This is a genomic window from Gemmatimonadota bacterium, assembly GCA_022560615.1.
In the GTDB taxonomy this organism is placed as follows: Bacteria; Gemmatimonadota; Gemmatimonadetes; order Longimicrobiales; family Gaopeijiaceae; genus UBA1138.
Window position 1 is genome coordinate 1 of the sequence record JADFSR010000027.1, and the last position, 57,671, is coordinate 57,671.

At 65.7% G+C, this 57,671-nt stretch carries 39 protein-coding genes (1 of these 39 running past the window's edge); 27 read left to right on the forward strand and 12 right to left on the reverse strand.

What is annotated here, in order from left to right:
* The coding region (locus IIB36_14310; protein MCH7532912.1) for a hypothetical protein at positions 1 to 139 on the reverse strand (139 nt) is incomplete at its 3' end.
* Between the two features lie 146 nt (positions 140 to 285).
* Between IIB36_14310 and IIB36_14315 the strand changes: the two genes are divergently transcribed.
* Positions 286 to 531, forward strand: coding sequence for a ferredoxin (locus IIB36_14315; protein MCH7532913.1), 246 nt, complete (start codon positions 286 to 288; stop codon positions 529 to 531).
* A gap of 651 nt (positions 532 to 1,182) precedes the next feature.
* On the forward strand, positions 1,183 to 4,404 hold the full coding sequence (locus tag IIB36_14320) for a VCBS repeat-containing protein (protein MCH7532914.1): 3,222 nt from the start codon (positions 1,183 to 1,185) through the stop codon (positions 4,402 to 4,404).
* Here IIB36_14320 and IIB36_14325 read toward each other — a convergent pair.
* The 3 genes from IIB36_14325 to IIB36_14335 all read right to left on the reverse strand — a co-directional run bounded on the left by IIB36_14325 (position 4,370) and on the right by IIB36_14335 (position 7,658).
* Positions 4,370 to 4,939, reverse strand: a complete 570-nt coding sequence (locus tag IIB36_14325) for a gamma carbonic anhydrase family protein (protein ID MCH7532915.1) — start codon at positions 4,937 to 4,939, stop codon at positions 4,370 to 4,372. The genes IIB36_14320 and IIB36_14325 overlap by 35 nt on opposite strands.
* 429 nt (positions 4,940 to 5,368) lie before the next feature.
* Positions 5,369 to 6,622, reverse strand: a complete 1,254-nt coding sequence (locus IIB36_14330) for an HlyC/CorC family transporter (protein MCH7532916.1) — start codon at positions 6,620 to 6,622, stop codon at positions 5,369 to 5,371.
* A 19-nt stretch (positions 6,623 to 6,641) separates the two neighbouring features.
* Positions 6,642 to 7,658 (reverse strand): MoxR family ATPase, encoded by a 1,017-nt coding sequence (locus IIB36_14335; GenBank protein ID MCH7532917.1) that lies wholly within the window; start codon positions 7,656 to 7,658, stop codon positions 6,642 to 6,644.
* A 277-nt stretch (positions 7,659 to 7,935) separates the two neighbouring features.
* Between IIB36_14335 and IIB36_14340 the strand changes: the two genes are divergently transcribed.
* The 13 genes from IIB36_14340 to IIB36_14400 all read left to right on the forward strand — a co-directional run bounded on the left by IIB36_14340 (position 7,936) and on the right by IIB36_14400 (position 18,850).
* Positions 7,936 to 8,244 carry an AtpZ/AtpI family protein gene (locus IIB36_14340; protein ID MCH7532918.1) on the forward strand — a complete coding sequence of 103 codons (309 nt, stop codon included), beginning with the start codon at positions 7,936 to 7,938 and terminating at the stop codon, positions 8,242 to 8,244.
* The gene (locus IIB36_14345) at positions 8,241 to 8,609 is read left to right on the forward strand and encodes a hypothetical protein (protein MCH7532919.1); all 369 of its coding nucleotides are present in this window, start codon (positions 8,241 to 8,243) and stop codon (positions 8,607 to 8,609) included. The genes IIB36_14340 and IIB36_14345 overlap by 4 nt, the downstream gene beginning before the upstream one ends.
* Position 8,610: 1 nt before the next feature.
* Positions 8,611 to 9,483, forward strand: a complete 873-nt coding sequence (atpB, locus tag IIB36_14350; GenBank protein ID MCH7532920.1) for a F0F1 ATP synthase subunit A — start codon at positions 8,611 to 8,613, stop codon at positions 9,481 to 9,483.
* Positions 9,484 to 9,533: 50 nt separating this feature from the next.
* A complete protein-coding gene (locus tag IIB36_14355) occupies positions 9,534 to 9,800 on the forward strand; it encodes a F0F1 ATP synthase subunit C (protein ID MCH7532921.1) in 267 nt (88 codons plus the stop codon).
* Positions 9,801 to 9,887: 87 nt separating this feature from the next.
* Entirely contained in the window at positions 9,888 to 10,487 is a 600-nt protein-coding gene (gene atpF, locus IIB36_14360; protein ID MCH7532922.1) for a F0F1 ATP synthase subunit B, read from the forward strand.
* Positions 10,484 to 11,059: an ATP synthase F1 subunit delta gene (atpH, locus tag IIB36_14365; protein MCH7532923.1), complete on the forward strand. Its 576-nt coding sequence runs from the start codon at positions 10,484 to 10,486 to the stop codon at positions 11,057 to 11,059. The genes atpF and atpH overlap by 4 nt, the downstream gene beginning before the upstream one ends.
* Before the next feature lie 31 nt (positions 11,060 to 11,090).
* Positions 11,091 to 12,656 (forward strand): F0F1 ATP synthase subunit alpha, encoded by a 1,566-nt coding sequence (locus IIB36_14370; GenBank protein MCH7532924.1) that lies wholly within the window; start codon positions 11,091 to 11,093, stop codon positions 12,654 to 12,656.
* Between the two features lie 27 nt (positions 12,657 to 12,683).
* Positions 12,684 to 13,544: an ATP synthase F1 subunit gamma gene (atpG, locus tag IIB36_14375; GenBank protein ID MCH7532925.1), complete on the forward strand. Its 861-nt coding sequence runs from the start codon at positions 12,684 to 12,686 to the stop codon at positions 13,542 to 13,544.
* A gap of 16 nt (positions 13,545 to 13,560) precedes the next feature.
* On the forward strand, positions 13,561 to 14,994 hold the full coding sequence (gene atpD / locus IIB36_14380) for a F0F1 ATP synthase subunit beta (GenBank protein MCH7532926.1): 1,434 nt from the start codon (positions 13,561 to 13,563) through the stop codon (positions 14,992 to 14,994).
* 188 nt (positions 14,995 to 15,182) lie between these two features.
* The gene (locus tag IIB36_14385) at positions 15,183 to 15,503 is read left to right on the forward strand and encodes a F0F1 ATP synthase subunit epsilon (GenBank protein MCH7532927.1); all 321 of its coding nucleotides are present in this window, start codon (positions 15,183 to 15,185) and stop codon (positions 15,501 to 15,503) included.
* Between the two features lie 28 nt (positions 15,504 to 15,531).
* On the forward strand, positions 15,532 to 16,350 hold the full coding sequence (locus tag IIB36_14390; GenBank protein ID MCH7532928.1) for a PHP domain-containing protein: 819 nt from the start codon (positions 15,532 to 15,534) through the stop codon (positions 16,348 to 16,350).
* A gap of 43 nt (positions 16,351 to 16,393) precedes the next feature.
* Complete coding sequence (locus IIB36_14395; protein ID MCH7532929.1) at positions 16,394 to 18,268, forward strand: peptidylprolyl isomerase; 1,875 nt, start codon at positions 16,394 to 16,396, stop codon at positions 18,266 to 18,268.
* Between the two features lie 63 nt (positions 18,269 to 18,331).
* Positions 18,332 to 18,850 carry a hypothetical protein gene (locus tag IIB36_14400; protein ID MCH7532930.1) on the forward strand — a complete coding sequence of 173 codons (519 nt, stop codon included), beginning with the start codon at positions 18,332 to 18,334 and terminating at the stop codon, positions 18,848 to 18,850.
* 350 nt (positions 18,851 to 19,200) lie between these two features.
* Here IIB36_14400 and IIB36_14405 read toward each other — a convergent pair whose 3' ends face one another.
* A complete protein-coding gene (locus IIB36_14405) occupies positions 19,201 to 20,043 on the reverse strand; it encodes a carboxypeptidase-like regulatory domain-containing protein (GenBank protein ID MCH7532931.1) in 843 nt (280 codons plus the stop codon).
* Positions 20,044 to 20,084: 41 nt separating this feature from the next.
* Entirely contained in the window at positions 20,085 to 23,363 is a 3,279-nt protein-coding gene (locus IIB36_14410; protein MCH7532932.1) for a carboxypeptidase regulatory-like domain-containing protein, read from the reverse strand.
* Positions 23,364 to 23,477: 114 nt separating this feature from the next.
* Between IIB36_14410 and IIB36_14415 the strand changes: the two genes are divergently transcribed.
* From IIB36_14415 to IIB36_14440, 6 genes are read left to right on the forward strand one after another with little or no spacing between them, the layout of a single operon-like run.
* On the forward strand, positions 23,478 to 27,176 hold the full coding sequence (locus IIB36_14415) for a CRTAC1 family protein (protein ID MCH7532933.1): 3,699 nt from the start codon (positions 23,478 to 23,480) through the stop codon (positions 27,174 to 27,176).
* A gap of 20 nt (positions 27,177 to 27,196) precedes the next feature.
* Positions 27,197 to 29,491 carry a CRTAC1 family protein gene (locus tag IIB36_14420; GenBank protein ID MCH7532934.1) on the forward strand — a complete coding sequence of 765 codons (2,295 nt, stop codon included), beginning with the start codon at positions 27,197 to 27,199 and terminating at the stop codon, positions 29,489 to 29,491.
* Positions 29,488 to 32,397, forward strand: a complete 2,910-nt coding sequence (locus IIB36_14425; GenBank protein MCH7532935.1) for a tetratricopeptide repeat protein — start codon at positions 29,488 to 29,490, stop codon at positions 32,395 to 32,397. Before IIB36_14420 ends, IIB36_14425 begins: the two co-directional genes overlap by 4 nt.
* A complete protein-coding gene (locus tag IIB36_14430) occupies positions 32,394 to 34,154 on the forward strand; it encodes a CRTAC1 family protein (GenBank protein ID MCH7532936.1) in 1,761 nt (586 codons plus the stop codon). The genes IIB36_14425 and IIB36_14430 overlap by 4 nt, the downstream gene beginning before the upstream one ends.
* Positions 34,151 to 37,648: a VCBS repeat-containing protein gene (locus IIB36_14435; GenBank protein MCH7532937.1), complete on the forward strand. Its 3,498-nt coding sequence runs from the start codon at positions 34,151 to 34,153 to the stop codon at positions 37,646 to 37,648. Before IIB36_14430 ends, IIB36_14435 begins: the two co-directional genes overlap by 4 nt.
* A complete protein-coding gene (locus IIB36_14440; protein ID MCH7532938.1) occupies positions 37,645 to 39,819 on the forward strand; it encodes a tetratricopeptide repeat protein in 2,175 nt (724 codons plus the stop codon). Before IIB36_14435 ends, IIB36_14440 begins: the two co-directional genes overlap by 4 nt.
* On the opposite strand, the gene IIB36_14445 is transcribed toward IIB36_14440, so the two are convergent.
* Positions 39,816 to 43,388 (reverse strand): VCBS repeat-containing protein, encoded by a 3,573-nt coding sequence (locus IIB36_14445; GenBank protein MCH7532939.1) that lies wholly within the window; start codon positions 43,386 to 43,388, stop codon positions 39,816 to 39,818. The two genes, IIB36_14440 and IIB36_14445, sit on opposite strands and share 4 nt — an antisense overlap.
* 423 nt (positions 43,389 to 43,811) lie before the next feature.
* Here IIB36_14445 and IIB36_14450 point away from each other — a divergent pair, with 423 nt between their 5' ends.
* On the forward strand, positions 43,812 to 44,750 hold the full coding sequence (locus IIB36_14450) for a hypothetical protein (GenBank protein MCH7532940.1): 939 nt from the start codon (positions 43,812 to 43,814) through the stop codon (positions 44,748 to 44,750).
* 1 nt (position 44,751) lies between these two features.
* Here the strand turns inward: IIB36_14450 and thiE are convergent, their stop codons facing one another.
* The 4 genes from thiE to IIB36_14470 are packed head-to-tail and all read right to left on the reverse strand — an operon-like array spanning position 44,752 to position 47,387.
* A complete protein-coding gene (gene thiE, locus IIB36_14455; GenBank protein ID MCH7532941.1) occupies positions 44,752 to 45,411 on the reverse strand; it encodes a thiamine phosphate synthase in 660 nt (219 codons plus the stop codon).
* A 15-nt stretch (positions 45,412 to 45,426) separates the two neighbouring features.
* Entirely contained in the window at positions 45,427 to 46,422 is a 996-nt protein-coding gene (mltG, locus tag IIB36_14460; protein ID MCH7532942.1) for an endolytic transglycosylase MltG, read from the reverse strand.
* Entirely contained in the window at positions 46,419 to 46,847 is a 429-nt protein-coding gene (gene ruvX, locus IIB36_14465; GenBank protein ID MCH7532943.1) for a Holliday junction resolvase RuvX, read from the reverse strand. Before ruvX ends, mltG begins: the two co-directional genes overlap by 4 nt.
* A gap of 3 nt (positions 46,848 to 46,850) precedes the next feature.
* On the reverse strand, positions 46,851 to 47,387 hold the full coding sequence (locus tag IIB36_14470) for a hypothetical protein (GenBank protein ID MCH7532944.1): 537 nt from the start codon (positions 47,385 to 47,387) through the stop codon (positions 46,851 to 46,853).
* A 293-nt stretch (positions 47,388 to 47,680) separates the two neighbouring features.
* Between IIB36_14470 and IIB36_14475 the strand changes: the two genes are divergently transcribed.
* From IIB36_14475 to IIB36_14485, 3 genes are all read left to right on the forward strand, one after another.
* Positions 47,681 to 49,051, forward strand: coding sequence for a hypothetical protein (locus IIB36_14475; protein ID MCH7532945.1), 1,371 nt, complete (start codon positions 47,681 to 47,683; stop codon positions 49,049 to 49,051).
* Between the two features lie 801 nt (positions 49,052 to 49,852).
* The gene (locus IIB36_14480; protein ID MCH7532946.1) at positions 49,853 to 50,098 is read left to right on the forward strand and encodes a YtxH domain-containing protein; all 246 of its coding nucleotides are present in this window, start codon (positions 49,853 to 49,855) and stop codon (positions 50,096 to 50,098) included.
* 4 nt (positions 50,099 to 50,102) lie between these two features.
* A complete protein-coding gene (locus tag IIB36_14485; GenBank protein ID MCH7532947.1) occupies positions 50,103 to 51,434 on the forward strand; it encodes a thymidine phosphorylase in 1,332 nt (443 codons plus the stop codon).
* 12 nt (positions 51,435 to 51,446) lie between these two features.
* Here the strand turns inward: IIB36_14485 and IIB36_14490 are convergent, their stop codons facing one another.
* On the reverse strand, positions 51,447 to 53,642 hold the full coding sequence (locus tag IIB36_14490) for a PBP1A family penicillin-binding protein (protein MCH7532948.1): 2,196 nt from the start codon (positions 53,640 to 53,642) through the stop codon (positions 51,447 to 51,449).
* A gap of 487 nt (positions 53,643 to 54,129) precedes the next feature.
* On the opposite strand from IIB36_14490, the gene IIB36_14495 reads away from it, so the two are divergent.
* Both IIB36_14495 and IIB36_14500 read left to right on the forward strand, forming a co-directional pair.
* Positions 54,130 to 57,318, forward strand: coding sequence for a SusC/RagA family TonB-linked outer membrane protein (locus tag IIB36_14495; protein ID MCH7532949.1), 3,189 nt, complete (start codon positions 54,130 to 54,132; stop codon positions 57,316 to 57,318).
* 9 nt (positions 57,319 to 57,327) lie between these two features.
* Positions 57,328 to 57,671, forward strand: partial view of a hypothetical protein gene (locus IIB36_14500; GenBank protein ID MCH7532950.1) — the 5' portion only. It continues 1,303 nt past the right edge of the window; only the first 344 of its 1,647 coding nucleotides appear in the window; it begins with the start codon at positions 57,328 to 57,330; its stop codon lies off the right edge, out of view.

Genomic DNA, 57,671 nt, shown 5'->3' on the forward strand with positions numbered 1-57,671 from the left:
GATTGCGGAGGTCGAGCAATCGCTCCTCGAGAAGTCGCATCCGTTGTGGCGCCTCCTGGAGCTGAAGCCGCAGGACCGCGATGTCCTCTTCGAGCATGCGAACTGTTTGACCGTCCCCGGATGTGTCCGTGTTCGACATGTCGACCTCCTTACGCCAATCGCCATCCGTCGTCCTGTGACGAGTGTAGAGCGGCGATCTGTCAATATTCCACGTTCTGCGGCTAGATTCCTTCGGGTGCCCAACACGGAAGCGCCAGAGAGGCCTATCGACACAAGGGAATCAACGTGAAGGTCTGGATCGATCAGGATCTTTGTACAGGAGACGGTTTGTGCGAGGAGATCGCTCCTGACGTGTTCGTACTGCTTGACGACGGACTCGCGTACGTGAAGGAGGGCGACAAGGTTTTCGCCGCTTCCGAGGGGAACATCGAAGGTGCGAAGGGACTGGCCGCTTTCCCCGACGAGCAGACGGATCTCGTCGTTGAGGCCGCTGAGGAGTGTCCCGGTGAGTGCATCTTCATTGAGCCGTAGCGGGAACGAAGGTCGCGATCGGCGATCAACAGGGTGCAGTCCGCAGTGATCTCGTGGAGCGGCGTCGTTCAGCGGAGGTCGTCAGGAGCCTTCATCCTGCTGGGATGAGCGTGGCCACGACGGTCAGCACCATCATCGCCACGATGAACCAGATCACGATCTTGACCCACTTCTTGGTTCCACGCGACATCTGCTACGCCTCGAGCGATGACTCGTTAATCACATTCGTTCCCTGAAGAACCCTGATGCGCGTGTGTTTTCCTGGCTCGATTCGACCGCGGTAGAGAACCGTGCGGCCCTCCTGACGCTTGAGCATGGCACCGGCGACCATGAGGCCGATACCGATGATGGTCTGGCTCGCTGGCCGAGTTGTTCCTGCCGTAGCCGTGTGCCATCCCACACGGGTCAACGGGTGAATACGGTGCAGCCACCATCGTTCGAAGATCGAGCGCGGAGCGGACTTCATTTCGCGTAGACCTCAACCATGATTCTTGGCTGTCTGGATCGCCATACGGCAAGGGCGACCAGTCCGAGTACGACGGCCCCGGCGGCGAGTGCGAACAGGATCGTGTTTGACCTGACCTCGTCCTCGACATCGATGACGACGGCGACCTGGACCTGCTGCTGACGGCGCTCGGCGGACCGAACGCCTTGTTCCTGAACGACGGCTCGGGCTCGTTCGTCGAGGTCGGCGCGGAGGCGGGGCTCGAGTCGGAGTCGGGAAGTACCACCATGACGTTAGCCGACGTCGAGGGGGACGGGGACCTCGACCTCTATATCACGAACTACAAGGCCTTCTCCGTGTTGGACGTTTTGCCACCGGAGCAGCGAACCTTCGACAGCGTCGTCGAGGAGGTCGACGGCGGGTATCGCGTACGGCGGGGCTACGAGCGTGACTTCCGCGTGTTCGAGCGCCGTGACCTGGGCAGCGTGGTCTACGTGCAGCGCGGGGAAGCGGACGCCTTTTACCTCAACGATGGACACGGACGCTTCGAGCACGTGCCGTTTACGGGCGGTCGCTTCCTCGACGAGGAGGGAGTGCCGCTGACCGAGACTCCGGACTTCTTCGGCCTGTCGGCGCGCTTCTACGACGTCACGGGGAACGGTGCGCCGGACCTGTATGTCGCGAACGACTTCGAGGACCCGGACCAGTTTTGGCTGAACGACGGGAACGGGACTTTCCGCGCCGCGCCGCGGCTGGCGTTGCGGACCACGAGCAACGCGGCGATGGCCGTTGATTTTGCGGACATCGACCGGGACGGCGACGTCGACTTCTTCGAGGTCGACATGCTGAGCCGCGACCGACGCCTCCGTATGACGCAGACGCCCACTCACACGGCCTTGCCGAAGCAGATAGGGGTCATCGACGACCGTCCGCAGGTGATGCGCAACACCATGTTTCTCAATCGTGGCGACGGGACCTTCGCGCAGATGGCCGAGCTGGCGGGCGTGGACGCGTCCGAGTGGTCGTGGGGCACGATGTTCATGGACGTCGATCTGGATGGGTACGAGGACATCCTGGTCGCGACCGGGCACATCTGGGACATCATGGACGCCGATACGCAGCGGCGGTTGCTCACGTGGGGTGGGGACTGGAGGGAGGAGTTCTTGCTCTATCCCGATCTGGAAGCGGACAACGTCGCGTTCCGCAATCGGGGAGATCTCACCTTCGAAGAAGTCGGCGCCGAGTGGGGCTTCGCCTTGGGCGACGATATCTCGCACGGCATCGCGTCGGGCGATCTCGACGGGGACGGCGATTTGGACGTCGTCGTGACACGACTCAACGACCCGGTATTGGTGCTGCGGAACGATGCCGCAGCGTCGCGGCTCACAGTGCGGCTGCTTGGCCGGACACCGAATACGCAGGGCATCGGTGCGAAGGTTCTGGTTCGGAGTGGGTCATTGCCAGAGCAGAGCAAAGAAGTGACCTCCGGCGGAATGTACCTCTCGGGCTCCGAAGCTCTGCAGGTCTTTGCGGCGGACAGTGGCGAGATCACGATCGAGGTCCGGTGGCGGAGCGGTGGCACTTCGGTCATCGACGGCGTGCGCGCGAACCGGCTGTACGAGATCCGTGAGCCGGCGGTCGCGGCGGAGAGGGCGGAGGGATCCTCGGCCACTGCCGAAACCGCGCCGACTCCGTTCTTCGAGGACGTGTCGTTCCTATTGGGGCATCGGCACGTCGAAACCCCGTTCGACGAGACCCGGCAGCAGCTACTTCCGAACGGCCTCGATCGCTTGGGACCGGGAGTCACTTGGTACGACGTGGACGACGACGGCGACGTGGACCTCCTCATCCCTTCCGGCAGGGGCGGGCGGCTCGGTTTTTTCCGGAACGACGCAGGGCGATTCACGGATCTCTCGGGGCGCTTCGCGGTCGCGTCACTCGATCAGAGTGTGGCGCTTCCGATGCCCACCGGCTCGGGCACCAGGATCCTCATCGGCCGATCGAGCTACGAGGCCGAGAGCCCTGCCGCAGCCCTCGCGGCATCGGCGGTGCTGTCTCTCCCGGTCTTTGGCGGGGTGGCGTACGAGGCGATCAGTGGCGACACGAGCAGCGTGGGCGCGCTCGCGACCGCCGACATCGATTCTGATGGCGATCTCGATCTCTTCGTCGGGGGACGGTTGGTGCCGGCGGCGTATCCCTTGCCCGCGACGTCGCGACTCTTCCTCAACGAGGGCGGGGTATTCGTTCTGGACGTGGCGAACCGCTCGGTGCTAGAATCGATCGGCCTGGTTTCCGCGGCGACGTTCGCGGACATCGACGGAGACGGTGACCCGGACCTCCTTTTGGCCCGGGAATGGGCCCCTCTCGAACTACTCAGGAACGACGGCGGGGTCTTCCTCAGCGTGGGCTCCGCCTGGGGACTCGCGGAGCTGCACAGCCGGTGGAACGGTGTTGCAACAGGAGACCTGGACGGCGACGGACGGCTCGACGTCGTGGCCACGAGCTGGGGGCGCAACACGCGGCCCGCTCCCAGGCCCGAGCGACCGTTGGTCCTCTACTTCGGTGACCTCGACCGGAGCGGCTCGCTGGATCTGCTGCTTGTGCAGCGCGACGCGCGGCTCGACGGGCTCTACCCCTTGCAGCGTCTGCCGAGACTGCTCGCGGCGATGCCGTTTCTGGGGCAGAGGGTTGGTTCGTTCTCGGACTTCGCCTCGGCCACGGTACAGGAGTTGTTCGGTGAGGCTCTGACGTCCGCGGGACGTTTGGAGGTCAACACGTACGAGCACACCCTTTTCCTCAACCGCGGTGACCACTTCGAGGCGGTACCTCTGCCGGTTGAGGCGCAGCTTGCTCCGGCCTTCTACGTCGGAATCGCGGACTTCGACGGGGACGGCAATGAGGATGTCTTTCTGAGTCAGAACTTCTTCCCCACGGAAATCGGTGCGCCACGCTATGACGGCGGGCGGGGCCTTTGGCTCCGCGGGGATGGCACGGGGGGGTTGGTGGCGGTACCGGGCCAGGAGTCTGGCATTCGCGTCTACGGGGACGGTCGTGGTGCGGCGCTCGGCGACTTCGACGGGGACGCTCGAGTCGATCTGGCGGTCGCTCAGAACGGAGCGGCGACCCGCCTCTTCCGGAACGTCGGTGCCACACCGGGTCTGCGGGTCCGGCTCGTTGGGCCGGCCGGAAATCCCCGTGGCATCGGGGCCTGGGTCCGTCTCGTGTTTCCGGACGGGGCGGGACCAGTGCGGGAGATCACGGCGGGCTCGGGTTACTGGTCCGTCGATAGCGCCGTCCCGGTGCTCGGTGGGACGGCGGGTGCGACTGCGGTCCGTGTGCGCTGGCCGGGCGGGCCAGAGGTCGAAGTGCCCATCCCGGAAGGCGCGATCGAGGTTACGGTCCGCTACGGATCGGAGCGGTCTCGCTGATACCCGGGAGGCCGACGCCAAGCGCGCGGTATTCGCGCGACAAGTCCACGTAGTGCGATCCGCCTCCCTCGATCCACTTCGCCGCGGAGCCATCGAGCCGCTTCTTGATGACCCCCGGCACGCCCGCCACGACGCACCGGTCGGGAATCACGGCGCCTTCCAGCACCACCGTATTGGCTGCGAGCACGCACTCTGCCCCGATCACGGCGTGCTGCAGGATTACCGCGTTCATCCCGACGACCGTCCGGTCGCCGATCGTGCAGCACTCGAACTTGGCTCCGTGGCCCACGGTCACGTCTGCACCGATTACGGTTGGCTGCCAGGCCCCCACGTGCACGACGCAGTTGTCTTGCACGCTCGAACGCGGGCCGACCACGATACCGTTGTCGGGGTCGTCACCCCGCAGGACGGCGCCGAACCAGATGCTGGCTTCCGCGCCGATCGTCACGTCGCCGATGAGCACCGCAGTCGGGGCGAGAAAGGCCGATGGATGAACGGTCGGGGTCTTCCCGTTGAACGGGATGATGAGGGCCATTAGAAGGCTGTTGAAGAAGTACAGCGGGCCGCCACCCGTGCTCGCGCACGGGTACCCGGGATGATGCCACGGCCCCAGGGGGCACCCGCGCGTAGCGTGGGTCGCGGAGCGACGACGCCATAGCCGTCGCGGGCACCGCCGCCGAAGGCGGTGGTCCTAGGAGCCCCAACGACGGAGATGGGGCCGTGCCACCCCAACCCACACACTCGTAAGATCATATCAGCCATGGTGTTGGGCACATGGCGACCAACGCTTGCGCGTCGGTGCCCGCGCGGTTGATCCATCGTCTCTCCTCGTCGGACCACCGCCTTCGGCGGCGGTGCCCGCTCGGCTACGACTCCTCGTCGTTCCTTGCCTGAACCGCGCAAGCGCGGGGCACCCACGCCATGGCGTGGGTCGCGCGGCCCACTGTACTTCTTCAACAGCCTTCTAGTGATCGGTCGGAACGCGCGGCGCCAGGAGACGGGTAACCCTGGCTCGCAGCACCTGGGTCTCGCTCGCTTCCACGATGTCGATGCGCACTCCGGCGGCCTCGAAGCTGTCTCCCTGCGCCGGCACGTGCCCGAGTTCCTCCAGGATCATGCCGTTCAGGGACCGATGTTCGTCCTTCGGTAGCGAGACGTTCAATGCTGTGTTGATCTCGCGCACGTCGACGCCCGCATCGCATTCGAGCTGGGTCTCGGAAAGCCGAAGGATCTCGTCCTCCGTGACGTCCGTCTCGTCGTGGATCTCGCCTACGAGCTCTTCGAGCACGTCTTCGAGCGTCACGAGTCCATCGGTGCCACCAAACTCGTCGGCGACGAGGCCCATGTGGATACGCCGGGCCTGAAAGTCGCGCAGCAGCTCGGCGCATGAGAGTGATCCCGGGACAAAAAACGGCTCGTGCGAGAGCTCGGCGAGCTTCACGTCCTGCTGTCCTGCTGCGACGCGCTCGTACAGTTCTCGCACGAATACGATGCCGGTCACGTCGTCGACGGACTTCCGGTACACCGGTACACGGCTGTAGGGCAGGTCCTCGAGTCCGTCGAGCACGTCGCCGACGGTCAGTTCTCGCTTCCAAGCGAAAATGTCGACACGGGGGACCATGATGTCCCAGGCGGTGAGTTCGTCGAGTCTGAACGCCCGCTCGACCAGCTGGTTCTCGGACTCCTCGAGGATGCCCTCCTCCTGCCCAATCTCCTGGAGCTCACGCAGTTCTCGCTCTTCGGTGCTGAGCTCGTCGTCTCGGCCACGGACGAGAGCGACTTGGAGTCTGGAGACGGCTCCCCAAATGAATCGCGTCCACTTACTCAACGTGAGTAACGTCGAGGCCGACGCGAGGGCGAGCCGCACCGGGTGCCGTGCCACGACGCTGCGTGGTACGATGTCCGTGAAGCCGACGATCACCACGATCCCGATGAGCACGTCGGCGATTGGCCCGCCGCGGCCCCACGTCATCGCTCCCGTGCTGACCCCGACGCCGAGTGCGCCGAGGTTGAGTGCGCCTGTAGTGAGCCGCACGCTCGATTCGACGGCGCTCGGATTCGCTCGGACCTCGCCCAGAGCATCGGCTCCGGTGAACCCCTCCTGCTGGAGCGTCCGCACGCGCGAGGAGCCGATATGGAACACGGCGGTGTGCGCGGCGGTGAGCACCGCCGACAGAATGAGGAACAGCACGATCATTCCGGCCGCGGCGCCTATCATGCGGTGTCGCTACTTCGGTCTAGCTCCAATCCCGGGTCTCCTCGAGGAGCTCACGGATCACGTCGCGCGTCGTCCGGCCGTCGGCTTCGGCCTCGAAGTTGAGGACCAGTCGATGGGCCAGGACGGCGGGCGCGATCGCTCGAACGTCATCATACGATGGGATGGCCGCACCCCGCGAGGCCGCTCGTGCCTTTGCGCCGAGCACGAGGTACTGAGAAGCGCGCGGGCCGGCACCCCACGCGACGTACTGTTGGCTCACCGGGGCGGCCTCCTCGCCTGGTCGCGTTGATCGCGCGAGGCGCACGGCGAAGGAGACGAGGGAGGGCGGTGCCGGGATGCGGCGGACGAGGTGCTGCAAGTCGATGAGCTCGGTCGCAGTCAGGACCGGGAGCACCTCCGGCTCCTCCTCTCCCGTCGTCCGCATCGCGATTTCCTCTTCTTCATCGCGAGAAGGGTAGTAGATCGGGAGCTCGAGCATGAAGCGGTCGAGCTGAGCCTCGGGTAGCGGGTACGTGCCTTCTTGTTCGATGGGATTCTGCGTGGCGAGCACGAAGAAGGGCTGTTCGAGCGGGTAGCTGTTACCCGCGGCGGTCACGGTCCGTTCCTGCATCGCCTCGAGCAGCGCCGCCTGGGTCTTGGGCGGCGTGCGGTTGATCTCGTCGGCGAGCACGATGTTGGCGAAGATCGGACCTTTGACGAAGCGGAAGACCCGCCGCCCCGTCGTGCGGTCCTCCTCGATGACTTCGGTACCCGTGATGTCGGTAGGCATGAGATCCGGCGTGAACTGGATCCGGCTGAATTTGAGATCGAGTGCGTCTGCGATCGTCTGCACGAGCAGCGTCTTGGCCAAACCCGGGACGCCGACCAGCAGCACATGGCCGTTCGCCAAAAGCGCCGTCAGAAGCTCGTCGACAACCTCATGCTGGCCGACGATGCGCTTGGCCACCTCCGCGCGCATCAGACCGGAGACTTCCGCGACTCGATCGAGCAGCTCCAGATCTCGGTCGAGGACCGCACTCTGTGGGGTGGTTGTCATGCCTGTCCTGGGCCGGCGACGCTGGTCGCTCGCTGGGGGCCGCCGGGCCGGTAAACTCGTAGTGTGTGGACTCTACTTGCTGAGGCAGTCCCTCAAAATACCCGGATGCCCTCTCACAGATCCGGGTGTTCATGGCGGGATTCGTGGGTTGCCAAAGAGGTTGTCATGGCTGCGAAGATAGGAGGATGTTTTTTCACACGTCAAGCGCTCTTCGCAGTGTCGAACGCGCCTGAATTCCGCTTGCGCTTTTTTTCACAAGCGGTATTTTATGCTGGCTATGGCGGGTGGCGAGTCCGTTTTGGGCTCGGCGTGCCCGTCGCCAGGGAGCAGGGCTGTGGCCGGAGACGAGCAGCGCAGTGACCCCCGGGAAATCGTGCGGGCGTCCGGTCGGCATATGGGCCTTGGTTTGGCTTTTGCGCTTTCGATCCTGCTCTTCCTGGGTGGGGGAGCGTGGTTGGACTCCAAGCTCGGCACGACGCCGTTCCTCATGCTCGTGGGAGCGGCCGTGGGCGCGGGCGCAGGTTTCTACAGTCTGTACTACCACATCGTGATCGAACCCAGGCAGCGAGAGAACGGCCCGCGATGAGCGGAGAGGCCAGGTACGCCGGTGCGAGCGCCGCGGGCGTCGCCGTAGTGATCCTCGTGCTGTGGCCATTCCTCGATTCGGCGAGTCGGCTCGGGATGCTGATCGCGGCCGCGGTGGCATTGCCGGTCCAGTGGGTCTCGTTCGCCGCGCTCATGCGATTCCGGGGCAAGCCGAACGGTTTTCTCGGGGTCTGGATGGGCGGTGCCGCGCTGCGCATGGCGGTCGTGGGGCTCGTCGCGTTCCTGACGATCAGTCGGGGCGTCGAGGGGTCGATCGCGCTACTGCTGGCCCTCGCTGGCTTCCTCTTCGGGCTTCTGCTACTCGAGCCGCTGTACTTCAAAGCTGCCGCGAGAGAGACGAGCTGACGTGAGACTCCAGGAGAATGCCACGCCCGACCTCGGGGAGTGGCTCATGCACCACCTCCGCGACGGCAAGGAGATCGAGCTCGAGATCCTCGGACGCGGGTGGGTGTGGCACTTGCCGCAGTGGGAGCCGTTCCACATCGGTGCGCTGGAGCTCGACCTCTCCCCGACGAAGCACGGGGTCTTTCTTCTGGTAGCCGCGATCCTGCTGCTGTTGGTCTTCATCCCGATCGGTTACGCCATGCGGAACCGGTATACGGACAGCGCTCCGAGAGGCCTCCCGAACGCGATGGAGGCGCTGGTCATCTACTTCCGGGATGAGGTCGTCCGCCGCAACATCGGGCACGGGGCGGACTCGTACACGCCGTACATCCTGACGCTCTTCTTCTTCATCTTGACCATGAACCTGGTCGGAGTGATCCCGTTCGGCGCGACGCCGACCGGAAACATCAACGTCACGGCTGCGCTCGCCCTCGTGACCTTCGTTGTCGTCGAGATTTCAGGGATGCGGGCGTTGGGATTCAGGGGCTATATGGGGACGATCTTCTACGCCCCGCCCGGGCTTCCGAAGGCGGGCCAAGCCGTCCTGATGCTGATTATGACGCCAGTGGAAGTCATGGGGAAGCTGACCAAGCCGTTCGCGCTGATGATCCGACTTTTTGCGAATATGACGGCCGGGCACTCGCTCGTCCTGTCGCTCATCGGGATGATCTTCCTGTTCGCGCACCTCCCGATCGGGAAGTTCATGATCGCGGGTGGGTCGTTGAGCATGTTGCTCGGCGTGATGCTTCTCGAGGTCTTCGTGGCCTTCCTCCAGGCATACATCTTCGCGATGCTGACCACAGTCTTCATCGGTCTGATCCGCCACGCGCATTGATGGGAATGCGTTAGACAACCTTTCAAGGAAAAACCGACATGTTGCACGGAATGCTGGCCATCTTTCAGAACGTCGCCATGGACGCAGAGGCCGCGCAGGCTTGGGGAGGTCTCTTCGGTGCCGGTATCGGCATCGGACTCGTGATCATCGGCGCGGGTATCGGCATCGGTCTGATCGGTTACGGCGCGACCCAGGGTATCGCGCGTCAGCCCGAGGCCGCCGCTGCGATCCAGACGGCTGCGATCATCCTTGCGGCGCTGGTCGAAGGAGCGGCGCTGTTCGCTCTCGTTATCACGATCCTGTACAAGTTCAATTAGGTCGGGTCCCGCAGCCCCCTCTCGGGCACGGCGGCGACCGGCTCGTTGGCGCGAGCCTATGACTTCAGGGAATCGATGGAGATCACGATGAGAGCCACTCGAATTTTGCCGGTCGCACTATCGCTTCTAGCCGCGCTGCCGGGCCCGCTGTGGGCCCAGGGAGCTGGCGAGGAAAGCGGTGGAGGCCTCTTCGATATCAACACAGGCCTGAGCGTATGGACGCTGATCATCTTCGCCGGCTTGCTGCTGATTCTGTCCAAGACCGCCTGGGGCCCCATCCTGGCCGCGGTCGACGCGCGGGAGAAAGGTATCCAGGCCGCGCTCGACGAGGCTGCCCAACGCAATGCAGAGGCCGCGGGTCTGCTCGAGCAGCACCGTGAGCAGCTCATGGACGCGCGGCGGCAGGCCAACGAGTTGATCGCCGAAGGCAAGGCCGCTGGCGAGAACGTCCGCAAGGACATCGAAGAGAAGGCTCGATCCGAGGGTAAAACGATCGTCGAGCGGGCCCGCGCCGAAATCGGGCGTGAGCGCGACGCGGCGCTCGACATGCTCAGAAAGGAGTCGGTGGAGCTCGCGTTGGCTGCGGCGTCGCAACTGATGCGGGAGAGGCTCGACCAGGCCAAGGATCGTGAGTTCGTCGAGCGCTACCTGGACGAGCTCGGGGATTCCCGTGGAGCGCAGGCGTGAGAGACGAAACCGTCGCCAAGAACTACGCGGAGACGCTCTTCGAGCTGGCGCGTCGCCACGACGGTGTGGAGTCGTACGGGGTCGCGATCGCCACCGTCGCCCGCATCATCGAGGAGAATCCGAAGTTCCGCCTCTTCCTCGAGACTCCGCGCATCGATGACGAAGACAAGAAGGTCGTCGTCCGACGCGCGTTCGGAGAAGCGTTGCCGAAGCACGTCGTGAACTTCGTGATGGTGACGATCGACAAGCGGCGCCAACGCCTCCTACGTGACATCTCGCGGGGGTACCACCTTCTGCTCGACGACCACTTGGGTCGGGAAAACGTGGAGGTGACCGTGGCACGTCAGGTCGATGATGCCACAACGCAAATGATTGCTGAACGCCTCTCGGGCGCGCTCGGAACAAGAGTGATCCCTCACATCCGGGTGAAGCCAGAGATCATCGGGGGACTCGTCGTACGCACGGGTGACACGATCTACGACGGATCGATTCGTAGGCGCCTGGACGGAATGCGTCGTCGCCTCCTGCGGGCGCAGTTGCCCGCGGCGGCTGGTGGCCCCGCCGACGCCTGATCCGATCCCAATACCTAGGACCAAATAGAAGATGGCCAACGACTCCCAGCTTCGCGCCAGCGAGATCAAGGACGTCCTTCTCAAGGAGATCGAGAAGTACGAAGAGGACCTCCAGGCCGAAGAGATCGGTGAAGTCCTCGAAGTGAAGGACGGGATCGCTCGCATCTACGGCCTCACGAAAGCGATGGCGTCGGAGATGCTCGAGATCACGGCAGCGGCCACCGGAGAGACCGTGACTGCGCTCGCGCTGAACCTCGAAGAGGACAACATCGGCGCCGTAATCATGGGTGAGTGGACCGGTCTGCACGAGGGTGACCAGGTGCGGCGCACCGGCCGCGTACTGGAGGTCCCCGTCGGCGCCGGGTATCTCGGGCGGGTCGTGGACGCGCTCGGTAGTCCGCAGGACGGAATGGGCCCGATCGACGGCATCGAGGGCGCTCGCCAGATCGATATCGTCGCGCCGGGTATCGTCAAGCGGCAGCCCGTCCACGAGCCGCTGCAGACGGGCATCAAGGCCATCGACTCGATGATCCCGATCGGTCGCGGTCAGCGCGAATTGATCATCGGCGACCGCGGTACGGGCAAGAGCGCCGTGGCGATCGACACGATCATCAACCAGAAGGACACCGACGTCATCTGCATCTACTGTGCCATCGGGCAACGGGCGGGTAAGGTCCGGAGTGTCGTGGAGACGCTGCGTGAGCGCGGAGCGATGGAGTACACGATCATCGTATTGGCGAGCGCGTCCGATCCCGCACCGTTGCAATACATCGCGCCGTACGCGGCGACCGCGCTCGCCGAGCACTTCATGTGGCAGGGCAAGCACACGCTCGTCGTATACGACGACCTCTCGAAGCAGGCACAGGCGTACCGCCAGCTCTCGCTGATCCTCCGCCGTCCTCCGGGACGTGAAGCGTATCCGGGGGACGTGTTCTACCTCCACTCGCGGCTGCTCGAGCGCGCGTCGAAGCTGGCCGACGACCAGGGTGGCGGCTCGCTGACCGCGCTGCCGATCATCGAGACGCAGGGTGGGGACGTTTCGGCCTACATCCCGACCAATGTGATCTCGATCACCGACGGTCAGATCTTCCTCGAGCCCGATCTGTTCTATTCCGGTGTGCGGCCCGCCGTGAACGTCGGTATCTCGGTATCGCGCGTCGGTGGTGCGGCGCAGATCAAGGCGATGAAGAAGGTCGCCGGCCGTCTGCGGCTCGACCTCGCGCAGTACCGTGAGTTGGAGGCGTTCGCCCAGTTCGGATCCGACCTGGACGCGGTGACACAGCGCCAACTGGCTCGTGGCGCACGCACCGTTGAGATGCTCAAGCAGCCCCAATACCAGCCGATGCCGGTCGAAAGTCAGGTCGCGGTGATCTACGCCGTGACCAACGGCTTCCTCGACGACTTTGAGGTGGAGAAGGTCCGCCAGTGGGAGCTCGGCTTCCATCAGGACATGGCCGCCAAGCATCAGGACGTGCTCGACGAGCTGCGTGAGAGCGGCGAGATGGATGAAGATCTCGAGGAGCGGCTCGTTGCCGCGATCGAGAGCTATAACGAGGCGTTCGCAGCCGAACAGTCCACGGCCGCGGCCTCGGCCTAGCCCCGCCAACCGAGAGAACGAGACGACGTGGCTGGCTCTCGCGATGTCAAGCGCAGGATCAAGTCGGTAGAGAACACTCGACAGATCACGCGCACGATGGAGCTCGTTGCGGCCTCCAAGCTCAAGCGGGCGACCGATCGGGTGCGCGCCGCCCAGCCGTATGCCGAAGCTTTGCACGAGATCGTGCAGGGGCTTTACTCGCCGGCGCTGTCTGAGAAATACCCGATCCTGCGGCTGCCGGAAAAGACCGAGCGCGCGGCGATTCTGCTGTGCACCGCGAACCGCGGACTCGCGGGTGGCTTCAATGCCAACCTGATCAAGAAAGCGCGGAAACTCATGGAGGATCTGCGTGGGCGGGGTATCGGGACCGAGCTGCACGTGGCGGGCAAGAAGGGCATCGCCTACTTCCGCTTCCGCGGCGTAGAGATGCTCACCCAGCGCACCGACATCGGTGACTATCCCACCGTGGACGATGCAGAGTCGCTCATCGCTCCCATCCGCGACCGATTCGAGAGCGGTGAGGTCGACGCCGTCTATCTGGTCAGCTCGAAGTTCAAGTCGGCGATGTCGACTCCGCCGCATACGAGAGACCTGCTGCCGATCAAGGCGGAGGGTGAGGTTTCGTCCGCCGACGTCTACATCCTCTCTCCGAGTGGGGACATGATTCTCGAGCGGATTCTTCCGGCGTACATCCGCAACGCCGTCTACACCGCTTTGGTGGAGAACGCGGCCGCGGAGCAGGGTGCGCGCAGGACCGCGATGAAGAGCGCGACGGACAACGCCGGAGATGTGCTCGAGCACCTCACGCGCACATACAACCGAGCCCGCCAGGGCCAGATCACGCAGGAGATCGCCGAGATCCTCGGCGGCTCCGCTGCCCTCGAGTAGGGAAACCACGCACATCATGGCTGACAACGGTATTGGAAGAATCGTACAGGTCATCGGACCGGTGCTCGACGCTGAGTTCGCCGCCGAGGACCTCCCCGACATCTACAACGCGCTGAGTCTCCAGACGACGAACGAGGCGGGTCAGGAGATCGAGCTCGTCGCGGAGGTGCAACAGCACATCGGACGCGGACAGGTCCGCGCGGTGTCGATGTCGTCCACGGACGGCGTGACGCGTGGCATGGAGGTCGTCGATACCGGCAGTCCCATCACCGTTCCGGTCGGTGAGCCCGTGCTCGGACGCATCCTGAACGTGCTGGGCGAGCCCGTGGACGAGATGGGCCCAGTCGGGGGAGAGGGTGCCGAGGTCGAGCGCTGGCCGATCCACCGTCCGCCCCCGAGCTTCGACCAGCTCGAGCCGAAGACCGAGATCTTCGAGACGGGCATCAAGGTCGTGGATCTGCTGGCTCCCTATGTAAAGGGCGGAAAGACTGGCTTGTTCGGGGGTGCCGGTGTCGGCAAGACCGTCATCATCATGGAACTCATCAACAACATCGCGATGGAGCACGGCGGACGTTCGGTGTTCTGTGGCGTGGGTGAGCGCACGCGCGAAGGCAACGACCTCTGGCTCGAGATGAAGGAATCGGGCGTGCTCAACTCGACGGCGCTGGTCTACGGGCAGATGAACGAGCCGCCGGGAGCCCGTCTGCGCGTCGGCCTCTCGGGCCTCACCATCGCTGAGTACTTCCGTGACGTCGAAGGGCAGGACGTGCTGCTCTTCATCGACAACATCTTCCGCTTCACGCAGGCAGGTTCCGAGGTGTCCGCGCTGCTCGGTCGCATGCCGTCGGCGGTGGGGTATCAGCCCACGCTCGGGACAGAGATGGGCGAGTTGCAGGAGCGTATCACTTCGACTGCGTCGGGCTCGATCACGTCGGTGCAGGCGATCTACGTGCCTGCGGACGACCTCACCGACCCAGCGCCGGCGGCGGTGTTCACGCACCTCGATGCGACGACGGTTCTGTCGCGCGCGATCTCGGAGCAGGGCATCTACCCGGCGGTGGACCCGCTGGACTCGACGTCGCGCATCATGGACCCCCAGTTCGTGGGTGAGCGGCACTACAAGGTCGCGACCGACGTGCAGGCGATCCTGCAGCGGTATAAGGACCTCCAGGACATCATCGCGATTCTCGGAATGGACGAGCTCACCGAGGAGGACAAGGTCATCGTGGGCCGCGCGCGCCGGATCGCGCGCTTCCTCTCGCAGCCGTTCGTCGTCGCCGAGGTCTTCACCGGTACACCCGGGCAGTACGTGAAACTCGACGACACGATCGAGTCCTTCGAGCGCGTTGCTGCCGGGGAGTTCGACCACCTGCCGGAGCAGGCGTTCTACATGCAGGGCAGCATCGAAGATGTCATCGCAGAGGGCGAACGCCTGGAGAAGGAGGGTTAGTGTCCTGTCCCAGAAGTTCGCCGGCATTCGGGCACCGATGCATCCACCCTAGCCGCGTTGCATGTCCTCGCAATAGCCCTGCTATTACTCGTCGTCGCGCCTTGGGGCACCGCTCGCCGAAAGGCGAGTGGTCGCGGCGCCTCGGCACCCTCGGTGCACGCCCAACTTCTGGGAAAGGACACTAGCTCGTGGCCGACGGTATGCTAGAAGTTCGTGTAGTCTCTCCGGATCGCATCGTCTTCGAAGGCGAGGCGTCCGCGGTAGTGGCGCCGGCGTGGGACGGACAGGTCGGGATTTTGCGGGGTCACGCGCCGATGTTGACGCTGATCGGAGCCGGCGAGCTGAAGATCGACCGGCCGGGTGGCGGCAGTAACTCGTTCTACGTGGCCGCTGGCGTGCTCAAGGTCGAGCGCGACCGGGTGACGCTATTGACCGAGTACGCCGGCGATGAGCCGCCCGAGCAGATTCCGGCCGAAGCGATCGTATTCGCGGACGATGGCGACGGCTGAATTCTTTCGTGAGTGACGGACCCTCCGCATGAAGCTCGACCTTCACATCCACACCACTGCTTCCGACGGCGCGTGGTCGCCCGAGGCCGTGGTGCGGGGAGCGGCGAAGGGCGGGCTCGATGTAATCGCGGTCTCGGACCACGACACGACGGCGGCCTTCGCGACCGCGTCCGCCGTTGGAGCAAAAGTGCGAGTGCAAGTCATTCCCGCTCTCGAGGTCAGCTCGACGCACCAGGATCGTGACGTGCACGTGCTCGGCTACTTCGTCGATCTCGAAGCAAGCGCGATGATCGCGCACGGCGCGCGAGCGACCAGCCGGCGCGTCGAGCGCATGCACGAGATGGTGGAGCGACTCACCGCGAGCGGGATCGAGATCACCTTCGAGCAAGTCGAGGCCGAGGCCGGCCCCGACCGCGTTGCGATCGGTCGACCTCACCTGGCGAGAGCCTTGGTGGCGGCCGGGCACGTCGCGTCGGTCCATGGGGCGTTCGACACCCTCATCGGCGACGGCAGCGACGCGTTCGTTCCGACGCGCCTGCTCACGCCGGTGGACGCCGTCGAGCTGATTCTCGAAGCGGATGGACTTCCCGTCTGGGCCCATCCGCCGGGAGATTTAGTCGATGCGCTGCTGCCGGAGCTCGTGCGTGCCGGCCTGCGTGGCCTCGAGGTGTACCGACCGTCACACAAGCGCCATGACATGCTTCGCTATGAGCGTATCTGCCGAACCTCCGGGTTGCTCATGAGCGGCGGTTCGGACTGGCATACGCCCGACGCCGGAACCGCGCTGGGCGATTTCTTCGTAGAGGCGACAGAAGTCGAGAAGCTGCTCGAAGAGGGTGGGTTGTAGGATGGCTGGGACTCGCAGGATGCGACCAGGAGCTCGCCGGTGGTTGGCCCCGATTCTGTGCATGCTCCTCGGCGCGGCGGCGTGTCACGCCGGACCCTCGCTCCCTTCATCGACGAGGTCGAGCGACGGCCTGCTCGCGGACGCTGAGCTGCAGGCGGTCGTGGAGCTCGGCATTCAGCGCGACATGTACGGCGTCATGGAGCGTTTGCAGGCCGGGCGTCCCGAGGTCCGCGCCCGCGCCGCGATGGCACTCGCGTCCCTTCAGGCCGTCGAATCCGTCGTTGCGCTTCTGCCCGTACTCGACGACCCGGAGGCCCAGGTACGACGGGATGTGGCGTTCGCGCTCGGACGCGTCGGCGATCCGGCGACTGCCGGAGCGCTCTCCGGCGCACTGTCCGCGGAACGGGATGCCACCGTTCGCTCGAGGCTCATCGAAGCGCTGGGTCACATGGGAACCGCGGAGGCGGCGGACGCGCTACTCGCGGCTGATGTGCCGCCCCGGGAAGAAGCGGACCGCACTCGAGCGCTGGCGGTTCTCGGTGGCGTGTATGGAGTCCGCCACGAAGGACTGAGGGGCCACCTCATCGAGAATCTGACTCACGAAGACTCTTCGGTGCGGTTGGCCGCGTCGAGTTACTTCAGTCTCGCATCGGGAATCGATTTCTGGGCCACCCGCGCGCTCTTTCTCCGCCAAGCTCTCGATACGTATACGCTGGAGGATCCGGCTGCGATGCATCTGGTCCTGGGTCTGGGCAGGCTCCACGACTTTCTCGACGGCGAGCGGCTGAGGCATTGGGCGACCGAGGCAGGGGACTGGCGGACCCGCAGCAACGCGATCGCGGGACTCGACCCACTCACCACGAGCGCGCAGGTGCTCGTGGACGCCCTAGACGACCCGTCACCGCAGGTGTCGTTCTCGGCTGTACGGGTGCTGACCAAAGACGCCCTGGACCAGGCTCTGGTGCCCCACATCGAACAGTGGATCGAGACGAACCCCGACCGTCTCCAGCGCGTCCGTGAGCTGATGATCCAACTCGCCCAGATGGACCGGATCGACGCCATCGTAACATGGGTGGATGCCACCGAGCCGGGTGATGACAGGCGGTGGGCGGTCGGCCTCGAGGTGCTGTCGTACATGCCTGGAGAGGAGGCAGTCACGCGCATCGCTCGGGCCGCTCGCGATCCGTCGGAGCGCACCGCCACGGCCGCGGCCGCGGCGCTTCTCCGACGTTGGATGAGTGACCGACGGTCCCCGGAGACTCATGACCTGTACTTCGACCTCTTCAGGGCCGTAATCGAAGACCCTCGGCCCGAGGTCGCGGCGGCCGCACGACGTGGGCTGGAGTCTACCGAGTTCGCCTCCAGGGGATTCCATGTCCCGTTGCCCGCGGAAGCTTCAGACGGGCCGGCTCAACGCGAGGGCTCGTCCGTGCTGCTTCCGGACGCCCGGAGGATCGACTGGGAGTTCCTGCAAGGACTGGGCAGGAGCCCGAGCCTGGTGCTGGAAACGACCAGAGGCACGATCACCGTCCGGCTTCTGACCGAAGAAGCGCCGCTCACGGTGCAGACCGTCGCCAGACTAGCGCAGGGGGGGCACTACGACGGTGTGCCGTTCCACCGCGTCCTCCCGAACTTCATGGCGCAGGGCGGCGACGTCGTGGGTCACGACGGCACAGGCGACCCCGGCTTCACCATCCGCACCGAGGTCACGCAGCTCCCGTTCTGGTCCGGCGTCATCGGCATGGCCAATCTCGGGTTCCGTGATTCTGAGAACAGCCAGTTCTTCATCACGCACTCGCGGCAGCTGCACCTCGATCGTGGCTATACGGCCTTCGGCTGGGTCACCGACGGCATGGACGTCGTCGACGTCATTGAGCAGGGGGACGCCATCGTCTCGGCGAGGGTAGTTCCGAGCTAGCGCGGCAACTTCGAGCGCAACTCGGCGTATTGTTTGTGTGACCGGGCGTCGACAGGAGGATCGATGAAGCGGCTGACCACACTCTGCTTGATCGCTTTGGGTGCGTGTGCCACCAGTCAGGACGTATGGGGGGGGCGCATTGCGGCCCGGGAGACCCAGGCAGTGCAGATCGCTGCGGTGCGGTACATCGCCGAGCACTACGAGCCCTCGGAGTATCTCGGCCAGCCGGAGGCGATCTGTCTCGTCGTGGGCCAGCAGGCCGGACGCAGGGACCGGATCGCGACCGCGTTGGCGGCCAGGAGCGAGGACATGGATCCACCCGCTTCTTTGCTGTCCCGGCTCCGTCAGGTGCGGCCCCGGGTGCTTCCGATCTCGGCCTGCCGGTGGGGCGAGGATCTATCCGAGGTACTCGTGGATTCCGGTGCTCGTGCCATCGCGCTCGGGATCAGTCACCCACAGTGGGTGACGCCGAATCTCGCTCGGGTGACAGCGACCCTCCGGGAGAACCAGCGGATCTGGTATCGCTATCGGTGCTCGGCCGAACGCGGACCCGACGGCTGGACGATTCGGCGGTGCCTTTGACTCGGCGGCTCCATGCGGAGCACCCCGCCTAGCAGCCCGTGGTAGAAGTACAGCGGGCCGCGTTACGGTGGCACGGCCGCAGGTCCTAGGCGGTGCGACGACGCCATAGCCGTCGCTACGGCTAGGCGCGCCAACGACGGAGATGGGGCCGTGCCACCGTAACCCACGCACTGTTCAGTGATGCCACACATGGTGTCGGGCGCAGGGGGGTCGCGGCCCTGGAGGTCGTTTCTCCTCCTCGGACCACCGCCTTCGGCGGCGGTGCCCGAACAACTACGACTCGTCGTCGTGCCTATTCCAGGTCTCGCGAGACCCCTGCGCGCGGCCCACTGTACTTCTACCACGGGCTGCTAGTTCCTACGCCCACTTCGCGCGGGACCGCGGCGCGTCCAGATGAGGATCGCGCCGCACGCGGCGTCCCCTCCGCCAAAGATGGCCGGCACCGACGTGCCCGAGTACACCTCTACCACGTCCATGTCCGACGCCAGAAACTCGGTCAAATCCGTGGGCTGATCGCCCAACGAAGCCCTGCGGCTGAAGCGGCGGCCATCTACGAAGATCGCCGGGTAGCAGCTCTCGATGGCGAGGACCCCCGGAGCCGGGGAAGTGATGTGGAGCGCACGCCGTAGGATCACCGTCCGGTTCGACATCGTGCCACCGCTGCCTTGGACGCGAACCCCGGGCATCCCCTGAATGAGGGTGATGAGGTTGCCGCCCCGCTCCTCCAGCTCTTTGCGAAGTATGAATCGACCGAAGCCACGCTCCAGACGGATATCGAGATCACGGAGCTCGTTGAAGGTACGCCGCGGGATCACATGCACCGTCAAGCCCTCGAGCTCGACGGGCTCCGCGCCGAGAAGAACCTCCGTCTCATAACTCCGGTCTTCGGTAAGCCAAACCTGGACGCGTCGCTCTTCGTACCCGAGGGCCTCGATCACGAGGAAGTGTACGCCGAGCGGCACGTCGGTGAACGTGAAGAAGCCCAACTCGTTCGTGCTCCTCACCGTGCTCATCGACTCCAGCGTGACGGATGCACCGCTGACTGGCCGGCTGGTCTGGAGGTCTCGTACGTAACCGAGAAGGTTGGCCGCGCGCTCCTCCGCGTGCGCCGATTCGGCGGCGAGCAGCACAAGAAACGCCGTCACGATCCCGTTTAGAAGAGCTCGGTCTGCGGGTGTGTGTCGGCTTCTCATGCGTCCTCCTTGCCCAGGACTTCGACCTCGTCCCGCGAATCCTACCGCCGGCTGCCTCCCAGGGTAACGCGGATGCCGAGCTGCGCCTGCCACTGTGAATCGGGAGTGAGCACCGACCAGGGATCCGGAGGTACTAGTCTCCCATCCTCGTCGCGCGCGGGCAAGGCCCCGCCCGCCCACCGTGACGACAGCTCTCCCACGCCGCCGAAGCTCTGCTCCCGGCCTTCGGGCTCGAGCAAAGGGACGTTGCTGCGAATGGACTGGATGCTGCCCCAGTCGGAGTTGATGAAGTTCAGCAGATTGATCATGTCGGCCTCGAAGCGGACCGTCGCGCTCCCCGCCTGGATCGAGTGCGTCACTCGCAGGTCGAGGCGGTGTTCCCACGGTGCCCGGCAGTCGTTTCGCCGAAGGATCTCTCCTTTGTGGGCGCTCAGGCACGGGTCACGCACCAACGCGGTGGAGAGTAGCGCGAGGGTAGCGAATCCGGAGGGCAGCTCGGAAGCGACGTTGGGCACGTAGATCAGGTCGTTGAAGCGGTCGAACGCGGGGCCGAGCGCCGGATACCCGTCGCCGTTGAGGTCCCCGCGATACACGTAGGAGAACGGTAGGCCAGATTGTCCCGTGTAGAGCAGGGAGAATTCGGTGTCCGTCAGGCTGGGGAACGGCCGCCCGTAGACCGATACTACGAACTTGTGTGGACGGTCGAAGTTCGACGCGGTCAGCAGCGGGGAGTTCGGGTTTCCCTCGGTCGCGTTGAACCCGAAGTTGGAGATCATGTCGACCGACGTCAGGCTCTGCTTGTCGAAAGAGCGCGCGTACGCGTATCCGCCCTGGAACGCCAGCTCTTCCGTGATGAAGCCGCGGGCCTCCGCGCTCAACGAGTACGTCCAGTCGTTGCCTTTGTTCGTGACCAGAAGGACCTGGTCGTACTCCGGATGTTTGCGGTTCGGTGTGAACCCGTCGGGAGAGGGATCGCCGAAGTGGGCGCGCTCGGTGCCCCCGTATCCCTCCAACGGCCCAAGAGGACCGCTGGGACCGTCGAGGTTCATCTCCTCGATAGACACCTGTTTTCGCGCCATGCTGAACAGGAACCCGAGGGATCCGCTCAGGCGATCGGTCAATTCGTGATCGACGATCGACGAGAACTTGATGTAGCGCGGATATTTGAAGTCGGGGTCGAAGACGGTAACCGGGCGAACCGTGATCGGGGGCCCGTTGACGCACCCGTCCGGGGTGTTGGCCGCGTCGAATCCCGGAGCGGTATTTCCGGTCAATGGGTCGTCCGTCCAGCGGCCCGTGCAGACCTCGGTGATGGAGCGGAGGCCGTTGTTGTGGAAGGCGTTGGAGAGCCACACGTACGGCAGTTGCCCGGTAAAGAATCCGGCGCCGCCGCGAACCTGAGTGGTGCGCCGGCCCTCGCTTTGCCAATTGAAGCCCCAGCGCGGCGAGATCAGGATCTGCCCCGACGGCGGCGTCGACGTGTCGAAGCCGAACAGCTCGTCGAACTCGCTGTTGTACGCGGGCTTGTCGAGCAAGTAGGGAATGTCGACGCGCATGCCGAAACGCATCGTCAGCCCTTTGCCGGCGTCGATCTCGTTCTGCACGTATCCGCCGACTTCCAGCACCGAGAAATTGATTGCCGGATCCTGACCCGGCTGCAGTACGGTCCGTTGGTACCGCTGCGGCGCGTTGTTCGCCACGTCGCGTATGCTCGCGAAGAAGTAGTCTCCGAGCGCGCCCGGCAGGTACTCGTGTCGGATGCTGTTCAGCGCGCCGGTGATGCCGAAGGTGTACGTACTCCCCCGTTCGGTCGGAAGCGTGAACGTGTCGGTGAGGCGGAAGCTGGTTTGCTCGAGATCGTTCGCCTGCGCGAAGAAGTGCGCGCCGGCCCGCACGGCACGGGTGAACGCGAGGCCGTCACCGACCGGACTGTTGAGATCCACTTCGACCTGGGGGAAGGAGCTCATCGGCGTTGTTTGATCAGTGGTCCGCTGGACCGACAGCTCGAGCTCGTTCCCCCCTCCATTTCCCATCTCTGAGAAGAGCTGGAACGAGGCGGTGTTCGTCGCCGATTCCCGGAGGATCGCGTTCGATGACAGTTCGTACGGCTCGAACGCCGTGCGGTTCGGCGTCTCGTCGTTCTGCGCCCAGGCGAATACGTTGCGCGCGGTCAACCGGTGGCCGCCGCCCAGAGAGGCGTCGACACGTGCGAAGATATTCGCGAGCTCCTGGTTGAGCGTGTACGGGCCGCCGAGTCCCGTGTCTACGCCGAACGAACCCTCGAACAAGTCTTGGAAAGCGCCCATCGATTCCGGCGAGATCTGGATGACCGCCGGATCGTCGCGCACGAGGTTGAAGCCCGTGGGGGGTTTGCCCCGCTCCTCGAACTCGGTCGAGATGTAGAAGTGTACCCGGTCCCGAACGATCGGTCCGCCCGCGCTGAACCCGAACAGTGACCGGTCCACGCCCGACGCCTCCACGAGGCCGGTCGGGAGGCTGAGGTCACCCATGAGCGCCTCGTTACGGCCGACCGCGAAGCCTCGGAAGTGCCAATCGTTGGTGCCTACCTTGGTGATGGCGTTCATCACCCCGCCGGCGAAGCCCGAGAGGCGGACGTCGAAGGGCGCGACCATGATCTGGAACTGGGCCACGGCATCGATGGGCAGCATCTTGGCGCCGGCTTGGCCACCAGGGACGCCACTCGCGGTAAGCCCGAACGGGTCCTTGTGGGTCACCCCGTCGATGAGCACCTGGTTGTAGCGGTCGTTCTGGCCCGCGATCGAGAAGCCACCGTTCGCCGTGGTCGTCACGAGCGGTGACAGGTTGGCTAGCTCCATGACGTCGCGCGAGAGGATCGGCACCGACTCGACGACGCGCTCGTTCAGCAGGGTGGCGGGCCCGACCTGGCCGGGGTTGAAGATCTCGGCTCGCTCGACGTTCACCGCGATGCCCGCGACCTCGATCGCCTGTTCGCTCAGGTACAACACCAGCGTCTGTGTCTCGCCGACCTGCAGCTGGATGCCCTCGAGCTTCAGGTCGGCGTATCCGAGGTGTGAGGCGGAGAGCTCGTACGGTCCGCCGGGCTGCAGGAGCAGGACCAAGAATCGACCGGCCGTGTTCGTGATCGCCAACTTCTCGACGCCCGTTCGAACATGCCGAACGGTTATGGTCACTTCGGTGAGTGGCGTGTCGTCCACCTGGAGGACGATGCCTCGAATCGCGGATGTCGTCTGGGACTGCGCGGCGAGCCCCTCGCCCACTGCCGACGCGAGGACGAGGCACACCGTCAGACCAGCCAAAGGGTAGGAGACGCGTTTCATGGGAACGCTTTCGGTTCGGGCGGGTGGATTAGGACGACACGAGCACGCGCCGTACGACCCGTCGCCCGCGAATACCCTCAAGTTCCTTTACGCCGAAAGACAATCGAGGATGACATGACGTTGAGGGCGCTGCGTGCGACCTTGCTGCTGATCCTCGCTGTCGGAGGTTGCGCACCCGAGGTCCCACGCGAATGGAGGGAGGCGGACGGGTATCGATGGCGGGAGCTCACGGTGCCGAGACGGGGAGGGCCCGGCTTCACCGCGATGCCAGGTCGACGGACCGGTGTGGCCTTCGAGAATCGGCTGTCGGCGGCCGCCGCGATGGAGCACGATCACCTGCTCGTGGGGTCGGGTGTCGCGATCGGCGACTACGACGGTGATGGACGGCCCGACCTCTATTTTGCACGCCTCGAGGGCGTCAACGCGCTGTACCGAAACCTGGGTGGTTGGCGCTTCGAGGACGTGACCGAGGCGGCCGGTGTGGGAGCGCCGGGCCGCTACTCGACGGGGGCCTCGTTCGCGGACGTCGACGGTGACGGTCATCTGGACCTGTTCGTCACTGCGCTCGGAGGTCCTAACGCTCTCTTCCGGAACCGTGGGGACGGCTCGTTCGAGGACGTCACCGATGCCGCTGGGCTCACTTCGGCCTTCGGCAGCACGACTGCGACCTTCGCGGACGTCGACGGGGACGGTGACCTCGACCTCTATGTGGCGAACTACAAGGTCGAGAGTGCCGCCGACGTCCTGCGGCCGTACGAGCGGGCGTCGGTCGATCTGGTCGTCGAGCAGGATGGTGAGCGCCGGATCACCGAGGAATTCCAGCAACACTTCCGACTCGAGACACGCGACGGTGTCGAGATCGCGGTGGAGCAGGCGGACCCGGATCGCCTCTACTTGAACGACGGTACTGGTCGCTTCGAGCCCGTGTCATGGACCGGGGGACGCTTCCTCGATGCCGATGGTGCTCGGCTGACGCGCGACGTCGACGACTTCGGCCTCGCGGCGCGCTTCTACGACGTGGATGGCGACGGCGACGTGGATCTGTACGTGTGCAACGACTTCGACGATCCGGACTACCTCTGGCTCAACGACGGTTCGGGCACGTTTCGGCTCGTCGATCCGTTCGCGTTGCGCACTCAGAGCCACGCGTCGATGTCCGTCGACTTCTCGGACGTGAACCGGGACGGGCACGTCGACTTCTTCGTTGCTGATATGCTGAGCTCAGACCCGGCGCGGAGATTGGCGCAGGTCCCTCTGCACGCCGCGCTCCAAAAGCCTCCAGGAAGAATCGCCGATCGCCCCCAAGCGGGCCGTAACACGCTCTTTCTCGGACGCGGCGACGGCACGTGGGCCCAGATTGCCGAGATGGCCGGCGTTGATGGCTCGGAGTGGACGTGGGGGAGCCTCTTTCTCGACGTGGACCTGGACGGATTCGAGGACCTGTTGGTGGCGAACGGGCACGGCCGGGACATGAGGGACGGAGACGCGCTCCAGCGCGTCACCCGACTACGTGGCTCGGTTACGTGGAACGAGGCGAAGTCGCTCTATCCGAACCTGCCGACGCGGAACCGAGCGTTCCGCAATCAGGGCGACCTGACGTTCGAGGAGGTCGGCGAAGCGTGGGGCTTCTCGCAGGGAAGCGATGTTTCGCACGGGATCGCGACCGGGGACCTCGACGGAGACGGAGACCTCGACGTCGTGCTCAATCGCCTCAACATGCCCCCGTTGCTCCTGAGGAACGACGCTGTGGGGGCCCGCGTGGCGGTGCGCCTCGTCGGGGACGCCCCCAATACGCAGGCGGTCGGCGCCCTGGTGCGGCTCCTCGGTGGGGGCGGCGCTGGTTCCCCGGTACCGTCCCAGGACAAGCAGATCACGGCGGGCGGACTCTACCTCTCGGGTTCGGAGACCCTCGTGACCCTCGCCGCGGGCGCTGCAGCGGCCGCGGGTGGCGCAGGCGAAAGTATGATGCTCGAGGTCATGTGGCCCGCGGGCGGCATGACCAGGATCTCGGTGAGCGCGAACCGGATGTACGAGATCCGCGAAGCCGGCGCAGGGCCCGCGCCGGAGGTAGCGGTGCAACGTCCTGAGAGCCGGATCTTCGAGGACGTTTCGGCCCTGATCGCGCACCGGCACGTAGAAGGGCCGTTCGTGGACTTCGAGCGGCAGCCGCTGCTGCCGTACGAATTGTCCCGGCTGGGGCCTGGCGTGACCTGGGCCGACGTGGACCGGGACGGAGACCCCGACTTGATCATCGCGGCCGGGCAGGGGAGCCGGATTACGGTCCTGCGCAACGACGATGGGAAATTCACGACGGTGTTGGGGGGGACGACCGCCCACGACCAGACGACGCTCCTACCCTCTTGGCAGGGCGGTACGGTGTCACTGCTGGTGGGCCGGACGAGCTTCGACGCCGCCTCGCCGGAAGAGGCGCGGAGCCTCAGCGGGGTAGCGCGGATCGGCTGGCGCGGCGGGTCGCCGCCGGAGGCGGTCGCCGAGCCGCACCTCAGCTCGGTGGGTCCACTCGCCCAGGCCGATGTGGACGGGGACGGGGACCTCGACCTCTTCGTCGGAGGGCGTACGGTCCCGGCGTTCTACCCGCTGCCTGCCACGTCCCGCCTGCTGATCAACGAAGGTGGTACGTATCGCGATGCCGCGCAGGCGGTCTTCAAGGATCTCGGACTCGTTTCCGGCGCCGTGTTCACGGACATCGACGACGACGGTGACCCCGACCTCGCGCTTGCGGTCGAATGGGGCCCCATTCGTCTCTTCGAGAATCAGGGCGGCACCTTCACGGAGGTTACGGAGCGATGGGGCTTGGCCTCGCTGACCGGCCTCTGGCGGGGTATCACCGCCGGAGACCTCGACGGCGACGGCCGCATGGATCTGGTGGCGACCAACGAGGGACTCAACTCGCGACTCGTGACGTCACCGGGACGGCCCCTCACCGTGGTGCACGGAGACGTCGACCGGAGCGGTACGTGGGAGGTCTTCTTGGCGCGCGCCCGCGATGACGGAGGCCCGCTGTTTCCACTGGCGAGGTATGAACAGACGCGCGCCGCGGTCCCGTCGCTGCGCTCGCGGGTCAGCAGCTTCGGGAGCTACGCAGAGTCGACGCTGTCCGAGGTGATCGGGGCCGATCCCGGGAGCTTCTTCGTACTGCGAGCGGAGACGCTCGAGCACACCGTTCTCCTGAATCGGGGCGGGAGCTTCGAGATATCCCCACTGCCGGTCGAAGCGCAGCTGGCGCCCGCCCACCACGTTGGGATTGCCGATGTCGATGGCGATGGCAACGAGGATGTCGTCATCACGCAGAACTTCTTCCCGACGGAGGGTTTCACGCCCCGGTACGACGCGGGTCGCGCTTTGCTGCTTCTCGGTGACGGTACCGGCAGCCTGCGCGCGCTCGGAGCGGACCGCTCGGGCCTGATCGTTTACGGCGACCAACGCGGTGCGGCGTTCGCCGACTTCGACGGAGACGCGCGGATCGATCTGGCCGTGGCGCAGAACGGCACGGAGACCAAGCTCTTCCACAACGTCGGAGCACGACCTGGCCTGCGCGTAGTGCTCGAAGGGCCGTTCGAGAACCCGACCGCGATCGGTGCGCGTCTCCGGATCGTGTACGACGGTTCTTATGGTCCGGCGCGGGAGATCCGCTCCGGTTCCGGCTACTGGTCGAGTGACGACGCCGTGCAAGTTCTCGGTATTTCGGGAGCGGCGACCGCGGTGCAGGTCCGATGGCCCGACGGAAGGGTGACGGAGACGGCGTTGGCGGTCGGTTCTACGGAGCTCGTGATCCGCGAACCGCCGTCTTGATCGCGTAGAACCGCCCGGACATGTTGATCACCCTTTTAAGGCGCGTCGCGGGACCCCCCGGTGGCGTGCCGAGCACCACGATTCAGGAGCAGCGCGGGGTGACGATCGCTTTTCCCCGCCGAGTGGCGCTCCTCAGCTGTGTTCTCGGGCTGCCACTCGGGACCGCGTGCACGCCGGGTGAGAACGAGCCGCCATTCGACATGGCCACGTATCTGGAGGACGCGGCCGCCAACGTCGATCCGGCGGAGAATCGCTTCGCGAACTCCGCTCTTCTCCGGGCGATGGAGGTGCTACCGCCTCGCACGAACGACCGCGAGCGGCTGCTCCTGCGGCTCGCGATCGCTGAGCAGACGCTGTACGCCGGGCACCTCGAGGCCGCGATCGGCCTCTTGGAATCCCTGCGCGCCGACGTGGCCGATCACCAGGCGAGCGCGCCCGAATCCGAGCGGGCGCCCCCGAGCTTCCTGGAGTCCCTTCTCGATTTCCTGGCCACCGCCTACCTGCGTCTCGGAGAGCGGGAGAACTGCATCGATGGCGTGGGGGCGGTCGCGTGCCTCGTGCCGGTACCCGCGGAGGGCGTGCACACGGCTCCGAGGGGCGCCCGCGCATCGATCCCGATTTTCGAGGAGCTGCTCGAGCGGAATCCGGACAACCTCGGCGCACGGTGGATGCTGAACGTCGCCCACATGATGTTGGGCACGTACCCGACGGATGTCCCGTCCGAGCTCTTGATCCCCGAGCTCGCATTCCGGTCCGAGCACGACATCGGGCGCTTCCGCGACGTCGCTCCGGCCTTGGGCGTGGACGATGTCGGACACGTCGGGGGTGGGATCATGGACGACTTCAACGGAGATGGGTTGCTCGACCTCATGGCGTCGTCGTGGCAGCTCCGGGACCCACTCAGGTATCATCTGAATCGAGGCGACGGCACCTTCGAGCGGCTCACGGGAGCAGCGGGCCTCGAGGGTCTCTGGGGTGGCGGCAACATCGTGCAGGCCGACTACGACAACGACGGCGATCTCGATGTCTTCGTCCTGCGGGGCGGTTGGCTGGTCGAGGGACAGGTGAACTCCCTGTTACGGAACCGAGGTGACGGCACTTTTGAGGACGTGACGGAGCAGGCAGGTCTTCTCCGGCCAGCGCATCCGAGCCAGACGGCGAGTTGGGCGGACTTCGACGGCGACGGGCTGCTCGATCTCTTCGTCGGCAACGAGACATTTGGCGGCCGGTCCCATCCCTGCCAGCTCTTCCGCAACCTCGGGGACGGCACCTTCGTGGATGTCGCCCCTGAGGCGGGTGTGGCGATTACGGGCATCGTGAAAGGCGTGACGTGGGGCGACTATGACAATGACGGCCGCCCCGATCTGTACGTGTCGCGCACCAACGCGCCCAATCTCCTGCTGCGCAACGAGGGCCGCGGTGCGGACGGCGCGTGGAGCTTCAGCGATCGTACGGCCGAGGCCGGCGTGGCCGAGCCGTGGGACGCGTTTCCCACCTGGTTTTGGGACTACGACAACGACGGCTGGCTCGACATCTTCGTGGCGGGGTATCGTACGAACTTCGGGGATATCGCTGCGGAATACCTCAACCTGCCTCACGACTCGGAGTTGCCGCGTCTCTATCGGAACCGGGGCGACGGCACGTTCGACGAGGTCTCCGAGGCGGTCGGGCTCGACCGCATCCAGTTCTCGATGGGCTCGAATTACGGGGATCTGGACAACGACGGTTGGCTCGACTTCTACGTGGGAACCGGAGACGCATATTTCCAGGCGCTCATGCCGAACCGGATGTTTCGAAGCGACAGAGGCGAGCACTTTCAAGACGTGACTACCTCAGGGGGGTTCGGGCTGATCGAGAAGGGCCATGGCATCGCTTTCGGGGACATCGATCACGACGGCGATCAGGACGTGTTCGTCGCGATGGGTGGCGCCTACGAGGGTGATCTCGCTCGCAACGTGCTCTTCGAGAACCCGGGGCACGGCAATCGCTGGCTTTCCCTCTGGCTCGAGGGCGTCGAGAGCAATCGGTCCGCGATCGGCGCGCGCGTGCGCGTCACGATCGAAGTGAATGGCCGGGAGCGGAACATCCACCGGGTGGTGTCGAGCGGCAGCACGTTCGGCGGAAATCCCCTTCGCCTCGACATCGGACTGGGACGCGCGGAGCGCGTTCGTTCGGTCACGGTGCACTGGCCGACGACGGGTCGAACGCAGGAGCTCGGCCCGCTGGAAATGGACTCCGCGTACCGCGTACGCGAAGGGGTCGACGGACCGGAGTTGCTCGAGCGCAACGCGTTCGTCCTGGGGGAGGGCGGATGACTCGACCGGAGGCGAGCCAGCCCCGTCCCCGACTTCCTTCCCTACTGCCGGTCTGGCTCTTGCGACTCCTCGTCGGCGCCATCGGGATTGCAGGATTCTTGTTGGCCGATACGGTCTATTTGCTGCTGGTGCGGCTCGCGGACGGAGTCGGGCTTGCGCCCTTCGCGCTCGGGGCCGACACACTACCGCGCTTCTATCAGTTCCTGGTGCTCGCTCACACCGGCTTGGGGATTCTGCTCGTCGCGGTCATGGTCGTGTTCCTCGTCGCGCACCTGCCGAGGGTGTGGAGTCGGTACCATCCTGCGTCCGCCTGGTCCGGTATCGCGTACGCGGTGCTCGGCGTCACCCTACTCGTAACCGGGCTCTTCATCCTCTCGGCGGCGGCGACCCGCGAGAACCAGTGGGCCTGGTGGACGCACGTGGTCGCCGCGTCCGTGGTCGTCGGCGCGTACATCGTGCATCGGATGGTGAGCTTTGCCCGCCCGAACGCGCTCCAATTCGCCCGCTACCTCTTCGCGGTCTCGGCAGCCGCGCTCGCCCTCTTCCTGACGCACGGCGCGCTCGTGGTCGGCGGTGGCGGTGGCGCGCTCGCCGAACGGTCTATGGGTCCGGGCGGCGCGGATCGCGACGTGCAGGAGCTGCTGGCGGGCACGTTCGGCCCCGCGGGCTGGGTCCCGGTCGGCGCGGTGCCGTCCGCGAGCCCGTTCTTCCCGTCGGCGGCGACGACGACGACCGGCGCGTATCTGGCCGCGAGGATCTTGACCACTCCGGGCTTCGGGACGCCCCGGGAGCTAGTGCGGGCAGAAGTGGCTGAACGGGGCTTCGTCCAGGAGGCCCGCATCGGTGCGGAGAGCTGCGAGTCTTGCCATCCGGATGTGGTCGATCAGTGGGCGGCGTCGGCGCACCGCTTCGCTTCGTTCAACAACCCGTTCTACGAAGCGACGATCATGGCGATGCGAACCGGCGCACTGGAGACCAATCCGTGGATCGACGAGCACCTCGCTTCGTTCCCCGACGACGTGGACGGTGTCGGGCGTGCCAAAAGCAAGTGGTGCAGCGGCTGTCACGACCCGGCGCTCATGCTCGCCGGTACCATGGGGAGGGAGATCGACCGCGCCAGCCTGGAGGCCCAGGCGGGGCTTACGTGTCTGGCGTGCCACGCGATCGACCGCATCCACGACCAGACCGGAAACGGGAACTACAACATCGCGGACGAACAGGAGGACCCGTATGTGTTCGCCTCGTCTGCGCCGGGTTCCGTGGGGCGGTACCTGCACGACCTGGCGCTCAAGGCGCGGCCCGCCGTTCACCAGATGCAGCTCCTCAAGCCGTTCTACAAGGAGAGCGCGTATTGTGCGACGTGCCACAAGGTCAGCCTCACGGAGCCGGTCAACAACTACCGGTGGCTTCGGGGGCAGAACGAATTCGACAACTGGGACGACAGCGGGATTTCTCTGAACGCGTCGCGCACGTTCTACTTGCCGCCGAGCAAACGCGTCTGCCAGGACTGCCACATGCCTTTCGAGCCGGCGCCTCGCGGGGACGTGGCGGCCGACGACGGCATGGTACGCTCTCACCGCTTCCTCGCGGTCAACACGGCGCTGCCCTATGTGCGTGGAGATACCGCGACGGTCCGGCGCATCGAGCAGTTCCTGAGAGATCAGAAGCTCACCGTGGACGTCTTGGCTGTGAAGGCGGCGGGCCGAGCGGCGACGATGCCTCTCGAATGGGATGCCTCCGAGGTGGAGGCCGGCGTTCCGTTGACGTTCGACGTCGTGGTCCGGAACGTGGGCGTCGGGCACACGTTCCCGGGAGGTACGAACGACTCGAACGAGGGGTGGCTCGAGTTCACGATCGACGACGGGGCGGGGAACGTGCTCTTCGCGAGCGGCGAGATCGGCAAAGACGGGCACCTGGACCCGATGGCCCACACGTTCAAGGCGGTCATGGTCGACAAGGACGGAAACGCCATCCATCAGCGAAACGCGCAGGACATCCACGTCGCCGTCTACCAGAACGTGATCGGTCCGGGCACGGCCGACATCGCGCACTATGAGCTCGTGCTTCCCGAGACATGGGTGGGATCGCGGCTCACCGTTCGCGCTCGACTGCTGTGGAGGAAGTTCGACCGCGCGTACACAGAGTTCGCGTTCGCGGAGAACCCGGCCGGCTTCGCCCGCTTCGACGATGTGCCCGATCTGCCCGTCACGGAGATCGCGTCGGACTCGGCGCGGGTCCTCGTGGTTCGCGGGATCGCCTCCGAAGGAGCTCCGTCGCTTCCGCGTCTCGCCGAAGAGTGGGTCCGTTACAACGACTACGGCATCGGACTGCTGCTCGAAGGGGATACCCGGGGCGCTGCCACCGCATTCTCGATCGTGGCGGCGCTGCGCCCGGACATCTCGGACGGCCCGCTGAACTTGGCAAAGACGGCTTTGGCCGAAGGCAATCTCGAAGCCGCGTACGACGCTCTGGCGCGCGCCGAAGATGTCGTCACGGGCGACGCTCGTGCGGCGTGGGTTTGGGGACGGGTGTTGCAGGAGGACGGCCGCTACGAGGAAGCGGTGCTCGCGTACGAGCGCGTGCTCGAGGTCTTTGGGGAGGACAGGGCGACGTGGCGAGCCATGGGGCGGACGCTCTTCCTCGATCAGCAGTTCGAGCGCGCGCTCGAGGCACTGACCCGCGTGCTCCAGATCGATCCGGAAGACCGCGTCGCGCACTACCACCGCATGCTCTCGCTGAGAGCGCTCGGACGCGACGACGAGGCGGATCGAGCCGAAGCGGCGTACCTCTACTACGCGGTCGACGAGTCCGCCCAGGAGGTCACTCGGGCGTACCGTGCACGTGATGCCGGAGCGAACATCATGGCCCAGCCGATCCCGACCCATCGCTTGGAGATCCGGCGATGAAGCGGTGCCGTTCAAGCTGGCACCTGGCGAGCTGGCGGTTGCTGTGCGCGCTCGCGATGGCGGCTTGCCGGGGAGAAGAAGCCGTAGAGGAAGCCGTGCCGGGGTACTCGGAAGGCGCGTACCCTACGGTACCGGGCGCGGGCGCGAGCACCGAGCTGCGCTTCACCGAGGTCGCCGCGGAGTCGGGCATCGACTTCGTCCACCAGAACGGTGCCTTCGGCGAGAAGTGGATGCCAGAGACGGTGGGCAGCGGGGCGGCGTTCTTCGACTACGATGGCGACGGTTTTCCCGACCTCTTGCTCGTTAACGGGACCTGGTGGCCGGGACACGAAGGAACGGGCCGCCGCCCGACGCAACGGCTCTACCGCAACCTGGGGGACGGCCACTTCGTGGATGTGACGACGAGTGTCGGTCTCGACCTGTCGATCTACGGCATGGGTGTGACCGTTGCGGACTATGACGCCGACGGGGACGCGGACATCTACCTGACCGCTGTCGGCACCAACGTGCTGCTGCGGAACGACGGCGGGCGCTTCACCGATGTCACTGTGTCTGCCGGGGTCACGGGAAACGCGCCGGGTGCGCCGGCGGCGTGGTCTTCGGCATCGGCGTGGCTCGACTACGATCGGGACGGCTGGCTCGACCTGTTCGTTTGCAACTACGTGCGCTGGACAGCTGAGACGGATCTCTTTGCGACGATCGACGGCACGACCAAGTCGTACGCGACCCCCCAGCAGTACCAGGGCGAGTCGTGCAGGCTGTACCGGAACGGCGGTGAGGGCACTTTCACGGACGTCACCGAGGCTGCCGGCGTATGGAACCCCGAAGGCAAGTCTCTCGGGGTGGCGGTAGTGGACTTCGATTCGGACGGGTGGCCCGACCTGGTCGTGGCGAACGACACGCAGCGCAACTTTCTCTACCACAACGAGGGAGACGGCTCCTTCACCGACATCGCCGTGCGTGCGGGCGTCGCGTTCGACGAGGCTGGTCGTGCACGCGCGGGCATGGGCGTCGCCGTGGCGGATCTCACCGGCGAAGGCCGGTGGTCGATCGCGATCGGCAACTTCGCGCACGAGCCGCTCGCGCTCTTCACACAGATCGCAGACAACCTCTTTCAGGACCGGGCTGGAGCCGCGGGTCTCACGCGCTCGACGCTCGGGCCGCTCACCTTCGGCGTCCTCTTCGCGGATTTCGACCTTGACGGTCATCCGGACCTGATGAGCGCGAACGGCCACATCGAACCGGGCGTGAACGCGGTGCAGGCGGACCAGACGTTCGAACAGGCGCCGCAGCTCTTCCTGGGGGACGGCACGGGCCGCTTCTCCGACGTGAGTGAGCTCGTCGGCGACGCGTTCACGACGCCCGTCGTCGGTCGGGGCCTCGCGACCGCGGACGTCGACGGAGACGGCGACCTCGACGTGCTGATCACGGTCAACGGAGGGGCGCCACGGCTATACCGAAACGACCTGAACCCCGAGTCGGCGACGTGGATCGGACTTCGGCTCGAAGGTGCTCATCCGAACCGAGACGCCTTGGGCGCGATGGTTCTCGTCTACACCGAGACCGGAGTCCAGCGGGAGTATGTGGGCGCGGGCTCGTCGTACCTCTCCCAGTCGCTGCTGAACCCGCTTCGCTTCGGCTTGGGAGAGGCGGCTGCGGTAGACAGCATCGTCGTGTGGTGGCCACGGGGTGGGCGTACCGTCGAGGTCGGTCCCGTTCAGTCCGGTCAGACGATCACGATGCGAGAGCACCGATGACCTCTCGACGTACTCCGCGGCGTAGCCCTCTCACGACGACGCTCTTGTCACTGCTTTTCTCGGCGTGCGCCGATGCACCGCCTCCCGCCGATCCCGCCGAACTGCTCACGGTGCGAACCGTTGGCTTGGCGTACCTGGAGGAACACCGCCTGGAAGAGGCCGAGGCGGAGTTCCTGCGACTCGTGGAGATGGCGCCGGAGGAGCCGCTCGGGTACGCCAACCTCGGACTAACGTATTTGAGACAGGGGCGCCTCACGGAAGCGGAGGCCGAGGTCCGGCGGGCGATCGAACTGCTGCCATCGGATTCCGACGTGCGATTGATCCTTGTCGAGATTCTCCGGGCGCAAGAGCGCGACGTGGAAGCGCGGTCCGAGCTCGAGGCGTCTCTGGTCACGGACTCCAGCCACGTGAAGACACTCTACGTCCTGGCGACGCTCGACGCGGACTCGACGGGCCCCGGCCCCGCCGGCCGCCGCGCCGCTCAGCTCGAACGCGTGGTAGCACTGCAACCCGGTAACGTGGCCGCGCGCGTGGAGCTGGTCGATGCACACCTCGTATCGGGCGGGGCAGAGAGTGCGGCCATCCACTTGGAGCAGCTCCGTCAGCTCGTGCCCGAGATCCCGGTCGAGGGGCGGGACCTCTTCGACGAAGCGACGCTCGCGGCGCAGCGCGGCGACGCGGCGGGCGCGCGGAATGCGGCGCTCGCCTTCCACAACGTGATGCGTACGACGCCGATCTATCAGCAGGGTTTGCTCGCGCTACGCGGGCCGGGCGGCGTCCTGCTCGGGTTCCCCGTGGTCACGTTCAGTGAGACGCTCGGTGCTGGGGTACGGGACCCGGAGACCGTGCTTGCCGCGCTCCGCTTCACCGACGTGACGGAGACGGTGGGCTTGCCCAGAGGAGGGACGGGCGGCGGCGCGTTGGCGGTGGCGGACTACGACGGTGACAACGACCGGGACATCTTCTCCGGCGGCGTCTTGTGGCGGAACGATCCCACGGGCTTCGTCGACGTCTCCGCGGAGGCGGGCGTGACCGGGCCCGCGCCGGACCATGCGCTCTTCGGCGACTACGACAACGACGGCGCGCTCGACCTGTTTCTGTCGCGAGGCGAGGTGGGCGTCCTGTATCGGAACATCGGCGACGGCACGTTCGAAGATGTCTCGGCGGAGCTCGAGGTGTCGCTAGCGGGCGGGGCGCCGCTCTTCATCGACTTCGATCAGGACGGGGATCTCGACTTGCTCGTTGCCGGCAGCGAAGGGACCGGCATGTACCGCAACAACCTCGACGGCACCTTCACCGACGTAAGCGCCCGGGCCGGGACCGCGGCCGCGGTCGGGGGCGCCGAAGCTGCGGCTGCGTTCGGGGACTTCGACGACGACGACGACCTGGACCTGATCATCTCGGGTGCGTCCTCGACCCGCTTCTACGACAACCAGAGGTCGGGGGTCTTCGTGGACGTGACTGAGGAGCGCGGTATCACGCCGGGTGGTGCCGGCGTGGTGAGCGTCGGCGACTACAACAACGACGGTTTCCTCGATCTGCTCACGGCGGTGCGCGGTGGTCGGGGGCTCACGCTGCAGCTCAACGACGGACACGGTGCGTTCCAGGTAGACGAGCGCCCGGCCGCGCTGCTCGAAGGTGCGGCTACGCTCATCGTCCACGACGCGGCGTTCGTGGACTTCGACAACGACGGTTGGCTCGACGTCGTGCTGGTGGGTGAGTCCGGGGACGGAGGAGCAGGGATAGTACGGCTCTTCCGCAGCTCTGGGCCCGGTCGGTTCGACGACGTCTCCGACATCGTGCAGGCCGAGCTGCCTCCGCTCCGCCGGCTCGCGTTCGCCGACTTCGGAGACGACGGGGATCTCGACCTGTTCGTATCGGCTGTCGATGGATCCGCCCACCTCATTCGCAACGACGGCGGCGATGGGAACCGGTATCTGAAGATGCGGCTCGTCGGCCTGTCGACCGGGAGCGGCAAGAACAACTACTTCGGGATCGGCGCGAAGGTGGAGGTGCGCGCGGGCGGGCTGTACCAGACGCTGGTCGTGACCGGGCCCGAGATCCACATCGGTCTGGGCCAGCACGCCCGAGCCGACGTGGTGCGTGTCCGCTGGACCAACGGGGTCCCGCAGAACCTCTTCTATCCGAACGCGAACCAGTCGGTCGTGGAGGAGCAGATCCTCAAGGGCTCGTGTCCCTTCCTGTACACCTGGAACGGTGAGCGCTTCGAGTTCGTGACCGACCTCATGTGGAAGAGCGCGCTCGGCATGCCCATGGGTCTCATGGCGCAGGGCGAAACGGCCTACGCGCCGCCGATGGCGTCTCAGGGCTTCGTAAGGATTCCCGGGCACGCTCTGCGGCCGCAGGACGGCGTGTACGAGCTCCGGATAACAGGTGAGCTGTGGGAGGTCTTCTACATTGACGAGGTCGAGCTCGTGGTCGTGGACCACCCGGATTCGGTAGACGTCTTTGTGGACGAGCGCTTCGTCTTTCCAGAGCCGAATCTGCCGCTAGTGCTGCACCAGGTAGCGGAGCAACGAGCGCCCCTTTCGGCGGTCGACGGGCGTGGGATCGACGTGTTGCCCCGGCTGCTGCATGCGGACGACTGGTACGTGGACGAACTGATGCCGGATCGGTACCAGGGCCTGAGCGCGCTGCACGATCTCGTGCTCGACCTCGGAGCCTTCCCTCAGAACGCGTCGGTCGAACTGTACATGCGCGGTTGGATCTTCCCGACGGATGCGAGCATCAACGTCGCGCTGACGCAGTCCGAGACGCTTGAAACGATCATGCCGTACCTCGAGGTCGTCGGCGCTTCCGGTGCATGGGTGACCGCGGTCGAGGCGTTGAGCTTTCCGGCCGGCAAGAACAAGCTCGTCATCCAAGATTTGACTGGCGCCTTCCCGACGGAAGACCATCGCGTGCGCATCCGAACGAACATGAACATCTACTGGGACCACGCGTTCTTCACCGTCGGTGAGACTGTGGCTCCCGTCAAGCGCACGACCCTGCAGCCCTTCGCCGCGGACTTCCACTTCCGCGGCTTTTCCAAGCTGTACCGGAAGGGTGGGCGCTTCGGCCCGCACTGGTTCGACTACGAGAGCCTTTCCACCGAGTCGCCGTGGCGGCCGATCATGGGCAGGTACACCCGGTACGGCGACGTGCTCGAGCTCGTCCGTGAGTCGGACGATATCTATCCGATCATGGGTCCGGGCGACGAGATCACGTTCCGGTTCGACGCCGCGGAAGCTCCTCCGCTCCCGGAGGGATGGACTCGGGATTTCATGATCTACACGGACGGATGGGTGAAGGACGCCGATCTGAATACTGCGGAGGGATGGAGGGTCGAGCCGCTCCCGTTCCACGCGATGTCCGAGTATCCGTACGGTCCGAACGAGGCATACCCGCGTCCCGACATCGTGCAGCGGTATCATACGCGAGCGCCGACTCCCGCGGCGGTCTTGGGTGGTGGGGCGGCGCCGGACGTGAGATGACCGCCGCTTCGGCGGAGTCGCGCCCGCTCTTCCTTCTGGTGGCCTCACTCGGCGGTCTCGCCGGGTGCGGCTCGGACGAGGGCCCCACGTGGTCGGGCGGCGTAGGCGCGATCTTCCATGAGGAGTGTTCCTCGTGCCACCGGCCCGAAGGTCCAGCTCCGTTCTCACTTCTGGAGTATCAGGGCGCAGCCGAGCGTGTAGACCGTATCACGACGGCCGTTTCCGAGGGAAGGATGCCCCCGTGGCTACCGTCTCCGGACGGTCCGGGCATGGCCGGGGAACGTCTGCTCGATCCCGCGCAGATCGAGATGATTCTGGCGTGGGCGTATGCCGGAGCGCCGGAGGGCGACGCGTCCAGTGCTCCGACGCCCCCGGAATGGTCCGACGGGTGGTCGTTGGGTGAGCCGGACCTGGTGGTGCAGACGGAGGACGGCTTCCCGGTCCCGGCGGAGGGCGACGAGATGTTCCGGAACATGGTGCTCTCTCCGCCGCTCGATCGTCCTCGGTGGGTGCGCGCCGTCGAGCTGCGTCCTGGGCATCAGAAGGTTGTGCACCACGCGACGGTGCGCGTCGACCCGACGTCGTCATCGCGCTTGGCGGATGCCGGGGATTCGCTGCCGGGCTTCGACGACATGTTCTCGCGGAGCGAGGCGAGCACGCCGGGTGGATTCTTCCTAGGGTGGACTCCGGGGCGCATCGCCGCCCCGTACCCGCAGGGTATGGCTTGGCGGCTCGCGCCCGGTGTCGACTTTGTGGTCCAGCTCCATCTGCGTCCGACCGGCGAGCCTGTGGAGGCGACAGTCGCGCTCGGGCTCTACTTCACGGACGAGCCGCCGGCACAGATTCCGCTCATCATACGACTCGGTGGCCAGACCATGGAGATCCCGCCGGGGGTCTCCGACTACGAAGTCGTCGACGAATTCCGACTCCCGGTCGCGGTGACCGCGCTCGGCGTCTACCCGCACGCTCACTACCTGGGCAAGAGCATGAACGCCTGGGCGGAGACGCCCGCGGGCGACTCGATTCCTCTGCTCGACATCCCCCGCTGGGACTTCAACTGGCAGGACGCGTACGAGTACGCTGATGGGATTCCCATTCCGGCCGGCAGCACGCTTCGTATCAGCTTCGTGTACGACAACTCGGCGGAGAACCCGCTGAACCCATTCGATCCGCCGCGCTGGACCAGCTATGGGCCCGCGTCCGCGGACGAAATGGCCGAGCTCTGGTTGCAGGTCCTGCCCGAGTCCACGAGGGATGGCGCCGCGCTCACGGAGGCGGTGGCAGTGAAAACCCTCGCGGATCGGCTCATGGGATGGCGGCACTTGCTCGTGATGGACCCGGACGACCCGGAGGTCAACTTTTCGCTCGGTAGCCACGCGCAGGCCAGGGGGCGACACGACGAGGCACTGGAGGCGTACCGACGGGCGCTTGCGGCGAGACCAGACTATGCTCAGGTGCATCACAATCTGGGTCTCATCCAGGAGGAACGAGGCGACACCGCAGCCGCCGGACGCTCCTACGAGCGTGCGGTCGAGGCACTGCCGGCGTACCCGGCAGCGTGGAACAGCCTCGGTCGGCTCCGCGCGCTGCGTGGGGACCTCGAGGAAGCACTCATCGCATTCGATCGAGCGGTGCGCATAGACTCGAGCTTCGTGGAAGCGCAGAACAATCTCGGCAGCGTGTTGCGCGATCTCGGGCGCCACGAGGAGGCGGAGGGGCGGTACCGTACGGCGGTCGCGCTCGATGCGGACTTCGCGCCGGCCCGCTTCAATCACGCGTTGGCCTTGGTGACATTGGGGCAAGGTGAGGAGGCGCTGCTCGAGCTGAACCGGGGTCTCGCGCTCGATCCGAGCAACGTACAAGGGTCCCTGGCGGTCGCGTGGGCGTTGGCGACCGAACCGGACGACTCGGCCCGAAGGCCCGATCTCGCAGCGGACCTCGCCGCGCAGATCCGTGACATCGTCGGACCGCACCCGTCGGTGCTCGACGTGCAGGCGGCGGTCTTCGCGCACGGTGGGCGCTTTCTCGACGCCGTTCGATTGATCGAACTGGCGGTCTCGGAGGCGGAGCGCCGAGGGGAGACGTCGCTGATCCCCGATCTGTCCGCGCGGCTTGAGCTGTACCGGTCGGGCCGGCCCTACGTTCGCGGCCGCGAGGACGGCAAGCCCTAGCGGCTCCCACGGGTGACCGTGACGTCAAGTTGGTCGGGGCCGAGGTCGACCCGCTGCACCACCCCGTCAGGCCACCTCACTTCGATACCTTGTGGCTCCGCTCGCAGCCCGAGCACCGCCACCGGATCGTCGACGGACCAATAGCCCGAGCCGAGCCTCAACTCCCGGGCGGGGCCCATTCCGTCCTCGTACACCACGCGCACGGTCGCCCCGATGCCGTGCGGATTGGCCGCCGTACCCAGCAGCCTGACCCGGACTCCGCGTTTGGCTAGCCGGTTATGAAGCAGCACGGTCGGCCCGTTGTTTTGCCCGATCACGAGATCGATGCGCCCGTCGCGGTCGTAGTCCGCGACCGCGGCTCCCCTTTGATCCCCCCGGATGCTCAGACCCGACCGCGAGGCGGCCTGGGGCGCGAGATCGCCCGACCCGTCACCGAGCAGCAGAAGACCCCGCCCGGCGTCGAAGCGTTCGGCCCCGAGCGGGTTGGGAAAGAAGTTCTGCGTGAGCAGGAGATCCTCGTGCCCATCCCCGTCGAAGTCGGCGACTGAGGCGTGGAACGCGGGCGCGCGTTGGGCGGCGGCGGGCAGGACGCGCGGCTCGAAGTGGTCACCACGGTTCAGGAAGACCATGTGGTCGAGCGTGGTGATCTGCGACACTTGTGCGCCAGCCACCGTGGGCCCGAGCACCTCGGCGATGGAGGCGTCGGCGTACGCGCCGTAGGTGGTGGTCGTCTGGAGACGGACGTACGGCAGTCCACGTGACAGGCGCCGGAGGCCGGTGAGCGGCGCCACGTTCCCGATCCGGTCGTCACGCGCGGCCAGAAGGAAGTCGAGCGTGCCGTTCCGGTCGAAGTCACCCCAGTAGCCGAGCAACGGGCGGTCCGCACTGGCGTAGAGACCGATGTTGCGGCCCCACGATGTTAGCACCAGGTCCATGCGGCCGTCGCCGTCGAGGTCTCCGGCGGTGACGCCGTTCCACCAGCTCAGATACGGGGAGAGGCCCCACGACCGCGTACTCTCCAGGAAGCGGCCACCTTCGTTGATGAAGAGGCGAGGAGGACCCCAGTCCGTGGCGATCACCAGATCCGGGTCCGCGTCACCGTCCACGTCCGTGAACGTCGCCCCGGAAACGAGGCCGATGCTCTCGAAGGGAGCCGACGCCACGGAGTCGTAGACCAGGCTGCCATCCTGGGCGCGCAGGAAGAGCCGAGACGTCGGTGGCAGCGGGTACGCAGCGGCATACACGCGGCCGCCCATAAAGACGTCGAGGTCGCCGTCTCCGTCCACGTCTGCCGATGCGAGCGCGCCGGTAGACGAGCCGTCCGAAGAGAGCGCGGGCACGGGAGTGCCCGCGCCGCTGGGCCCGAGCCAGATCGAAACCGCCGCCGGGACTTCGACCGCGGCGTTCGGTGACGGGGCCTCGTAGTTGGCAATACCGGCCAACAGGGAACGGCCATCCGGCTCGGGAAGCAGGGTCGTGACGTCGTAATCGTACGCGGCTCCCGTACCCGCGCGTACAAGAGTCCCGTCCCGGTTCTCGAAGTAGGCGACCGCGCCGCCCGCACCCGCGCCGACCACCAGATCCGCGTCGCCGTCGCCGTCGCTGTCCATCCAGGTGATCCCAGGGCCGAGCCGGCTCAGGTCACGGGGGAGCAGGGGCTGAGCGGCGGACGCGTCGAAGGGCCGATCGACGTGCGTGTGCGCGAGGACCTCACGAAGGTCTTCGAAGAGCGGGCCCTCGCCGGTGCCGATCGACCGCGTGACCGCGGCACCTGAAGCGTCGTTCGGTACCTCGGTGATCTCGTACAGCCGGTTCGGTTCGGCCGCCACCACGGTCCGACGACCCGACGGCCAGGTGACCTCGATCGTGAGCGAAGAGGCAGAGCCCGTGGCGAAGCTCTGCAGTCCGTCCGAGTGCGATAGGTACAGCCCGCCGGCGCCTACCTCCCGTAGTTGATCAACGGGGCCGCCGGAAACCATGATCTTCGCGCCGACCGCCCCCGTGTTGGGTGCCGCGCCCACGAGCCTCACGGCGAGTCTGGCTGCCTCGGAGTCATTGCGCAGCACGAGCGCAGGATCACCCAGACGGTTGATCACGACGTCGAGGTCCCCGTCCCCGTCGAGGTCCGCTGTCGCGAGGCCGTGCGAGATGTCTGCGCCTACGTCCAAGCCCCAAGCGCCTTCCACGGGCTCGAACGTTCCGTCCCCGAGGTTTCGGAACGCCCGGTTGGGTAGTCTGAGCGGAGGGAAGAGGTTGATCACCTCGGGCCACTCGGCGCCGGCGACCGCCTGGCCCCGCCGCAGACGGTCTCCCGTGTCGCCGTCGAGTGCATCCCATAGATGGCCCGTCGTGATCAGCAAGTCCTGATGACCATCGAGGTCCACATCCACGAACTCGGTGCCCCAGGACCACCCGGAGGCGTGCAGACCGGCCTGCTGCGCCGTCTCCACCCAGACGCCGTCGTCGCTCCCGAGCAGGAGCGTGTTCCGGTTCACTTGCATGGTGGAATCGACCGTGCCTGGCGGGGGCCGGCGTTCCGTCAGCGTAGAGACCTGGGTCTTTCGGAGCCGGGTGGAGTACGGGAGCATGTCCGCTACGAAGATGTCGGTGATGCCGTCGGCGTCGACGTCCGCGAACGCCACCGACATCGAGGCGTGGCTCGTCTTACGCAGCTCCCTCGCACCGGTCAGCCGGAAGGTTCCGTCCCCCTCATTGATCCACAGCTGGTCCGGGCTCTCGAAGTCGTTCGCGACGTAGAGGTCGGGTGCACCGTCGCCATTGAGGTCGTGGAAGCGTGCGGCGAGGCCCCACTCCTGAGGCTCGATCTCGAGAGGCTTGCCGCGATGGTCGAGGAAGCGGGGCCCGGAGACCGACTCTCGCGTGAAGACCCCGATGCCGTTGTTCAGGTAGAGGTCGTCGGCCTGGCCGAACTCCCAAGTCATCACGGCCTCGCGCCCCTCGACGACACGGTAGTACTCCCTGTACATCTCGTTCACGACCCACTCACCTTCGCGTTGCTCGAGTACAGGGGTCTCCCGCCGGTCTGCGGGTGAGAAGACGTCCGCCGCCCGATCGAGGCGGTAGTTGGCGGCGTACAGGTCGAGATCTCCGTCCCCGTCGATGTCTGCCAAGGTCATCGTGCTGCCGGCGCGCGGAGTCACGAAGCCCGACTCCAGCGAGCGATCGGTGAAGACCCCTTGGCCATCGTTCTCGAGCAGCGTGATGGGAGCACCCATCGAGGAGAAGAGCAGGTCCAGGTCGCCGTCCCCGTCCGTGTCGACCAGGGCGGCGCCCGTTGGTCGGCGGTCCCCGAAGCTCACCCCCGCCGCATCGCTCACGTCCTCGAAGCGCATGCCGCCCCGATTCAAGAAGAGGCCGTTCTCGCCACGCGTGTTGACGAGGAAAATGTCGACTCGGCCGTCGCCGTCGACATCGCCCAGCGCGACCCCTCCGCCGTTCGCGAGATGCTGGTTGAGCGTGGTCATCTCGGTGCTCGGATCGTTGGTGAAATCGACTCCGGTACGTTGCGCATCGAGTGCCGTGAATCCGGCAGCGCCCCCTCCACGCACGTTCAGCTCATGCCAGCGAACGGGCGACTCCCCGATCCACTCTGGCGCGGAGTCGCGACAGCTCGTTAGGAGCAGGGCAGCCGCACACGGGGCGAGCGACTTCCATGGGGAAATGAAGCGCGTCAGTGCTCTCTGGGTCGTCACTTTCTGGCGGTAGCGGCTTCTAGGGACTAGGGACCCGGGAAAGGAGGAAGTCGAAGGCCCGAATCGCAACCCTGGTGCCGACTCGCTCGTCGCGAATCGGATGCGGGGGTGGCGCCGGCGCGAGAAGGACGTTGACTTTAACGCTGTCACACTGCCGGTTGGAAACGGTCACGTTCCGTCCGATACCGCGTAAGAAGAGTGGCGCCAAGCGTTCAACCGGATTTCCAAAGCCGCAGGCCAGTGTTCTCGAACCGTCCAACCGCACCTACTGAGATCGGCATGCTCTCCCGCTCGACGCGCTGGGGAGTGGCGCTCCTCTCGGCGTGCGCGCTGGCGGCGTGTGACTCGGGTCTCGACCCCAACCCCTCGGACGGGTCTCCTCCCGGTCTTGACGTGACGACGCCCTTCCCGATCGACCGCGGCGACGACGGGGTGCATACGCCTGGCAAGTACAAGGGGCTGTGGCTACGGCTCACCGACAACGGTGCGCCGGACGTGACTCCGGTCGACGGCGTCATCGGTGTGGTCTGTCTCGGCATGAGCAACGCCCGGCAGGAGTGCGGGGACTTCATCGCGCGCATCACTTCGTACTGGATCTTTGACGTCTCGTTCGAGGTGCGCGTGATGAACTGCGGGCGAGAAGGACACGCCATCGAGCACTGGAACGATCCCGAGTACGACGAGACGCTCTGGGAGCTGTGCAAGCTGGGGCTGAGGCTCATCGGCCTGCGGCCGGAGCAGATTCGTGTCATCTACCACAAGGCCGCCAACCAGTACACCACTCTCGAGGACGGCACCCCGTTGCCGGAATATCCGCATGTGGGATCCGACTACGATGCGTTCTATGAGAACCTCACGCGTTTCTCCGCGCGCGTGCCGCGGTTCTTCCCGAGCGTTCAGGCGGTGTACACGTCGTCTCGGAGCTATGGCGGTTTCGCGTCGACTCCGGGGCGCGGCGAGCCACTGAGCTACGAAGAAGGGCACGCGCTGAATAGCTGGCTGGCCGACAATCCGCTCGCGGACGGCGTGTGGCACGGATGGGGCGCGTATCTGTGGGCTCCGCCGTGCCCGACTGCTAGGACCAACGGCGGCGGCGTGTGTTATCAGCGGCAGGACTACCAGGCCGACGGTGTGCACCCGACGGGTACGGGAGCTGGCAAGATCAGCTTCCTGATGCATTTTCGGCTGATGCGCGAGGACTGGTACCGGCGGAGGTAGCTCACGGCTGCGCTTCGCCGAAGCGCTGCAGCATCGAACGCACGACCGACGCCGGGTCGGAGGCGCGCATCACCGCGCTGACCACCGCCACTCCGGCTGCCCCGGTCCGTGCGACGTCGCGGATCCTCTCGACCGTGACTCCGCCGATTCCCACTACGGGCACAGGTACTGCTCCGACCACCCGGCGTAGCCCTTCCACGCCGATGACGTCCCCGGTGTCCGGCTTGGTCGAGGTGGGAAAGACGGTCCCGCATCCGATGTAGTCCGCCCCGTCCGCGACCGAGCGCCGCGCGACCCGCGGGTCGTCGGCGGACCGCCCGATCAAGAATCCCTTCGGAGCAGTGGCACGGACGGCAGCCACGGGTAGGTCGTCGGGGCCCACGTGCACTCCGTCCGCCTCCAAAGTGAGCGCGACGTCGAGCCGGTCGTTGATGAAGAACAACGCGCCGGCTTGGCGCACGAGTGGAGCCAGTCGTTCGCCGGCGGCCACGAGTTCACGTGCGGTGGTACCCTTGTTGCGCAACTGTATCGCACGAGCGCCGCCGGCGAGCGCAGCCTGGACGACCTCTACTATCGATCGGGGCGCGGCGAGTCCGGCCTCCACGACCACGAGCACGCGAAGCGCCTGCCGGAGTGTGCGTGACTCGGGCGTGCTCGTCACGGGCCTAACAGGCTGTTACCAGCCCGGCCCGATGCGGTCCCACTCGCGGCGGGCGTCGGCCGTCGCCCGGTTGTGCTCCCCGAGCGTCCGAGTGAAGTGGTGTGAACCGTCGGGTCGGGCGACGAAGTACATGAAGTCCTCGTCGGTGGGGTGAAGTGCAGCGTCGATCGCGTCCTCGCCTGGTGCCCCGATCGGCCCGGGCGGAAGACCCGGCTGTGTGTAGGTGTTGTACGGGCTGTCGGCGACGGAATCGATCGCGGCGTACAGCAGTCGTGAGCGTGGGCCTCCCAGGGCGTAGAGCACCGTGGGGTCAGCCTGCAGCAGCCACCCGTCACGCAGCCGGTTGTGATAGACCGAAGAGATGCTGGGCATCTCTCCCACGTCGCGAGCCTCTGCCTGAACGATCGACGCCAGCGTGACGAGCTCCGCTTCGGACATCTCGAGCTCCGCGAGGCGGGCGCGCCGGTCCTCGGTCCAGACCGCTTCGTACCGCTCCACCATCGCTCTGAGTACCGATTCCACCGAAACACCGGGAGCAAAGCGGTACGTATCCGGGAAGAGGTACCCTTCGGCGCCGGGCCCCGGGACTCCCAGCCGCTGCGCGATGCCGGCAGTCTCCATGAGCGCGACGACGGAATCAACTGCTATGCCTGTGATCTCCGCGATCCGCGGCGCCATCTGGCGCAGGCGGAAGCCCTCCGGAATCGTGACGGGCCGTGTCAGGACCGTGCCCAGCGTGAGGTGCTCGAGCACGTCACTCCACGAACTGGACGTCGGCAGCTCGTACATGCCCGATTTGATGCGCCGGTCGTCCTCGCGGAAGCGGGCGTACAGCTCGAACATGCGCTGGGCTCGAATCACGCCGCGCGCGACGAGGGTATCCGCAACCTCGGAGAGCGTAGCCCCCTGCGGGACCGTGATCCGAACCGGCTCGCCTGGCTCGCCGCCGCACGCGCCCAGCGCGAACGCGCACGCGACCGCGGCGGAAGTGGCGACTCTCTTCAGGCTCATTGTGACACGGTCCGCTGGTCGAGCCAGGCCTGCAAGATCAACTGGGCGGCTGCCGCATCGATGCGGCGCTTGTCCTCACGCTTACGCTTCGGCAGGCCCGAAGCCCGGACCGCGCGTTCAGCTCGCACCGACGTCATGCGCTCGTCCACGAACGACACCTCCAGGGAAAGGCGTTCGGCGAGTCGCTCCCCTACGGAGCGCACCTCCCCGCACCACTCGGTCTCATTACCGTCGAGGCTGAGGGGCAGCCCGACGACGAGGTGCTCAACGTCCCGCTCCCGCGCGATCGTCTCGAGTTTCGTGATCGGCGGACGCTTGCCTGCTCGGCGCACGAGCGTCTCGAGCGGGGACGCGATCGTACCGGTCGGGTCACTCAAAGCCAGTCCGATCCTTCTTAGACCGTAGTCGATACCGAGCGCACGCACCGGCTACAACGCGGCGAGCGCGCCTTCCAGATCGGTCCCATCGAGCAAATGGCCATAGAGGTCGTGGATCGCGACTTCGGATCCGAACGCGAAGCAGCACTGCTCGTCGCCCCGCGCGCGGCAGTCGACTTCCAGAACCGCCACCGGGCCTCCCGCCAGCTCGGAGAGCAGGCCGGACAGGAACCCCGTAGTGAAGCAACAACTCGCTTCCGGTTCGCGTGCATCGGGTGAAGCCTCGGCCCAGTCTGGGCTGGAGAGAAGGGCAATGCCGGCGTGCTCACCGCTCTGCTCGAGCCTTCCCCAGCCCCTACGGGAGAAGAACTCCGAGAGCCGGGCCCAGAACGCCGACTGCCCCATGTTCCTGACGTCGCCACCCACTGCGAAGGAGGCCGCCGCAGCCGAACCAGCTTCGTAACCGGCGTGGTGAAGCGCGTGGATCGTCGGTAGCGCCCCCGCCTCCTTCTCGAGCTCGCTACGGAGCGAACCGAAGATCGAGACCGGAACCGCGATTTCCCGCGGCGTCGTGGCCGGTGCGTCCATCGTCCTCCCGTCTCGTTACTGGTGCTTGGCGGGGCTAATATACAACAAGCATGCGGCAATTGCAAAGTCTTGGAGAACAACGACTTAGGCCGATCTTGGATTGGTGTGCGGACCAAAGTGTGGACCGCGCCAACGCCGGGAATCCCGTGACACCTGAACCATGAGCCCCACACGTACGAGCGCGTGGTGGATGAGGTTCGTGTGCCCACGGGATTGATCAGCTTTGCGCAAGCGACGTAACGTAGCGAAGTTATCCACGGGTCGAGCCGCCACCAGCTACCGGCAGTTGAGAAATGAAGAGCCGCAGCCGTACACGTCAGCCGCGCCCAACCAGGAGGGACGAGATCGCTCTCGGACGGTGGTCCGCGATCGTCATCGTCCTCATGGCCGCGCTCGCGGGTTGCGAGCCAGCCGTGACCGTGCCGGAGCCCTCCGCACTGTACGACGGGCTTGGCGATCCGGCCGCGGGGCACATCGCGTTCCTCCAGGAATGCGCGCAGTGTCACGCCAGTCGCGACGGTTACGATCTCGCGGCCTTCGGTTTCTCGCGCTTCGACGTGATCCGGCGAAGCCTGGGCCACGTAGACAGTACGACGAGTCGAGACATCGCGGCATACATCGAGACCTTGGAGCCTAATGGTTTGTTTGGGGGCCCACCCTTCCAGCCTGGGGGGAGGGTCGGTGACGGCGATCGAGAGTATTGGATCGACGCGCTCGGAACGTCCGGGTGGCCCACCGGCCTCACGGCGGAGGCCTTGCGGGCCATCGACCCGAGAGCGCTCCAGGTCCCGCTTGCGATGCCCGAATGGTCACTGGAGGGGTCCGACGAGGACTGGATGCCGGACGTCGCGCTTCCTGTCCAAGTGTTGGATTACTCGGGAGGTGCGATACGGACCGGGCTGGCTGCTTACTACGCTGACCGGACCGAATCCAATCTCCTTCGCGTCCTCGCGCCGTTCAAGGCCGCGACCGAAGGGCTCGGACTGGTGTGCTGGCAATCGGACCCGGACCCGTGTTTCAACGCCCGCCGCTGGATGGCAAGCCTCGGTGCGCAGCACTACCTGCGCCTCGGCCCGCCTGCGGCGGTGCCTGTGGAAGTAGCCCAGGCCTGGTGGGACGTGGGCGAGTCGGCGATCGCGCTCCAAGGTGATGCAATGTCGCGGGGAGAGTACCCAGGTTTGGACCGTGCGATTGGGTCGACTTTCATCATCGGCGCCCGCTGGATGTACCTGGCTTATTCCTATCATCCGGAGGCGTTCAACGAGCCCAGCGGGTACATGGGCACGTTTCTTCAGGCGCAGGAACTACACCGCGTGGCCGTGTTCGTGGCGCTGAGGCGTATGGTCGGCGATGGACCCGCGCATCAGAAGCACGCGGACCAGTTCCTTCAGGACGGCTACCTCGCCGTCAAATTCGCGGCAACCGCCGACAGCGTCCGGGCAGCGAGTGCGGACGACGAGGTGGGACCGGGCGTCACGGAGTTCGTGTTCGAGTACTACATCGAACGTCTGGAGGCCGGTCGCCCCGCCGGTCTCGACCTGGGGGGTGCCCGCGAGTTGGTCACGTTGGCCTGGAGTGAGGGCCAGCGGTGGTTGCCCCAGAACTCCGCCGGCCTAGCCCGCGTCATAGCCCTTCGTGAGCGGGTGATGGAGCTCCTGCAGTAGGCTCAGCAGTTCGGGCGTTCTCTGCGACGATCGGGGCTCAGTCGGACGTGTCCCCTCCGGTAGCGTCTTCGAGATCAGCGTCGCCACGCTCTGTGAGCAAGCCTCTCGGTGAAGTCCGCCCTGCACCCTCACGCGCCGCAGCTCATCCTCCAGCATCGCGATCGACATGTCCGCAACCTAGTTTGGGGATCCGACGACAGGAACTCTGCAGTGCTGCGGACTTCGGACGCCCTCGAGGCTGGTCCCCGATGCCGGAGAAGGCCGTCTGGCTCGCTTCGCATACGCTTCGAGCCGCCCGTACCTTCGCTAACTGTCTTTGCTTACTGTCTTTCGCGGGCCTCCCCGTGATCGTTCATGGCCTCTGGGCGTCGGTCACATGACTACAAACGTCACGGTACCACGACCCTCTTCGCGGCTCTGGACGTGGTCACGGGCGAGGCCCTCCACGAATGCATGCCCCGACATCGGCATCAGGAATTCCTGGCTGAATCTCGTTGAGCGCTTCTTCAGCGAACTCACGACTCGCCAGCTGAAGCGCCTCGCCGTGACAAGCGTCGCTCAACTGATCGAGACCATCACCCGCTACATCGATCGCAGAAACGAACACCCCAGGTCATTCGTCTGGACCGCTTCACCCTCATCCGTCATTGCCAAGGTCCGGAAAGCGAAAAGACTTTGGCTACACAGTGCTTAGGTTGTCTTCGCCGCCTAATCTTGCCCGACAGGGTTGACTCCGTACGGTACGGACCCCCACCGCGCTATTATACAACAACAACGCGCGTGTGCTGACCGGAGGGGAACATGGAATACGATCACGAGACGCAGGTCATCAACTTCATTTCGGGACTGCTGCTCGGAGCAGTCATTGGCGCCGGCGTTGCTCTGCTCGCAGCTCCGCAGTCGGGCCGCCGCACGCGCCGGCGCATCCAGAAGACTGCCGTCACCCTCCGCGATTCCGCGACCGACCACTGGGACGACCTCGCCGACGACGTGAAAGGCAAGGTCGACGACGCGATCGAAGGGGCCAGGAAGCGCTTCGCCGGCTAGGAGAATGATCCCGAGCAGGGTCATCGAACAGAAGCGCGATGGCGGTGCGATAGACGGGAGAACCCTCGAGGCCTTCCTGCGTGCCTTCCTCGAAGGCTCGGTCCAGGACTACCAGATGTCCGCCTTCTTGATGGCTGCATTCCATCAGGGCTTCGACGCGGAAGAAACCGAGGTCTTCGTGCGCGCCATGCTCGAGTCGGGGACCGTGCTGGACCTGAGCCACCTGGCGGGTCCTCGCATCGACAAGCACTCCACGGGTGGCGTTGGCGACAAGGTTTCCATCGCACTCGCTCCTCTGGTCGCCGCGCTGGGCATCTTCGTGCCGATGATGTCGGGCCGCGGTTTGGGCCACACCGCGGGCACGCTCGACAAGCTCGAGGCGATCCCGGGATTTCGGACCGACCTGTCGCTGGACGAATTCCAGCGCGTCCTGCGAGAAGTCGGTTGTGCGATGATCGGGCAGACCGCCGAGATGGCTCCGCTCGACCGGCGTCTTTACGCACTGCGGGACGTGACAGGGACGGTCCCGATCCGTCCGCTGATCGCCGCGAGCATCATGAGTAAAAAACTCGCGGAAGGACTGACCGGGCTGGTGCTCGACGTCAAGGTCGGCGCGGGAGCGTTCATTCCGGAAGAGGATCGGGCGCTCGAGCTCGCGCAGACGATGGTCTGTATCGGTGTGGGGCGCGGTCTACCCACCGTGGCGCTACTCACCGCGATGGACCGCCCGCTCGGGTGCGCGATCGGCAATGCCCTCGAGACGGCCGAGGCGATCCTGTGCCTCAGGGGCGAGGGGCCGGCCGACCTCCGTGCGATCGTGCGACTCCTGGCCGTCGAGATGCTGCGGCTCGCGGAGCCGACGCTCGCTGAGCAAGCAGCCCTGTCGCGTGTCGAGTCGGCTCTCGACTCAGGGGCCGCGCTCGAGCGGCTGGTCCGCCTCGTGGAAGCCCAGGGCGGAGATACCCGCGTGATCGATGCTCCGGAGCGACTCGAGACCGCTTCCGAGAGAATCGACGTGGTGGCGGCGACCGGGGGCACCGTTCTCCAGGTCGCGCCGAGGATGCTCGGGGACGGGGTTGTCGCGCTCGGCGGCGGGCGCACACACATGGATCGGAAGCCGGATCTGAGCGTCGGCTTCCACATGCGCGTGCAGCCGGGTGACGAGGTGTCCACCGGCGACCTGCTCGCGACCGTGCACGCCAGGGACGCCGAGGGCGCACGCACGGGCGAGGAAGTGGTACGCCGTGCCGTGACGGTGGGTGAAGTCGGCGAAGGCCCCGAGTTACGCCGGCTCGTATCTCACCGGGTCGACGAACACGGCGTGGTCTCGCTTTGAGTTACCGGTGAGCTACCGGCGGATTCGAGGAACCCTGAAGCGCCTGTCCGACCGGTCGCAGAACTCGGTGGGCTCCGTACCCGGGATGTAGTACTCGAGGTACTGATTCGCTTCGTCGCACCAGCGCGAAGCGAGCTTTCCGGTCTTTCGATCTACGAGAACGGTGTTCAGCCCCGAGACGACCGGCCAACCCTCCGGAACCGGCAGCAGAGGAGGCTGAGCCTCCACTCCCTTCTCCTCGTCGCCCTCGACGCCGATGTACACGCGCCGCATGAATGCACCCCAGACTGGCCCGGCGAGCCCGCCCCCTGTGGCCTGGCGCTTGCCCGGGCCCAACTCGAAGATCGGGACCGGGCGGTCCATGCCGAACCACACAGTCGCGACCAAAGTCGGTGTGAAGCCATTGAACCAGACGTCGGTGCCGTCGTTGGTCGTGCCGGTCTTCCCCGCCGCTCGAACGTTGGAAGGAAGACCGCCTACGACCCGAACAGCCCGGGCTCCTGTCCCACGCACCACCACGTCTTCGAGCATCGAGATCATGATCCGCGCGACGAGGCTGTCGAGAACCTGCGTCCGCTCGGGTTGTGGCTCCCAGAGCACGTTCCCTTGCGAGTCCTCGACGCGAATGATGGGGAAGGGCCGAACCTTGGTCCCGAGGTTCGGATAGGTGGAATACGCCTCCACGACCTGGAGCTGGATGACCTCCGCGGCTCCGATCGTCGTCGACGGGAAGCGCTCGATCTCGGTCCGGATCCCCATACGGCGCGCGGTCTGCGCGACGGTCTCGATGCCCACTTCTTCCCAGCCGAGCTTGATGGCGATCATGTTCACCGAGTTGACCAGCCCTTCGCGGATCGTCATCGGCCCCTTGAACTCAGGGACGAAGTTCGAGGGCCGCCAGTCTTGGCCGCTCACCTGGGGGTATACCACCGGCGAGTCGACGATGACGTACGACGCCGGAATCCCGCTCGCGATCGCCGCCGTGTATACGAACGGCTTGAAGGAGGAGCCCGCCTGCCGCTGGGCGAGCCGGGCCCGGTCGAACTGGGACTGCTGGTAGTCGCGACCGCCGATCAGCGCTTTCACGTGCCCCGTGACCGGATCGAGAGCGACGAAAGCGCCCTGCAGGTATGGCGTCGAGCCCGGGAAGGCCCGCACGGTATCGAACGCCGAGAAATGGGGGTGCTTGAAGTCGCTGTCCCCCTCGATGGCCGCCCACCCTTCCTCCATCGAGGCTCGCGCGGCCCGCTGCATGTCGATGTCGAGCGTGGTGAAGACGCGCAGGCCCCTCCGGTAGATCTCGGCACCGAAGCGATCGTGCAGGATCTGACGCACCCACTCCTCGAAGTAGGGTGCGACGGACGTCACGGTCCCTGACGGCGCCGTATCGGGCAGTGGGAAGCGCTTCCAGCGCTCGGCCTCGTCCACCGTGAGGTAGCCCTCGTCGGCCATTCGTGTCAGCACGAGGTCGCGCCGACCCTTCGCGCGCTCGGGATGCCGGAACGGGTCGAAACGCGCAGGCACGTTCAGGATCGCCGCCAGTAGTGCAGCCTCGGCGACGTTCAGGTCGGTGACGTTCTTACCGAGATAGTTTTGCGCCGCGTTTTGGAAGCCGTACCCGCGTCCCATGTAGATCTCGTTCAGGTACGCCTCCAGGATCTGGTCCTTCGTATAGGAGCGCTCCAGGTCGCGCGCGACCTGCACTTCCTTGATCTTGCGAATGTACCGCCGTTCGAAGCCGATTTCGTCGAAGAGGTTGCGCGCGAGCTGCTGCGTGATGGTGGAGCCGCCACCGAGGTTGCGGAACGTGAGCACGCCGAACGCCGCGCGCGCGATGCCGATGGGATCGAAGCCTCCGTGCTCGTAAAAGCGCTTGTCCTCGATCGCGACCACCGCGTGTGGCACGTACTCGGGCATGGCGTGGATCGAGACCGGTGAGCGGCGCTCGTAACCGATCTCGGCGATCTGTCGGCCGTCGAACGAGAGCAGCTTGCTCGTCTGCTCGAGCTCGAACGTTCGGATCCGAGCGATGGAGGGGCATCCGTCGCCGGCGCATATGTTCTGCCAGGAGCCCCAGATTCCGCCTGTCGCGCCGGCGGTCAGGAAGACACCACCCATGAGGTAGGCTCGGGGGAACCACAGCTTGCCGAGCAGGGCCTTTGCGCCTCCGCCCGGGTTCGTCTCGGTCTTCGGCCTTGCTCTCGCCATCAGTGCGGATTCCGTCGGAATGAGTATCTGTCCGGGACCGATGCAAGCGGAATGCCAACCCCGTCCGCCCGATCAAACTAGCTCAAGCTCGGGTCACGCCTCAAGCACGATCGTGGCAAGATCGTACCGAACGACGAAAGCCACCGTGGCGACATGGCTAATCGACGCTTGACTTTCGTGCGGTGCGCCCCGAATTTTCGCCTACCAGGAGTGTTCTGGTCAAGAAGTAAGGCTCCTTTGGGTGGTGTGTTGGGTGGTGTGGGGGCGGGAGCCCCGGTAGTACCCGTTGCCCGGAGTTGAGCTATTGAAGCCTTTTCCGTTCGAAACCCTCCGACAGGCTCAGAACGTGATCGAACCGTCGGCCGCGAAAGGCCGAGGGATTGTCGTGGTATTTGGCGTCCGGCCCACGAGGGCCAGGGCGTTTTTCGTGCGCGGTGGGTCTTTAGATTACCCGACGCGCTCTTCCCAACCCCCGAGGAGGCACCCGATGAAACTTTGGGGTAAGTGCATTCCGATTTTGGCAGGGGCGGCGCTGGTCTGCGCTGTCTCGGCCGCGCCCGCGCAAGCGCAGGCGACCGGTACCATCGCCGGTACCGTCGTCGACGCCACGAGCGGTCGCACCCTGGAAACAGCCCAGGTCTACATTCCTGCCCTGAACATGGGCGGACTGTCGAACCGGCAGGGTCGGTTCCTCATCCTCAACGTGCCGACCGGCGCGCACGAGCTGCGCACCGAGATAATCGGCTACTCCTCGGGCACCGAGACTATTACGGTGACCGCGGGTCAGACGACCACAGTGGAGATTCAGTTGAACGCCACAGCCCTGCGTCTGCAGGAGCTCGTGGTGACCGGCGTGGCAGGTGCGACGCCGCGCATCAAGCTGCCGTTCACGGTGGAGAAGCTGGACTTCACGGACATGCCCGTGCCGGCGCCGTCGGCCGATGCCCTTCTTCAAGGCAAGATCGCGGGCGTGAAGGTCCAGAGTAGCGGCGGCAAGCCGGGCGACGCGTCGCAGATCATGCTGCGTGGACCGACGTCGATCAACACTTCCGGTAGTACCCGGAGTAACGGACCGTTGGTGATCATCGACGGTGTCATCACCGACAATACGATGGCGGACATCGACGCGCTCGACGTCGAGTCGATCGAGATCGTGAAGGGCGCCGCGGCGGCCTCGCTCTACGGCTCACGCGCATCGAACGGCGTGATCAACATCCGGACGCGTCGCGGTGCGGGCCTGCGCATCGACCAGTCGCGCATCACCGTGCGCAACGAGTATGGCGAGGGGAGCCTCGTGGGCAGGATCGACCTGTCGCTGGAGCACCCCTTCAAGCAGGACGCGTCGGGGAACTACCTCGATTCGGACGGCAACATCATCGACTTCAACGACCCGAGCACGGGTAATCCGACGCTCGACGACGGTGGTACGCCCGACACCGCGTTCCAGGACAACCCCTACACGGGTACGCTCTACGACCAGCTCGATCGTTTCTTCGATCCCGGTCGGTCCTACACCAACTACATTGCTGTCGAAGGCCGCACGGGTGTGACGAACTATCGCGCGTCGTTCTCCAACAGCGCAGAAGCTGGTGTCATCCAAGGGAACGACGGCTTCGACCGGCGCACGTTCCGCCTCAACCTGGATCACCAGGTTCGCGACAACTTCGACATCGCGTTGAACACGTACTACGTGAAGTCGCACCAGGACGAGTCCTTGGGTAACGCGTTCTTCAACATCACGTTCATGGGCCCGCAGATCGATCTCGCGAAGCGGAACCCGAACGACCAGCAGTGCCGGCTCGCCAAGAAGCTGGGCGGCTGCCTCTTCATCAACCCGGACCCGCGTTCCAACCAGGACAACCCGCTCTACCCGATCGAGAACCTCGACCGGAACGACGACCGTCAGCGCTTCATGGCTGCGGTGGACGCGCGCTGGTCCCCGGCGTCGTGGTTCGACCTCGAAGCCAACTACAGCGTCGACCGGTTCGACTTCCACCGGCTCAACATCACGCCGCTGAACTACGCGAACTCGCAGGAGGGTCCCAACGACGACATCGTCCGTGACAAGGGTCAATTGTATCGTCGGAACGACCTGGACAACGACATCAACGCGTCGATCACGGCTTCGTTCAACCGCGCGTTCGGTGACCTCACCTCGCGCACCAAGATCCGCTATCTGCTCGAGGACCAGCACAGCGAGAGGTACGACGTCACCGGTGACGACTTCACGGTCGGCAACGTCTTTTCCTTGGACAACATCGCCGGTGGCACGAGTGGTTTTTCGGAAATCAGCGACGTCGTGTCGCAGGGGTACTTCTTCATCAGCGCGCTCGACTACCAGGGCAAGTACATGGGTGACTTCCTGGTCCGCCGTGACGGCAGCTCGCTGTTCGGCCCGAAGGAGCGCTGGCAGACGTACTTCCGTGCGTCCGCGGCGTGGCGCCTGGCGCAGGAAGACTGGTGGCCGATCGACGCGATCGACGAGTTCAAGTTCCGGTACTCGATCGGGACGGCCGGCGGTCGTCCGCGTTTCGAGGCCCAGTACGAGACGTACAGGGTGTCGGCTGGCGTGATCACGCCGCGGACGCTCGGCAACACCCAGCTCAAGCCTGAGCTCTCGACCGAGCAGGAGTGGGGTTTCGAGACGGTGTTCTACGGCAAGTACGCGCTCACCGCCGTATACGTCCAGAACAAGATCGAGGATCAGCTTCTCAACGTGCCGCTTTCGGCTAGGAGCGGCGGCTTCTCATCCCAGTGGCAGAACGCCGGTACGCTCGAGAGCACTACGTTCGAGGGCACGCTCGAGGCGGCGGTCATCGACCGTCCGGACATGAGTTGGACCACGCGGGTGAACTGGGACCGCACCAGACAGGAAATCACGTTCCTCAACCGTCCCGCGTATCGCGGCACGGACGAGTTCAGCGCTACCTACATCCGCGAGGGTGAGTCCCTAGGCACGTTCTACGGGGATCGCTGGGCGTCCAACTGCGCCGGCATGCCCGACGGCACCGACTGCTCACAGTTCCAGACCAACGACGACGGCTACTTCGTCTACGTCGGTGCCGGCAACAGCTACACCGACGGCATCGCCAAGGGTCTGTGGGGAACCACGGGTCCGAACGGCGAGAAGTGGGGCCGGCCGATCAAGGAGGCCGACGAGAACGGACTCGAGTTCCTGCGCCTCGGTAGCTCGGTGCCGGACTTCAACCTCAACTGGGGCAACACGATCCGCGTGGGCAACCTGCAGGTGAACGTGCTCTTCGACGGTGAGTTCGGGGCCGACAAGTACAACGGCACGCGCCAGTGGGCGATGCGCGAGTGGCGGCACGGCGAGGCCGATCAATCCGCTAAGACGGACGGCAACAAGAAGCCCGTGGGCTACTACTCGGACCTTTACAACGTCAACGCCGACAACAACCACTACGTCGAAGACGGCACGTACATCAAGCTGCGCGAGGTCGCGCTGCGCTACACGCTCGACCGCTCGCTTCTCGAGCGGCTCGGCGGAGGCTTGGGCCTCGAGTCGGCCGCGATTTCGCTGACGGGGCGCAACGTCTTCACGTGGACCGACTACCAGGGCTACGATCCCGAGGTGGGTGGCATCATCAGTGGTGCAGACGCGTACCAATATCCGAACTTCCGTACGGTTACGGCGGTTCTCGAACTGTTCTTCTAGGAGGCCGACATGAGGCCATATGGATTTTTTGCTGTGGTGGTGATCGCGGCAAGCGCGGCGGCATGCGGAAACCTTGACGTGGTGAACCTCAACGATCCGGACCGCGAGCGCGCGATCTCCACTCCCACGGACGTGGAGGCGCTCATCTCCGGCTCGTTCGCGAGCTGGTGGACGGCGGGGCACTACAGCAACGTCGGCATCACGATGAGCACGATGGCCGACGCGCACTCCTCGTCCTGGGGTAACTTCGCGATGCGCGAGATGAGCTCCGAGCCCAGAATCGCGTATAACAACGATCCTTCGGCGAGCTACGCGTACGTCACGCGTAACACTTGGCGCGACAGCTTCAGGGC

Bases quoted from the DNA above. Each gene is read 5' to 3' on its own strand.
- IIB36_14325 (MCH7532915.1), bottom strand. From the start codon at position 4,939: ATGGCCCTCATCATCCCGTTCAACGGGAAGACCCCGACCGTTCATCCA.
- IIB36_14330 (MCH7532916.1), bottom strand. From the start codon at position 6,622: ATGATAGGCGCCGCGGCCGGAATGATCGTGCTGTTCCTCATTCTGTCG.
- IIB36_14335 (MCH7532917.1), bottom strand. From the start codon at position 7,658: ATGACAACCACCCCACAGAGTGCGGTCCTCGACCGAGATCTGGAGCTG.
- IIB36_14340 (MCH7532918.1), top strand. From the start codon at position 7,936: ATGGCGGGTGGCGAGTCCGTTTTGGGCTCGGCGTGCCCGTCGCCAGGG.
- IIB36_14345 (MCH7532919.1), top strand. From the start codon at position 8,241: ATGAGCGGAGAGGCCAGGTACGCCGGTGCGAGCGCCGCGGGCGTCGCC.
- IIB36_14355 (MCH7532921.1), top strand. From the start codon at position 9,534: ATGCTGGCCATCTTTCAGAACGTCGCCATGGACGCAGAGGCCGCGCAG.
- atpF (MCH7532922.1), top strand. From the start codon at position 9,888: ATGAGAGCCACTCGAATTTTGCCGGTCGCACTATCGCTTCTAGCCGCG.
- IIB36_14370 (MCH7532924.1), top strand. From the start codon at position 11,091: ATGGCCAACGACTCCCAGCTTCGCGCCAGCGAGATCAAGGACGTCCTT.
- atpD (MCH7532926.1), top strand. From the start codon at position 13,561: ATGGCTGACAACGGTATTGGAAGAATCGTACAGGTCATCGGACCGGTG.
- IIB36_14390 (MCH7532928.1), top strand. From the start codon at position 15,532: ATGAAGCTCGACCTTCACATCCACACCACTGCTTCCGACGGCGCGTGG.
- IIB36_14400 (MCH7532930.1), top strand. From the start codon at position 18,332: ATGAAGCGGCTGACCACACTCTGCTTGATCGCTTTGGGTGCGTGTGCC.
- IIB36_14405 (MCH7532931.1), bottom strand. From the start codon at position 20,043: ATGAGAAGCCGACACACACCCGCAGACCGAGCTCTTCTAAACGGGATC.
- IIB36_14410 (MCH7532932.1), bottom strand. From the start codon at position 23,363: ATGAAACGCGTCTCCTACCCTTTGGCTGGTCTGACGGTGTGCCTCGTC.
- IIB36_14415 (MCH7532933.1), top strand. From the start codon at position 23,478: ATGACGTTGAGGGCGCTGCGTGCGACCTTGCTGCTGATCCTCGCTGTC.
- IIB36_14420 (MCH7532934.1), top strand. From the start codon at position 27,197: ATGTTGATCACCCTTTTAAGGCGCGTCGCGGGACCCCCCGGTGGCGTG.
- IIB36_14425 (MCH7532935.1), top strand. From the start codon at position 29,488: ATGACTCGACCGGAGGCGAGCCAGCCCCGTCCCCGACTTCCTTCCCTA.
- IIB36_14430 (MCH7532936.1), top strand. From the start codon at position 32,394: ATGAAGCGGTGCCGTTCAAGCTGGCACCTGGCGAGCTGGCGGTTGCTG.
- IIB36_14435 (MCH7532937.1), top strand. From the start codon at position 34,151: ATGACCTCTCGACGTACTCCGCGGCGTAGCCCTCTCACGACGACGCTC.
- IIB36_14440 (MCH7532938.1), top strand. From the start codon at position 37,645: ATGACCGCCGCTTCGGCGGAGTCGCGCCCGCTCTTCCTTCTGGTGGCC.
- IIB36_14450 (MCH7532940.1), top strand. From the start codon at position 43,812: ATGCTCTCCCGCTCGACGCGCTGGGGAGTGGCGCTCCTCTCGGCGTGC.
- mltG (MCH7532942.1), bottom strand. From the start codon at position 46,422: ATGAGCCTGAAGAGAGTCGCCACTTCCGCCGCGGTCGCGTGCGCGTTC.
- IIB36_14470 (MCH7532944.1), bottom strand. From the start codon at position 47,387: ATGGACGCACCGGCCACGACGCCGCGGGAAATCGCGGTTCCGGTCTCG.
- IIB36_14475 (MCH7532945.1), top strand. From the start codon at position 47,681: ATGAAGAGCCGCAGCCGTACACGTCAGCCGCGCCCAACCAGGAGGGAC.
- IIB36_14480 (MCH7532946.1), top strand. From the start codon at position 49,853: ATGGAATACGATCACGAGACGCAGGTCATCAACTTCATTTCGGGACTG.
- IIB36_14485 (MCH7532947.1), top strand. From the start codon at position 50,103: ATGATCCCGAGCAGGGTCATCGAACAGAAGCGCGATGGCGGTGCGATA.
- IIB36_14490 (MCH7532948.1), bottom strand. From the start codon at position 53,642: ATGGCGAGAGCAAGGCCGAAGACCGAGACGAACCCGGGCGGAGGCGCA.
- IIB36_14495 (MCH7532949.1), top strand. From the start codon at position 54,130: ATGAAACTTTGGGGTAAGTGCATTCCGATTTTGGCAGGGGCGGCGCTG.